This window comes from uncultured Actinomyces sp. (assembly GCF_963526355.1).
Taxonomy (GTDB): domain Bacteria; phylum Actinomycetota; class Actinomycetes; order Actinomycetales; family Actinomycetaceae; genus Actinomyces.
In genome coordinates this window covers 1-57,671 of sequence record NZ_CAUROW010000008.1, presented here as the reverse complement: position 1 = coordinate 57,671, position 57,671 = coordinate 1, and the positions used below count along the sequence as shown (strand labels likewise).

General features: G+C 66.1%; 33 protein-coding genes and 1 riboswitch (1 of these 34 running past the window's edge). Of the genes, 17 read left to right on the top strand and 16 right to left on the bottom strand.

Annotation, left to right across the window (positions count from 1 at the left end):
* From RWR81_RS03790 to RWR81_RS03770, 5 genes are all read left to right on the top strand, one after another.
* Positions 1 to 1,540, top strand: the 3' portion of a protein-coding gene (locus RWR81_RS03790) for a phosphotransferase (protein WP_314454625.1). The gene continues 62 nt to the left of window position 1, outside the view; the window shows 1,540 of its 1,602 coding nt (coding positions 63-1,602); the start codon falls outside the window, past its left edge; its stop codon occupies positions 1,538 to 1,540.
* A gap of 1,840 nt (positions 1,541 to 3,380) precedes the next feature.
* A complete protein-coding gene (locus RWR81_RS03785; protein ID WP_314454622.1) occupies positions 3,381 to 9,851 on the top strand; it encodes an SDR family NAD(P)-dependent oxidoreductase in 6,471 nt (2,156 codons plus the stop codon).
* Between the two features lie 5 nt (positions 9,852 to 9,856).
* Positions 9,857 to 14,140 carry a beta-ketoacyl synthase N-terminal-like domain-containing protein gene (locus RWR81_RS03780; protein WP_314454619.1) on the top strand — a complete coding sequence of 1,428 codons (4,284 nt, stop codon included), beginning with the start codon at positions 9,857 to 9,859 and terminating at the stop codon, positions 14,138 to 14,140.
* A gap of 236 nt (positions 14,141 to 14,376) precedes the next feature.
* Entirely contained in the window at positions 14,377 to 16,614 is a 2,238-nt protein-coding gene (gene glgB / locus RWR81_RS03775) for a 1,4-alpha-glucan branching protein GlgB (protein WP_314454615.1), read from the top strand.
* Positions 16,615 to 17,118: 504 nt separating this feature from the next.
* Positions 17,119 to 19,485 (top strand): glycogen/starch/alpha-glucan phosphorylase, encoded by a 2,367-nt coding sequence (locus RWR81_RS03770; RefSeq protein ID WP_314454611.1) that lies wholly within the window; start codon positions 17,119 to 17,121, stop codon positions 19,483 to 19,485.
* An 83-nt stretch (positions 19,486 to 19,568) separates the two neighbouring features.
* On the opposite strand, the gene RWR81_RS03765 is transcribed toward RWR81_RS03770, so the two are convergent.
* The 3 genes from RWR81_RS03765 to RWR81_RS03755 all read right to left on the bottom strand — a co-directional run bounded on the left by RWR81_RS03765 (position 19,569) and on the right by RWR81_RS03755 (position 23,481).
* Positions 19,569 to 20,528 (bottom strand): tetratricopeptide repeat protein, encoded by a 960-nt coding sequence (locus RWR81_RS03765; protein WP_314454606.1) that lies wholly within the window; start codon positions 20,526 to 20,528, stop codon positions 19,569 to 19,571.
* Between the two features lie 155 nt (positions 20,529 to 20,683).
* Positions 20,684 to 21,730 carry a Tat pathway signal protein gene (locus RWR81_RS03760; protein ID WP_314454603.1) on the bottom strand — a complete coding sequence of 349 codons (1,047 nt, stop codon included), beginning with the start codon at positions 21,728 to 21,730 and terminating at the stop codon, positions 20,684 to 20,686.
* The gene (locus RWR81_RS03755) at positions 21,727 to 23,481 is read right to left on the bottom strand and encodes a hypothetical protein (protein ID WP_314454601.1); all 1,755 of its coding nucleotides are present in this window, start codon (positions 23,479 to 23,481) and stop codon (positions 21,727 to 21,729) included. Before RWR81_RS03755 ends, RWR81_RS03760 begins: the two co-directional genes overlap by 4 nt.
* 454 nt (positions 23,482 to 23,935) lie before the next feature.
* Here RWR81_RS03755 and RWR81_RS03750 point away from each other — a divergent pair, with 454 nt between their 5' ends.
* Together RWR81_RS03750 and RWR81_RS03745 are read left to right on the top strand one after the other, a co-directional pair.
* On the top strand, positions 23,936 to 25,579 hold the full coding sequence (locus RWR81_RS03750) for a DivIVA domain-containing protein (protein WP_314454599.1): 1,644 nt from the start codon (positions 23,936 to 23,938) through the stop codon (positions 25,577 to 25,579).
* A 10-nt stretch (positions 25,580 to 25,589) separates the two neighbouring features.
* Positions 25,590 to 26,090: a hypothetical protein gene (locus RWR81_RS03745; protein ID WP_314454596.1), complete on the top strand. Its 501-nt coding sequence runs from the start codon at positions 25,590 to 25,592 to the stop codon at positions 26,088 to 26,090.
* Between the two features lie 36 nt (positions 26,091 to 26,126).
* Here RWR81_RS03745 and RWR81_RS03740 read toward each other — a convergent pair whose 3' ends face one another.
* The 5 genes from RWR81_RS03740 to RWR81_RS03720 all read right to left on the bottom strand — a co-directional run bounded on the left by RWR81_RS03740 (position 26,127) and on the right by RWR81_RS03720 (position 31,147).
* Positions 26,127 to 26,417: a hypothetical protein gene (locus RWR81_RS03740; RefSeq protein ID WP_314454594.1), complete on the bottom strand. Its 291-nt coding sequence runs from the start codon at positions 26,415 to 26,417 to the stop codon at positions 26,127 to 26,129.
* Positions 26,418 to 26,527: 110 nt separating this feature from the next.
* Complete coding sequence (locus tag RWR81_RS03735; protein WP_314454591.1) at positions 26,528 to 27,382, bottom strand: carbohydrate ABC transporter permease; 855 nt, start codon at positions 27,380 to 27,382, stop codon at positions 26,528 to 26,530.
* Positions 27,383 to 27,388: 6 nt separating this feature from the next.
* On the bottom strand, positions 27,389 to 28,318 hold the full coding sequence (locus tag RWR81_RS03730; protein ID WP_314454588.1) for a sugar ABC transporter permease: 930 nt from the start codon (positions 28,316 to 28,318) through the stop codon (positions 27,389 to 27,391).
* A 148-nt stretch (positions 28,319 to 28,466) separates the two neighbouring features.
* Positions 28,467 to 29,786, bottom strand: coding sequence for an extracellular solute-binding protein (locus RWR81_RS03725; protein WP_314454585.1), 1,320 nt, complete (start codon positions 29,784 to 29,786; stop codon positions 28,467 to 28,469).
* Between the two features lie 374 nt (positions 29,787 to 30,160).
* Positions 30,161 to 31,147 carry a malate dehydrogenase gene (locus RWR81_RS03720; protein WP_314454582.1) on the bottom strand — a complete coding sequence of 329 codons (987 nt, stop codon included), beginning with the start codon at positions 31,145 to 31,147 and terminating at the stop codon, positions 30,161 to 30,163.
* A 284-nt stretch (positions 31,148 to 31,431) separates the two neighbouring features.
* Here RWR81_RS03720 and RWR81_RS03715 point away from each other — a divergent pair, with 284 nt between their 5' ends.
* Together RWR81_RS03715 and RWR81_RS03710 are read left to right on the top strand one after the other, a co-directional pair.
* Positions 31,432 to 33,258, top strand: coding sequence for an ABC transporter ATP-binding protein (locus RWR81_RS03715; RefSeq protein WP_314454579.1), 1,827 nt, complete (start codon positions 31,432 to 31,434; stop codon positions 33,256 to 33,258).
* Entirely contained in the window at positions 33,255 to 35,090 is a 1,836-nt protein-coding gene (locus RWR81_RS03710) for an ABC transporter ATP-binding protein (RefSeq protein WP_314454576.1), read from the top strand. The genes RWR81_RS03715 and RWR81_RS03710 overlap by 4 nt, the downstream gene beginning before the upstream one ends.
* A gap of 104 nt (positions 35,091 to 35,194) precedes the next feature.
* Here RWR81_RS03710 and RWR81_RS03705 read toward each other — a convergent pair whose 3' ends face one another.
* The 3 genes from RWR81_RS03705 to purH all read right to left on the bottom strand — a co-directional run bounded on the left by RWR81_RS03705 (position 35,195) and on the right by purH (position 38,961).
* Complete coding sequence (locus RWR81_RS03705; RefSeq protein WP_314454573.1) at positions 35,195 to 36,547, bottom strand: dicarboxylate/amino acid:cation symporter; 1,353 nt, start codon at positions 36,545 to 36,547, stop codon at positions 35,195 to 35,197.
* Between the two features lie 179 nt (positions 36,548 to 36,726).
* Positions 36,727 to 37,026 (bottom strand): DUF3017 domain-containing protein, encoded by a 300-nt coding sequence (locus RWR81_RS03700; RefSeq protein ID WP_314454571.1) that lies wholly within the window; start codon positions 37,024 to 37,026, stop codon positions 36,727 to 36,729.
* Between the two features lie 117 nt (positions 37,027 to 37,143).
* Positions 37,144 to 38,961, bottom strand: a complete 1,818-nt coding sequence (gene purH / locus RWR81_RS03695) for a bifunctional phosphoribosylaminoimidazolecarboxamide formyltransferase/IMP cyclohydrolase (protein WP_314454568.1) — start codon at positions 38,959 to 38,961, stop codon at positions 37,144 to 37,146.
* Positions 38,962 to 38,986: 25 nt separating this feature from the next.
* Positions 38,987 to 39,076: riboswitch (ZMP/ZTP riboswitch) on the bottom strand.
* 335 nt (positions 39,077 to 39,411) lie between these two features.
* Here purH and RWR81_RS03690 point away from each other — a divergent pair.
* On the top strand, positions 39,412 to 41,907 hold the full coding sequence (locus RWR81_RS03690) for a hypothetical protein (protein ID WP_314454564.1): 2,496 nt from the start codon (positions 39,412 to 39,414) through the stop codon (positions 41,905 to 41,907).
* 55 nt (positions 41,908 to 41,962) lie between these two features.
* Here the strand turns inward: RWR81_RS03690 and RWR81_RS03685 are convergent, their stop codons facing one another.
* The 3 genes from RWR81_RS03685 to sucC are packed head-to-tail and all read right to left on the bottom strand — an operon-like array spanning position 41,963 to position 45,348.
* Complete coding sequence (locus tag RWR81_RS03685) at positions 41,963 to 43,192, bottom strand: DUF6350 family protein (protein WP_314454654.1); 1,230 nt, start codon at positions 43,190 to 43,192, stop codon at positions 41,963 to 41,965.
* 5 nt (positions 43,193 to 43,197) lie between these two features.
* Positions 43,198 to 44,139, bottom strand: a complete 942-nt coding sequence (gene sucD / locus RWR81_RS03680; RefSeq protein WP_314454561.1) for a succinate--CoA ligase subunit alpha — start codon at positions 44,137 to 44,139, stop codon at positions 43,198 to 43,200.
* Positions 44,140 to 44,142: 3 nt separating this feature from the next.
* Positions 44,143 to 45,348 carry an ADP-forming succinate--CoA ligase subunit beta gene (sucC, locus tag RWR81_RS03675; RefSeq protein WP_314454558.1) on the bottom strand — a complete coding sequence of 402 codons (1,206 nt, stop codon included), beginning with the start codon at positions 45,346 to 45,348 and terminating at the stop codon, positions 44,143 to 44,145.
* Between the two features lie 308 nt (positions 45,349 to 45,656).
* Here sucC and RWR81_RS03670 point away from each other — a divergent pair, with 308 nt between their 5' ends.
* From RWR81_RS03670 to RWR81_RS03650, 5 genes are all read left to right on the top strand, one after another.
* On the top strand, positions 45,657 to 46,427 hold the full coding sequence (locus RWR81_RS03670; RefSeq protein WP_314454555.1) for a phosphotransferase: 771 nt from the start codon (positions 45,657 to 45,659) through the stop codon (positions 46,425 to 46,427).
* A 240-nt stretch (positions 46,428 to 46,667) separates the two neighbouring features.
* Positions 46,668 to 46,808 carry a hypothetical protein gene (locus RWR81_RS03665; RefSeq protein ID WP_314454552.1) on the top strand — a complete coding sequence of 47 codons (141 nt, stop codon included), beginning with the start codon at positions 46,668 to 46,670 and terminating at the stop codon, positions 46,806 to 46,808.
* Positions 46,809 to 47,039: 231 nt separating this feature from the next.
* Complete coding sequence (locus RWR81_RS03660) at positions 47,040 to 49,406, top strand: 6-phosphofructokinase (RefSeq protein WP_314454549.1); 2,367 nt, start codon at positions 47,040 to 47,042, stop codon at positions 49,404 to 49,406.
* A 43-nt stretch (positions 49,407 to 49,449) separates the two neighbouring features.
* Positions 49,450 to 50,751, top strand: coding sequence for a chloride channel protein (locus tag RWR81_RS03655; protein WP_314454547.1), 1,302 nt, complete (start codon positions 49,450 to 49,452; stop codon positions 50,749 to 50,751).
* 209 nt (positions 50,752 to 50,960) lie between these two features.
* Complete coding sequence (locus tag RWR81_RS03650; RefSeq protein WP_314454543.1) at positions 50,961 to 51,200, top strand: hypothetical protein; 240 nt, start codon at positions 50,961 to 50,963, stop codon at positions 51,198 to 51,200.
* Here the strand turns inward: RWR81_RS03650 and RWR81_RS03645 are convergent.
* Together RWR81_RS03645 and RWR81_RS03640 are read right to left on the bottom strand one after the other, a co-directional pair.
* The gene (locus tag RWR81_RS03645) at positions 51,190 to 51,837 is read right to left on the bottom strand and encodes a nitroreductase (RefSeq protein ID WP_314454540.1); all 648 of its coding nucleotides are present in this window, start codon (positions 51,835 to 51,837) and stop codon (positions 51,190 to 51,192) included. The genes RWR81_RS03650 and RWR81_RS03645 overlap by 11 nt on opposite strands.
* A gap of 113 nt (positions 51,838 to 51,950) precedes the next feature.
* Positions 51,951 to 53,828 (bottom strand): alpha-glucosidase, encoded by a 1,878-nt coding sequence (locus tag RWR81_RS03640; RefSeq protein ID WP_314454536.1) that lies wholly within the window; start codon positions 53,826 to 53,828, stop codon positions 51,951 to 51,953.
* Positions 53,829 to 54,096: 268 nt separating this feature from the next.
* On the opposite strand from RWR81_RS03640, the gene RWR81_RS03635 reads away from it, so the two are divergent.
* Together RWR81_RS03635 and RWR81_RS03630 are read left to right on the top strand one after the other, a co-directional pair.
* Complete coding sequence (locus RWR81_RS03635) at positions 54,097 to 56,631, top strand: TIM-barrel domain-containing protein (protein WP_314454534.1); 2,535 nt, start codon at positions 54,097 to 54,099, stop codon at positions 56,629 to 56,631.
* A 75-nt stretch (positions 56,632 to 56,706) separates the two neighbouring features.
* On the top strand, positions 56,707 to 57,351 hold the full coding sequence (locus tag RWR81_RS03630) for a sugar O-acetyltransferase (RefSeq protein WP_314454531.1): 645 nt from the start codon (positions 56,707 to 56,709) through the stop codon (positions 57,349 to 57,351).
* The last annotated feature ends 320 nt before the right edge of the window (positions 57,352 to 57,671 follow it).

Sequence of the window (57,671 nt, the reverse complement as noted above, 5' to 3'; positions counted from 1 at the left end):
CAGCGCCCAGGCCCCGTCGACCTGGCCCACCAATGCCGAGATCCTCGCTGCGCTGGGACCGTGGATGCTCCAACGGCGCTGGTTCCCGCTCAAGGGGGACGCCGCACCGCCCCTGGGCTCCCTGCGCGTGATCGCAACCTGGGAGCCGGAGGAGGGGGTGCGAGACCTCGTCATCGCCGCCCTACGGGGCAACCAGGCCGAGACCGGTCACCGCGACGGGATGGTGCTGCTGCACGTACCGGTGGTCCTGGAGGCCGCCGAGGCGCTCGACTCCTTCGCCACCCCCGGTGAGGCACCCGGCAACCACGGCCTGCTGGTGACCACCGGCTCTCAGGGGTCACCCACGCAGGTGGCGCTCGTCGACGGCGCCCACCACCCGGCCTTCTGGCGGGCCTGGGCCCTGAGCACGCTGAAGGCGGGCACCGTCCTGAGCGAGGCCGGAGCCCTGGCCATCGCCCAGCGGGCGCCGAGGCTGCGGGTGACCACCGGGGAGCAGTCCAACACCTCCGTCATCCTGCCGGCCCCTTCCGACCCCGCCGAGGCTCTTGGGGAGCAGGACGCCGCCACCGGTGACCTCATCGTCAAGCTCCTGCGGGTCCTGGAGCACGGGCGCAATCCCGACGTGGAGCTGTCGGTGGCCCTGGCCCGCAGCGGCTGGGACCGGGTGCCAACGCCGGTGGCCTGGTCCACCATGACCTGGACGCGCATGGGCGGCTGCGGCCAGCCCGCCCTGGAGGAGTCCACCGACTCGGCCGTGGCCTGCAGCTTCGTCCCCCGCGCCGACGACGGCTTCGAGCTGTTCTGCTCACTGGCCTCCACCGACGACGTCGACGGACCGGTGCGGGCCCGCGCCGTGGAGCTGGCCCGGGATCTGGGACGCACGACCGCGCAGATGCACCACCACCTGGCCGCCTCCCTGGGCACGAGCCGGCCGCCCTCACCTGCCGAGCTCGCGGCCGCCCTGCGCAAGCGCGCCCGGTGGGCGCTGGAGGAGGTGCCCGAGCTCTCCGGCCACATCCGCGCCCTGGAGCTCAAGGTGGAGCAGGCCTTGGCACGTCTCGAGGAGCTCCCCGCCCTGGAACCGACCACCCGTATCCACGGGGACTACCACCTGGGGCAGGTGCTTCACGAGATCGACGGCCAGCAGCGCTGGTACGTCCTGGACTTCGAGGGCGAGCCCCTGCGCCCCCTGGCCGAGCGATCCGACCCCGATCTTCCGGCCCGGGACGTGGCCGGGATGCTGCGCTCCTTCGACTACGCCGCTGCCGTCGGCAAGGCCTCCCACCCCGACTGGCTTCCCGCCGTGCGCACCGCCTTCGAGGAGGGCTACCGGGAGGAGATCGCGCCCGAGAGCACCTCGCAGTCCTCACCGCAGGCCACCGCGCAGGCGGAGGACTCGCGCCAGACCGTGCTGACCTGTCTGGAGCTCGATAAGGCCCTGTATGAGGCCGTCTACGAGGCCCGTAACCGTCCTGACTGGCTGGGCATCCCCGTGGCCGGGATCGAATCCCTACAGCCAACCGCACCCGACGCCGGGTAAAGGCGCCCACCAACGCCGGCTGCTTCTCATAGTGGATCCTCAAGATCCTCCGCGGCCGGGGCGTGTGACCGGCACACCGGACAGGTCACCGCCCCGGCCTTCGCTTATGTCGAGCGCTACCGCATACGACCCAACGAGCAGGCACCGAAGTCAGGTGAAGAGCCCCACGCGACTGCACATATGTCGTCGACACCGTGGGAGCACCCGCCGGTAGATGCACCCGGCACCTCACCGCCGTAGTCATATCCAGCAACCCAACGCATGCAATTCTCTCCCTCAATCGGACACCTTCCATCAGAACAACTTACGAATTCTGGGGCGGACCAACGACACCGAACAGCCATTTCCTTAAATACACAACAGTTCTCAACCCCTTCGAGAAAATTCGACAAAACCCCTCGACCGCTTGACGACACGGTCATGGCGTGCATATGATTTCTACGCAAAGTTCATTTTCCCCCAACATCCCATCGCCCCGAGAATGGAGAGTTTTCGCACATTAGCGAACTCTGAACCTACTTCAGTGGAGCATTCATCCACTTGAACCTACAGAGTCGACAGCGACTCTAAATTGCACGAAAACACTACTGAACTCTACTCACAACTTTTACGGACGACCGGAAAACCAGCAACCCAGCTAAGAAAGAACAATCGATCACTCACCCCCTTAATTCATCACGCACCGTAACGAGGTAGAGCAGAGTGGAATACCGCCAAATCCACTCACGGAAGCCCCCGAATCTCCGCCAATTCCGAGCCGCCAGCACTCCGTTCGAGGAGGCTGAAGGCATACCACGCCCACGACAAGACAACGCAACACAACCCACAGCATCAGGATGATGCCGAGCGGCACCTTCAAGTTCACATACTTCAATGAGAGGCAAAGTCCCATCCTAGGTTTCCCCACCTAAACCAGACACGGTTTCCCGACAGATTTCAAAAGCATAGAAGCTTCTCGTCGCCACCACCCGGCAACCAAGCGGGATTCAGATACGACTTCCATCGCGAACCTCGAGCCTTAGAAAACAGCTGAACAAAAGTTCAAACGCCAAACCGGCAACAGCTCACCAACCAGTCACTGCTGTCTCCGCACAGCAGATCCCGCCTTCTCCCGTGGAGCGCTAGACACGTTAAACAGTGGCGCAATATCCCTGGCCTCATAGCCCACCGTCAATTCAACCTTACAGGAGATACAATGAGTATATCGCCCATCATAGTCCTTAGTCCATTCGGATCTATGAATTATAGTCTCCTTCGCCGCGCCAGCGCCGCCGGAGCGCTCAGCGTCATTGACGGATCCGAGGCAACCAGCACATTGCCCATAGAACGGTTCCTCCGCTCAGCCGCAGGACCGGTCGGGCTACGATTTGAACGGTCCCCAAAACTTCCCTGGGAACTAGTAGCCGATGTCATTCGCGATAACACCCCGAACGCAGTGATTCTCGGGTCTGAATGCCTAGAGGATCCAGAGGCGATCAAACTAATCGAAGACGCGGATTTCATCATGGGCGAGGCATTGTCCTGCGACGAGGCCTTCCAGTGGATCGAGCACGGCGTCGATGGAGTGCTGATCCGAGGGCGGGAGGGAGGAGGACGCACCGGAGAATCCTCCTCGCCGGTCATACTTCGTCAAATTCTCGCCCGCCACAGCGACGCACAGGTATGGGTACGCGGAGGCGTGGGACGTCACACGATCAGAGGCCTTATGGCAGCCGGGGCTGCCGGAGTGGTGCTTGACGTTCAGTTTGCACTGATGCCGGAGGCAGACACCTCGGCAGCACTACGTCGTCTCCTAAGCGCTCCATCGCTTCCACGACCGGTCAGGCAGGGCGGCGAGCAGATGCTGCCCACTGCCAAAGGCTTGTACCGCACGGTTCCGCAGTCCGAGCGCCGCATCGGCGATGATGCGCTCACGGCCGCCCTATTCGAGCGTCACTACAAGTCCATCTCAGAGGCGATCAAGGACCTCATCACACGTGTTCAGGATTTCCCGCAGACATGGGAAACAGTGAATCGACTCAATATTACGGAGGGTCGGGCTGGTCGGGCTCAGCACACGAGGCTGCCCTTTATACAAGGACCGATGACCCGCGTGAGCGATGTCCCTGAGTTCGTCAGGGAAGTCTGCGACGCCGGAGCCTTGGGCGCACTCGCGCTCGCTGCATCCAGCCCAGAGACAGCACGAGCACTGATGTCTGACGCCGAAACGATGCTCGAGGGGCGCAGCTGGGCTGTGGGACTTCTAGGATTCATCGACGAGAAGCTGATCCGCAAGCATCTTGAGCTGGTTCGCGATAGTTCAGCATCAGCGGTTGTACTTGCGGGGGGACGTCCGTACCAGGAGAAGATGCTTCGTGAGGCCGGGAAGCAGTGCTTCATTCATGTACCGTCTCCAGGACTGCTTCGCACGTTCATCGCCGAGGGTGCCAGATGTTTCATCTTTGAAGGGGCGGAATGTGGGGGACACATCGGACCTCTCCACTCGCTACCACTTTGGGAGCAGCAGATAAGTGTTCTTCTAGAAGTCGTCGACGAGGGCGATTTGCGTCCGGATGAACTTGTCCTCGCCATGGCGGGCGGCATATACGATTCATATACCGCCGCCATGGCCCTCCTCACCGCGGCCGATCTCATTAAGGAAGGCGCTGCGGTGTCGCTTCTCATGGGAACCGCCTACTCATTGACCACCGAAGCGTTACGCACAGGTGCAGTAACTCAGGATTTCTGCGATGTCGTGATTTCTACGAAGGGTACCGCCAGGCTCGAAACTGCACCCGGCCACGTGACACGTTGCGTCCCCACGCCACTGATCGAGGAGATTGCGGAAGTTCGACAAAGCATGTCTCGCGCCGGCGAACCTGATCAGAACATCTGGATAGCTCTTGAAAAAATGACGCTCGGCCGCTTGAGAATAGCAACGAAGGGGGTGGACAGGGAAGGGAATGAGTTACGATCGATCCCCATTCATGAGCGGCACACCTCCGGTCTATACATGACAGGCGAAGCATCGCAACTAATTAATTCAGTCTCCGATATCGACACTCTTCACACACAAATTTTAGAGGGACTGGAACAGGTCAGACAAAAGGTATCCTGCACAACTAGATATACCGAGAACCAGCCCCACACTCCATGGGGAGAAGGCATCGCAATCATTGGAGTATCGGGCCTATTCCCGGGCGGAAAAGGAGTCAATGGGTTCTGGCGGAACATCCTGGATCGAGTCGACTTAGTTACCGAAGTACCCACCGATCGTTGGAATCCAGAAGTATTCCTGGACAACGGAAACCGCAATATTCCTCATACAGACTCCACCAGGGGAGCATTCCTTCCCGCAACTCCTTTTGATCCGGTCTCATACGGAATTCCTCCGCGCGCTCTGGCAAGTATCGAGCCAGTCCAGCTTCTTTCTCTCGAAGCAGCAAATAATGCTCTGATCGACGCTGGACTAACTCCTGGATCAGTTGACGCCATAACCAGCATTATTTTCGGAGCCGAATCCGGGAGTGACCTTTCGGCCGGAATAGCCCTAAGAACCGGGCTCCCAATGTATACAGGGAGTCTTCCTGACGAACTGGATGCCGCCCTTCCGCCCCTCACAACCGACTCCTTCCCGGGAATGCTAGCCAATGTGGTATCCGGAAGGATAGCCAATCGCCTTGATGTCTCAGGATCAAACTTCGTTGTCGATGCAGCGTGCGCATCCTCTCTCTCTGCTCTCAAAGCTGCTTGTCAAGAACTACTTCTAGGTGACTGTGACATTGCTGTGGCGGGCGGAGCGGATACTCATAATGGTATCGGAGACTACGTCATGTTCTCGTCCGTAGGTGCGTTATCGAAGAAGGGCACTTCACGGCCATTCGACAAAGATGCCGATGGAATAGTCCTCGGCGAAGCTGTGGCATGCGTGGTGCTCAAACGTGTTGCCGATGCAGTGAGAGATGGCGATCGTATTTATGCCACAATCAGGGGAATCGGATCAAGCAGCGACGGGCGTGCCACCGGTCTGACTGCCCCGCGCCTTGAAGGCCAATACCTGGCTCTGCAGCGCGCATACGCGGCCGCCCAAGTCGCCCCTGCGTCGGTAGACCTGATCGAAGCTCACGGAACGGGTACGGTGGTCGGAGATCGAACTGAGTTACAAGCACTTACCAATTTCATGACCGATAACGGTATGGAAAAAGGCTCATGTGTCATCGGATCCCTCAAATCGCAGTTTGGACACACTAAGTGTGCTGCAGGCATGCTCGGCATAGTAAAGGCTGCACTTTCTATCAACCAGGGAGTACTTCCTCCGATGGCGGGCCTGGCTCATCCGAGCGCTGTCTGGCGTCCAGACTCCTCTCCATTTGTATTCCGAGACACACCGGCTCCGTGGGCAGCGAACCTGGAAAGTCGTGTTGCCGGAGTGAGCGCCTTCGGCTTTGGTGGGACGAATTATCACTGCGTGCTCACTGGTCAGCATGCCACAACTAGGCCACTACACGACCCTCGGCAACCAGTGCTTGTGGCTCTACGAGGGAAGACCGTGGCCGACGCCCGAGAGACCGCGACCCAGGCACGTAGAACGCTAGAATGCGACGGAGACGTGGAAGACGTCCTTGAAACGCTGTCCCAACACTACTCCTCCACATCGGAACCAGTACAGTTCGCGTTCGCATTCCGTACTACCAATGAGTTGTTGCAACTGCTTGAGGCAGTTGCCGGCGATGCCAACCATCCTGCGCTTCAACGACGCTCTCAGAACTCTTCCGAACAGTCATGCCTTGCAGTCCTGTTCAGCGGTCAGGGAGGCCAGAAAGTGGGAATGGCGCAGGACATCATTCTGCGCCGCCCAGATCTTTCCTGGCTGGTCCGAGATCAGAAGGAATTGCTAGATAATTGCTTCCCTCCCCAACGATTCACAGTTGAAGAAAAGACGCAGGATGAGCATGATCTCACCCGAACTGATCGGGCTCAGCGTCTACTGGCGATGGCTCAGATGGCGGGCTGGATGGCTTTCTCGGAGCTGGGCGCTGACGTTTCCATGCTGGCCGGGCACAGTTTCGGAGAAATTGTTGCGCTCGCTGCAGGCGGATCCATGACCTCACGCACCCTTTACGGCCTCGCTAAAATCCGAGGTGAGGCAATGAAAAACACGGGCGATGGCGGAGCAATGACAGCCATTCGGGCTGGAGCTGACGAAGTTTCTTCCCTGCTTTCAAAAAACAACTGTACAGCAATTTCGATCGCCAATATTAACTCCGCCAGTCAGGTTGTAGTAGGCGGACCGGTGGAACAAATCGAGGCGTTTGAGCGAATCGCCGTCGATGCACAATTGAACTCGCGACGTCTAGCTGTATCGGCAGCATTTCATACTAAACAGATGGAGCCTTCTTCATCCGAACTGGCACAACGTGTAGCCGACATGAACATCACGCATCCAACGACTTCAGTCTACCGGAATCGTGTCGGCGCTCCATATGACAGAGATGTCGACATCATCGAGGAACTAGCATCGCAACTGCGATCCCCGGTGAATTTTGAGCAGATGGTGCGAAACATGATGGAGGACGGAGCAAACGTTTTCGTCGAAATTGGTCCGGGCCGCATACTGTCAGGGCTCGTTGAGTCCATCACGGGATCGGAGTGCATCAATCTCGATCTCACATCCCAAAGTGACACTTTGCCGAACCTGGCGGCCCGTCTTCTAGTCCGGGGAGTGAGTTTGAATGAGGGATGGATCCGGCGAGCAATGCTTCCATCATCAACGCTCGCCCCAGAATACCATGGGATTGTCATCGACGGTAAGGGCGTCGACACACGCGGGTGCGTTATCGACGGAGTAACCCGCCCGTCTCACCCTCAGGTGAACCATGTGGCACCGCTAGAGGACTCGACCGCGCCTTCACATCAGACCGCATTACACGATGCAGAAGCGCAGCCGGCCCAGAACCACGCTAAACAACGATCATCCATCACCTCGGAAGCCGCGGCACTGCGAACGGACGCACTTATAGGACATCCTATCGCACTCGATTTAAAATTTGCTAATGATCGAATTCAACATGAAATGAACATCCGCACTGCGCATGATTCAGCCGCACTCGCTCTTGACGACACACAGCCACAGCAACCAGAAGGAACGGAAGACATGAAGACAATCGCCGACGTTGTATTCGAGTACTTGGATGCATCGACCAAGATTGCTGATCGACAGGCCCAGGTCGTCCACGCATTAATTAGTGGAGGTGTCGCACCGCAAGACGATGTGACACCTACACAGAAAGAATCTAGGACACTTCCGGAAATCGATTCATCCTGGGTTTTTGAATCATCTCAATTAGTGCCCGAGCCAGCAGTCACCACCACCGGACGATCACAGGTCACTCCCGTGACCGAGCCTACGAGTGACAAGACACCGGGAACGTCCCCTATCCTCAGTGCTGAGACGGATTGGAATACTCCGGATGAGCCGCCATCCTCATCTCAGGAAGACATGATCGACACAAAGTCCACTCCTTCCGACGAAGAGGAATCTACACAAGACGACACGACGGATACTGACATTCATTCTGTCGTACTCAACGTGATCGGGGAACGGACGGGATACCCCGCGTCTATGATTGAAGATGAACTGGATCTAGAATCCGACTTAGGAATCGACTCGATCAAGCGCCTTGAGATAGCTGGTGACCTTATTCGTGAATGCGGCCTCGATACGGAGACCATCGATGAAGTCGATCTTGAAGGTCTATCCAAGTCCCGAACGGTAGCCAGTATGACCGAGTGGCTGGAAGCACGCAGTACTAAGACGGCAACGCCTCCATCCGATGAGATTGGCGCGTCCGACACCACTACCGAAAGTGGGGTGGTGGAGGCTCAACCCTTTCGCTTCGAACTGAGGCCGACCTCCGCTGCAACTGTTCCGCACCAGAACGACGGAAGCACTGTCTACCTGATTCGCTCCGACGATTCTGATGAGAGTGGGGCACTTGCCGAGGCATTGGGGGCCAAGCCCTTCGAGCTTTCAGACGTCAACTTTTCACACGGGTGCGTCGTGATCGACTTCGCCGACAACCGTGATCGAGAGCGAGAGCTACCGGACTACTTCGATAAGCTCAAGCAACTTGCTGAGGCGCCAGAGCCATCCTGCCTACTTGTCGTCAGACGGGTTAAGGCCGATAACGTCGATCTCACTCCCGAGCGTTCCGCCGATGGAATGCGAGGACTCATGCGTACTCTGGCACTGGAGCTGACTGACACACTCGTCGGCTATGTCGAGATCGACTTGCCCGATGAGGATGACGCAACATGCGTTCGTCGGGCGCTGGAATGCGATTGTACTGTCACACCGGTACATATCGTGACAGAGAACGAGGTAAGCCTTTTCCACCTAGCGCCTGCGCCGCTCGACTCCCTGGCAACGACCGGGGCCGGCTCGTCCGATGGCCGGGCCGAAGCGCTGAGCGCCGCCGGCTTGAATCCGGGAGCGACTCTTGTGTTCTTCGGAGGTGGTCGAGGAATCACGTCCGTGGTCGCTCAGAGAATGGGACTCACCTGCCCAGGATTTATCTATGTGTGCGGATCCAGTCCTATACCACGTGACAAGGAACCGGAAGGGCTGCATCTATCCACCAGCCTCATTGACTTGCGTCAGGCGCTCTTACGTGAGGGGATGTCTGACCTTAGTCAGATTGAGGTTGAGGCTCGACGAGTGTTAGCGGAGCGTGAGATTCGTCAGACCCTTGAAGGTCTAAAGGAATCAGGGAGCACGGCGGAGTACAGGACTGTCGACGTGAGGAACGCCGATCAGGTGGCGAGCTTTCTTGAGTCTGTCGCTCGGGAGCGTGGGAGAATCGATGGCGTGGTTTTCGGCTCTGGAATTAATCGTGACCAGTTGCTCTCACGCACGAGCCGAGCACAGTTCGACCATGTATACCGTACGAAACAAGACGGAATCGACAATGTTCTTAGCGGGCTGGATTCTTGCGGGGTCTTGCCGGAGTTTGTGGTTGCTTTCGGCAGCATTGCGGCAGTACGGGGTAGCCGTGGACAAATCGGCTATGCTGCCGGCAATGATGGGATGCAAACGACCTTAACCAGGTGGGGGCGCCTACGAGGCGTTCGCGCTTTGACAGTCAACTGGGGTCCCTGGGCGCCCCAGGGAATCCACTCAGGCATGGTTTCGACTGAACTTCAGCGAACTTTCTTGGCAAACGGACGCTCATTAATACACCCCGCTTCTGGAGCAGATGCACTCATTCAAGAGCTGGCCTGGGGATCTCGGAGCATAAATTCGGTGACGTACCTTCCGGAGGGATGGAGTTAATGAGTGTGAGCAACTCGGCAGATTCAGTTCAACCGCGCCCACAACTTGCCGTCGTGGGAATGAGCGCACTATTTCCGAGAGCGTTGAACGTTGAAGAGTTCTGGGCAAACAGCATAGCCGGCATTCAAGCTTTTCGAAAAGCACCAGAGGATAGAATTCCCAGCGTTTTCGTCAACTCCGACGCAGTCGAAGCAGAAGGTGTTTACGGAGATATTGGTGCCTTTGTGGATGACAATCTGATGGTCAATGTGAAGGGTCTGGGATTGTCGCCTCGGGCAGCGCAGGCAATGGAACCTGATCAAGTGATAGCACTCGCTCTAGCCGATCAGGCTCTCAGCGATTCCGGTGACCTGCTCAACTCAGTTCCGCATGACAGAGTTGGAGTCGTCATCGGAAAAGGAGGATATGTCGCACCTGCGGGCATCAGGCACACCAACCATCTTCGCGGAGCCCGACAACTCGAAGCCAGCCTGCGTGCCATTATGCCGGACATGCCTCAGGAGAACCTGGAGGCACTGATGAGGTCGTTTCGTGACTCCAATCCGGTTGGGGACGGCAGCGATGCCATTGGCTTGGTCTCCAACCTCGCGGCGGCTCGAATAGCCGGACATTTCGACCTGCGCGGAGGAAACTGGACGACTGACGCCGCATGCGCCTCATCCTTGATCGCGTTGGACACGGCAATGTCGCAATTGGCGTTAGGAACTGTGGACGCGATGATTGTAGGAGGTGTGCACCACTGCCACGATGTTGCCTTCTGGAACGTATTCTGCAGAATGGGCGCAATGTCCCGATCCGGGAGAGTCCGCCCTTTCGACGCCGACGGAGACGGACTTCTCATCAGCGAGGGAAGCGCGATGTTGGTGGTCGAGCGCCTCGAGACCGCTTTGGACGCCGGGAGGCGAATTCATGCAGTGATCGAAGGAGTGGGCGTTAGTTCCGACGGAACATCAGGCACGCCAGTTCGACCAGGCTCGCCAGGGCAGGTTCTGGCCATGCGCCGGGCCTGGAGTGAGGCTGGAGTGGATCCCGGTGACGCCTCATTCGGCCTATACGAGGCGCACGGCACCGGAACGCCAGTCGGGGACACCACCGAACTGACATCATTAGTGGAACTGATCGGCCAGAAGAAGCACAAGGTGACGATCTCTACAGCGAAGGGCTTCATCGGCCACGCCATGCCGGCAGCCGGTATGGCAGGCCTGATCCGAGCGATCTGTGCAACGCGCGACGGGATTCGACTTCCCTGCGTGCCACCATCATCGCCACTGCCTCAACTAACCGATGGGTTGGAGATCAGTCCTCAGCCCGTCCCCTGGGACGCGCCTCATGATGCTCCTCGACGGGCAGGAGTGAGCGCATTCGGTTTCGGAGGAGTCAACGCACACGTCGTTGTCTCACAGCCCCCCTCGTCGGGCTCGCAGGCGTCGGCATCGTTCTTGCGAACCGCCCTCAGGTCGCGTTACGCACTTCGACTCCGAGCACGTGACCGCAAGGAGGCCGCCGCCGAACTTCGCCGGATGGGAGTTGCCGGAGCGATGAGCCAACCTGCAGGAGCAGTGCGAGGAGAGGGCCCAGTACGGGTCACCCTGATCAACCCGACTCAAGAGCGCATCGAGATGCTTATAGAGCAACTTGAGGGTTCACGGGTTATCTGGGCCGTTCCTGGTGCAGGATTCATTGATCCGGCAGCGCTCAATGGCGAAGGCTTGACGGTGGGGGTTTGTCCAGGATTAGAAGGCGGTTGGGCCGATTCACGATCCGACGTAGTGTCGTCAACCTCAGACGATGAGACCTATGATTGGCGTGCTCATGCCCGCTCGGTACTGCAGGAAAGCACATTAGCCCATCAGGCGCTCCACGAGGTGGGCGTCGTCTGTGACGAATTCATGGGGGCGAGCTTAGGCGAGATCAATGCGTTGCGGGCAGCGGGAGCCATTCACCGCACGGATGATCGCCCTGAAGTCATGGATGATCTGTTGAGCACTATTTCCACACCCAGCAACGGATACGTGCTCGTCGTCGCCGATCGCGATCGGACGCTGCCCCTTCTTGAGGGGCTGGAGCACTCTGGCCTGTCTCATGACAACGGCCCTTCACAGTGCCTGATCGGCGGTCCGGACGGCGAACTGGAGACCGTGTGTGAGCGGGCTCGTTCGACAGGCATCACTGCGAGACGTCTTGAACTTCGGTCCGCCTTCCACACGCAGGCCATTCAGCCTCATGTTGATGTCCTGCGTCAGGCACTGGAATCATTGAATTGGACGAGAGGAACGGCGCCAGTATGGTCCTCCGCATCCGCCGCACAGTACGATATGGACCCGGTCGGTTTGTCGGAGCAGGCGGTGGCGGCAATAGCCGAACCCGTTAAATTCCGTGAGACTATCGAGGCATTATATGACCACGGAGCACGTTTTTTCATCCAACTCGGTAGCGGAACATCCACCAGCCTCATAGACTCGATTCTTGGAGAACGTCCTCATCTGTGTACTCAGATACGCCCAGATCTGGAGCACTTTGCGCTCGACTCCCTATGGGCTCGCGAATTGGCATGGTGCATGGGCAGGGAGGACGTGCAGGACGTGTTACTGACGGATACCGGAAGGTTCTCCAGTGGCGAGAGAAAGTCGCCTACTGCGTTCGATGTGACTTTGAATCTCGGCACACCACTGGCACAGGTGCCCACATTGAATGAAGCGAGCAGGATCACAACGGTCCAACTCGAGGACAGCACTCCGACGCCGAAACCGATTCCACCCTCTATTACAATATCGGCAGAAACAATGCCCTATCTGCTGGATCATTGCTTCTACCGGCAGCCACCTCATTGGCCCGACGTGGAGGATCGTTGGCCCGTAGTTCCTGGGACCACTATTCTGGCCTTCATTCAAGAGGTTCTCGAGAACCACTACACGGGTATGGTTGTCACTGGCTTCCGGAACGTCCGCTTCCTCAGGTGGCTCCCGGCTGAACCGCGTCACGATGTTCCACTCCAGTGCAGCACTCAGGACGATGGCTGGATTGCTGTTCGATTCGGCGACTACGCCAGCGCGTCAGTAAAGCTGGCAAAACAGTACCCTGCAACACATGCAACAGCCCCTGACGTTCCTGACTCTTGGAAGCCGTGCGCAATCTCGGCACGTGACCTGTACGACAAGCGCTTTCTTTTTCATGGGCCCAGTTTTCAGGGCCTCACCAGCATCGGGCCGTTCGGTCCGGAGGGCATCTCGGGACGCATTCGCCCTTCCAGGGTTCCCGGGGCCGTCCTGGACGGAATGGGTCAAGTGTTCGGGTACTGGCTCATTGAGAACCAGACGGAGAATGCTCGAATGCTGCCGGCCGCAATTGGTGAGATCGTCTTCTTCACCGATATTCCGACTTCCGGCGAAGACCTTGACTGTCATGTAAGCATTACTGGCCTGGAAGACGATGCCGTGACAGCTGATATTGTGCTCAGTCTTCAAGGCGAGATCATTTGCAGAGCCCACGGATGGGTGGACCGGAGGTTCAACACTTCACCACGGACGCAAGCCGTGGAGCACTGGCCAGAGTTTCACGCGTTCTCGCGCTCTTTGGACGGGGAATGGGTATTTTGTGCCGAGCCCTGGAGCAATCTGCCCTCTCGCCAGATGATGATGCGCAACTACCTGGGAACTCCTGAGCGTCGCCGATACGACGCGCTTCCGCCTTTACGCCAAAGGCACTGGCTCCTGGGTCGCATCGCGGCGAAGGACGCAGTACGCGAACTGTTGTGGAAGGAGAACCCCAAACCGATCTTCCCGGCTCAAATTACCCTTCTTGAGGGCCCGGACGGTGCTCCAGAGGTACGCGGACGTTTCGGTTTCGATGAGGTCGACGGCATTTCCGTTTCCATCGCGCATGTTCCTGGGCTGGCCGTAGCCCTTGCACGGCGGGGAGGCGTGGCGCCGGGCATCGACATTGAGGCCTGCGGCCCTCGCAGCAGTCAGACGAGAGAAATGGGATGGACCTCAGCGGAGCAGGAGCTCATCGCACGTGCCGAGGCAGCCTTTCCTAACACGGATTGGTGGACTGTCACTTGGTGCGCTAAGGAGGCCGTTGCCAAGGCTGATCGTACCGGTCTACATCCATCGCCTAGAAGTTTCACAGTGACACGCATCGATCCCCATGGACGACGACTTGCCGTGACATCTCCGAATAGAGGCCGTGAGGAGACTGTGATTCGTTGGAGGAACGTGACGAGGCCCCAGGTTGGGGCGGGAGAAGGACCAGAGATTTATGTCGTTGCGTGGACTGATAGCCGGTTGTAGGGCTGTTGAGGGTGACGGTTCCCTGCGATTCCACACCGAACCGCACCCGCAGGAGTCATTGGTCTAGTACCTTGGCCCTGTACGCGCATGAAGCCGGGGACACTCCGGCGCGGCGCGCCAACCAGTTACGTCGCTGCCAACGCGCCGTGCCGGGGTCCTTACCCAAATACCGATATCCTGCCGTATTCGCGCCCCAACCCCTCCCCCTAGCCGCCCTCGCATGGAAGAATTGCTGCATGAACGATTTCAAGGCCTCCGAGCCCGCCGACGCCCCCAGGCCCCCTGACGGCCCCACCCCCACCCGAGTCGCACCATGGCTGCTGGCTGACGTCGCCTACGCGCGCTACCACGATCCGCATGAGGTCCTGGGCGCTCATGTGGGCGAGGACGGGGTCACCGTCCGCACTGTCCGTCACCTGGCCGATAATGTCGTCGTCGTCACCCGGCAGGGAACCTACCCGGCCACCCACGAGCAGGACGGCGTGTGGGTCGCCGTCCTGCCTGGTCAGGAGATCCCCGACTACCGCATCGAGGTCACCTACGGTGACGAGACCACCACCGTCGATGACCCCTACCGCTATATGCCCACCCTGGGCGAGATGGACACCTACCTCATCTCCGAGGGCCGTCACGAGGAGTTGTGGGAGGTCCTGGGCGCCCACGTCAAGCGCTACGACGGCCCCATGGGCGAGGTCGAGGGAACCGCCTTCGCGGTGTGGGCTCCCAACGCCCGCGCCGTGCGCGTCGTCGGCGACTTCAACTACTGGGACGGCACCGCCACCGCCATGCGCTCCCTGGGCTCCTCGGGCGTGTGGGAGCTGTTCATCCCCGGCGTCGGCGTCGGTGCGCGCTACAAGTTCGAGATCTGCTTCGCCGACGGCTCCTGGCACCAGAAGGCCGACCCGATGGCCCGTGCCACCGAGGTGCCCCCGGCCACCGCCTCGGTGGTGACTGACCAGTTCCACGAGTGGGAGGACCAGGACTGGATGGCCAAGCGCGCCACCACCGACCCCCACAACGGCCCGATGAGCATCTACGAGGTCCACATCGGCTCGTGGCGCCAGGGTCTGGGCTTCCGCGGCCTGGCCGAGGAGTTGGTCCCCTACATCAAGGAGGCCGGTTTCACCCACGTCGAGTTCCTGCCGGTGGCCGAGCACCCCTTCGGCGGCTCCTGGGGCTACCAGGTCACCGGCTACTACGCACCCACATCGCGCTTCGGCACCCCGGACGACTTCCGCTACCTGGTCGACCAGCTCCACCAGGCCGGCATCGGCGTCATCCTGGACTGGGTGCCCGCCCACTTCCCCAAGGACGAGTGGGCCCTGGCCCGCTTCGACGGCACCCCGCTGTACGAGGACCCCGACCCGCAGCGCGGCGAGCACCCCGACTGGGGCACCTACGTGTTCAACTTCGGCCGCAACGAGGTGCGCAACTTCCTGGTCGCCAACGCCCTGTACTGGCTCCACGAGTTCCACGCCGACGGTCTGCGCGTCGACGCCGTGGCCTCCATGCTCTACCTGGACTACTCGCGCCAGGACGGCCAGTGGCACCCCAACCAGTTCGGCGGCCGCGAGCACCTGGAGGCCATCAGCTTCCTGCAGGAGGCCACCGCCACCGCCTACCGCAAGAACCCCGGCATCATCATGGCCGCCGAGGAGTCCACGGCCTGGCCCGGCGTGACCGCCCCCACCGAGTACGGAGGCCTGGGCTTCGGCCTGAAGTGGAACATGGGCTGGATGAACGACACCCTGCGCTACCTGGCCGAGGACCCGGTCAATCGCCGCTACCACCACGGCGAGCTGACCTTCTCCCTCGTCTACGCCTTCTCCGAGCAGTTCATTCTGCCGTTGAGCCATGACGAGGTCGTCCACGGCAAGGGGTCCCTGTTGTCCAAGATGCCGGGAGACCCCTGGCAGGAGCTGGCGGGCCTGCGCGCACTGTACGCCTACCAGTGGTCCCACCCCGGCAAGCAACTGCTGTTCATGGGGCAGGAGTTCGGGCAGGGAACCGAGTGGAACGCGGACAACTCCCTGGACTGGTGGATCCTGGACGACCCGGGCCATCAGGGCCTGCTCGCCCTGGTTGGCGACCTCAACCGCCTTTACCTGAAATCGCCGGCTCTGTGGTCGGAGGACTTCTCCCACCGGGGCTTCGAGTGGATCGAGGCCGGCGACGGCGACCATAACGTCCTGTCCTACCTGCGCAAGGGAACAGACGCCGACGGCAAGGCCGACCTCATGGTCTGCGTCATCAACTTCGCCGGCACCCCGCACGAGGGATACCGGGTGGGTCTGCCCTTCGCCGGGAAATGGGAGGAGATCATCAACACCGACTCCGAGGAGTACGGCGGCTCCGGCGTGTGCAACCTGGGCCACATTGAGGCCGAGGACCTGCCCTGGAACGGTCGCCCGGCCTCGGCACGCCTACGGATCCCCCCGATGGGCGCAGCCTTCTTGCGTCCGGCGAAGGACTGACCCGGTCTGAAATCACGCACTGCGGTGGGGCGAGCGGCTCGAGTGGCTCTCGCCCCACCGCAGTGCTTGAGAGGTTGAGCCAGGAGCACCGGGGGGCGAGTGATGGTCAGCGGTGCCCTCCCCGTCGGGGACATTCGACGCCGCCGGGTGCGGTCTGCGCGTCCAGGGACAGGGATTCGGTCCCCGGACGCGTGAGATGTCCCCGGCCGAGGGCGGTGTCGGCGGTCGGCACGCTCTTCGGCGTACCTCACGAGCCGGGTCGCCTCCGCACCGCCCTCCAAGGCGGCCTCTGAGCCACCAACGTGATCGGGACCTTGAAGTCGGCCCCACACCATCACCTATGAGCCGGTAGTCTGAGCACTGTCTCGCACAGGAGCGTGGCCTCCGACGCCCTGTACTCCCAGCGCAGACCGGACGGCCCGACCCTCGTCGATGTACGCTTATTTTCAGTCCGCTGCGAGATTCTTGCAGTCGGCGACCACGAAGCCTGACAAGGGAAGAAGAATGACACAGAAGCTGGTCACGAGCGCCCCCGCGCAGGTGCGCGCCGTATCCGGTCGACCCGCTACCGCGGCCACCCTCATGGAGGTGTGGCAGGGCCTGTCCGCCGCCGTCGTCGACACTATCGCGGACGACTGGTACGCCACTGAGCAGAAGTACAGCGCCGGACGCCAGGAGCACTATTTCTCCGCGGAGTTCCTCATGGGCCGCGCCCTGCTCAACAACCTGTCCAACCTGGGCATGGTCGATGAGGCCCGCAAGGTCGTCGGTTCCTTCGGCGTGAATCTTTCCGACGTCCTGGAGCAGGAGCCCGACGCCGCCCTGGGCAACGGCGGGCTGGGCCGCCTGGCCGCCTGCTTCCTGGACTCCTGCGCCACCCTGGACCTGCCGGTCAACGGTTTCGGCATCCTCTACCGCTACGGCCTGTTCAAGCAGGTCTTCGAGGACGGCTTCCAGACCGAGCACCCCGACCCCTGGATGGAGGAGGGCTACCCCTTCGTCATCCGCCACGAGGAGGCCCAGCGCCTGGTGCGCTACCGGGACATGACCGTGCGCGCCATCCCCTACGACATGCCCATCACCGGCTACGGCACCAAGAACGTGGGCACCCTGCGTCTGTGGAAGGCGGAGCCGCTCGAGGAGTTCGACTACGACGCCTTCAACTCCCAGCGCTTCACCGAGGCCATCGTCGAGCGCGAGCGCACCTCGGACATCTCCCGCGTCCTCTACCCCAACGACACCACCTACGAGGGCAAGGTCCTGCGGGTGCGCCAGCAGTACTTCTTCTGCTCGGCCTCCCTCCAGCAGATCGTTGAGAACTACGTGAAGCACCACGGCGAGGACCTGTCCGGCTTCGCCGACTACAACGCCATCCAGCTCAACGACACCCACCCGGTGCTCGCCATCCCCGAGCTCATGCGCATCCTCATGGACGAGCACCGCCTGGGCTGGGAGGCGGCCTGGGACGTGGTCACCAAGACCTTCGCCTACACCAACCACACAGTGCTGGCCGAGGCCCTGGAGACCTGGGAGATCTCCATCTTCGACCGTCTCTTCCCGCGCATCACCGAGATCGTCCGGGAGATCGACCGCCGCTTCCGCGTCGAGATGGCCGAGCGCGGCCTGGACCAGGCCACCATCGACTACATGGCCCCCGTCTCCGGTGACAAGGTGCGCATGGCGTGGATCGCCTGCTACGCCTCCTACTCCATCAACGGTGTGGCCGCACTGCACACTGAGATCATCAAGCGCGAGACCCTGGGCGAGTGGCACGCCATATGGCCCGAGCGCTTCAACAACAAGACCAACGGCGTCACCCCCCGCCGCTGGCTGCGCCAGTGCAACCCCAGGCTGTCTGCGCTCCTGGACGAGGTCACGGGCTCGGACGCCTGGGTCAAGGACCTCACCGTCCTGGCCGAGCACACCGACTCCGTCGACGACTCCGTCTACGATCGCCTGGCAGAGATCAAGCACGCCAACAAGGTGGAGTTCGCCGCCTGGATCGCCCAGCGCGAGGGGCTCGAGATCGATCCCGAGGCGATCTTCGACGTGCAGATCAAGCGCCTCCACGAGTACAAGCGCCAGCTGCTCAACGCCATCTACATCCTGGACCTCTACTTCCGCATGAAGCAGGACCCGAGCCTGAAGGTCCCCAAGCGGGTCTTCATCTTCGGGGCGAAGGCGGCTCCCGGCTACATCCGGGCCAAGGGCGTCATCAAGCTCATCAACGCCATCGCCGATCTGGTCAACAACGACCCGGTCGTCTCCCAGACCATCAAGGTCGTCTTCGTCCACAACTACAACGTCTCCCCGGCCGAGCACATCATCCCGGCCGCCGACGTCTCCGAGCAGATCTCGATGGCTGGTAAGGAGGCCTCGGGCACCTCCAACATGAAGTTCATGATGAACGGCGCCCTGACCCTGGGCACGCTCGATGGAGCCAACGTGGAGATCCTCGAGGCCGTGGGCGACGACAACGCCTACATCTTCGGCGCCACCGAGGACGAGCTGCCCGGCCTGCGCGAGAGCTACAACCCGGTGTGGCACTACGAGAACGTCCCCGGCCTCAAGCGCGTCCTGGACGCCTTCACCGACGGCACCCTCGACGACAACGGATCGGGCTGGTTCGCCGACCTGCGCCGCAGCCTCCTGGAGCCCTCCTACGAGCCGGCCGACGTCTACTACGTCCTGGGCGACTTCGCCTCCTACCGCGAGACCAAGGACGCCATGGCGACTGACTACGCCGACACCCGCGCCTGGCAGCGCAAGGCCTGGGTGAACATCACCCGCTCGGGCCGCTTCTCCTCCGACCGCACCATCAGCGACTACGCCCGTGAGGTCTGGAAGATCGACCCCGAGCCGATCGCCTGACTCCGAGCCCTCGGCATAGGCGAGTGCCCCTCACCGTACTGGTGAGGGGCACTCGTGTCTGTCGGGGCCGTCGGTACAGGCGCTCAGTAGAGCAGGGAGGCCAGACGGCGGCGGGCCTGGGCCACCTCCGGGGAGGTGGATCCGATGATCTCGAAAAGCTCGAGCAGACGCAGGCGGGCACTCTCACGCTCCTCCCCCTGATGGGTGCGCACGGCCTCCAGGGCCCGGCCGAGAGAGGCGTTGACCTCGCCGAGGGCCAGGGCCGCGTCTGCCCCGGCCAGAGCCGCCTCGAGGTCGGTCGGGGCTGCATCGGCCGCGGCGATCAGCTCGTGGGGGTCCTGGCCGTCCAGCCGGGCCATGAGGCGCACCTGGCTACGGGCCACCTTGAGGTCGTCGTCGCTCGGGTTCTGCGCGATGGCATGGGTGTAGACCTCCTCGGCGGCAGCGAAGTCACCGACCTCAATGGCCTCCCGGGCGGCGCGCTCGACCTCGGTCTCCTCCGGTTCCTCGGCCCGCGAGTCGGCACCGGCCGCGGCGTCGACGGCAATGGTTCCACTGACGCCATTGGCGGCCGCGACCTCCAACAGCTGGTCGATGATCGAGCGCAGCTGCTCCTGAGGAACCGAGCCCTGGAACATGGGCACCGGCTGACCAGCGACAAGGGCCATCACTGTGGGAACGGCCTGTGCTTGAAGCGCCTGGGCGACCTCCGGGGCGGCATCAACATCTACGCGCGCCACCTGGAAGCGTCCGCCGTACTGCCCGGCCAGGTTCTCCAAGTCGGCCGCGAGGTCGGCACTGGCCTGGCTGCGTGGGCTGTGCAGGACGACGATGACGGGCACCCGGGTGGAGACCTCTGCGACATCACGCAGACTGGAGGCATCGACGTCGACCACGAGTGGCACCGGCAGCCCACTACCAGCAGATCCTGAGGCGGGGGCCGAAGCACCACGCGAGGCCGAGCCCGCGGCTCCACTGGCAGGATTCATCGACTTGGCGTGGGGAGCGAGAGTGGACAGGTCGACGGCGCCGAACATGCTCATGGCAGCTGCCTTCCTCGGGCCGCGGCCCGGTTGCTTCAGTGGTCGGAGTCATTGAGTGATCGGCCCTATCAGAGGCGTCGTGCACGGGTGAGCGCTCGGGAGCGCCGCCCCCAGCCTCGAAACGGTCGCGGAGACAGGCCGAGAGTGGGCGACGCTTAGGACGGCCTGGTTGAGGCCGGCGCCGTCGGGGCCGGTGCCTGGGAATCGTCCCGGTCGACCTTCATCAGCGCTGTCTCGGCTCCCAGAATCGCAGCCGTTTCACCGCTTCCCTCCTTGGGGATGGCGAAGGCGACCATGGAGTCGTAGGTTGCGGTGACCGTACCGACGATCTTCTGGTTACCGCCCATGAGAGCAGCGACATCACCCTGCAGGGTGAGGTCGGAACCGTCGACCGTGCGCTTGTAGACAACCGTGTAGGTCAGGGTCGTGAAGACGAGCGCCCCGCCGTCGCCCTCCTCCAGCTGGAGGCCCTGGAACCCATCCGAGCCGGCGGCGGCCGTCACAGTGACCTCACCCAGGGAGTTGAGATTGGTGGCACGGGTGGCCTGGATCTTCTGGCGCAGCAGGTCATCCGGAAAGGCCTTGCCGTTCTCGCCCTCGGGGTTGTTGAGTGCATCAACATAGGCGGCGAGCACCGCCTGAGGGGTGGAGACCAGACCGGCGGAGTCGGCGGTCACCTGCTTGGCGCGCTGGGCCGTCTGCTTTGTCAGAACAGGAATGCTTTTCTGCACCGAGAATCCCTGTACCCAGGCCCATACCTTGAACTGGTCGCGGGCCGAGTTCTGCTCCAGGGACAGGATCGAGGGGCTGGCGCCCTCGGAGGCGACGGCGGCGTTGCGGGGGAATCCCACGGTCTGCCCCACGCCCCCGCCTTGACTCTTGGTGGACAGGGGGTGGATATAGTCGTTACTCCCGCTGGCGGAGGCCGTGGCGTACTCGGCTGCGCGGATCCGGGCCGCGGGGCCGGACAGGACCTCCTTGAGCTTGTCCGCGTTCTTCTCCTTGTCCGCGTCGTCCAAACCGGCCTGGACGCGTTGGAGGATGTCATCGAGCTGTTTGTCGTTGAGGACGGGCTCGGCGATCGGGGTGCCAGAGGCGAGGGTCTGGCCAGGCTTCGGCTGGGACTTCGAGCAGGCGGTCAGCCCCAGGGCGAGGGCGGAGGCACCGCCTGCACTGAGAAAGGCTCGACGGGTGGACTTCATGCGTGCTCCTGGTTGTCGGGGTCCGCAGTGGGATCGGGCTCGCCGAGAGGCTCGGCGTCTGCCGCCTGGATGGCGGCCGGGTCAACGGCGGGAGGCAGTTCGACGCCGCCCGAGTAGTTGGGCCATGACATCGTCGTCGACGTCGCGGAGGAGTCCGCGGAGGCGGTGACGGCGAAGAAAGTCTCCTCCGCCTTCTCGGTAGTCGGGCCCTGCGGCGCGACGGTCGCCTCCGGGCGCGGCTGCTCCGCCGCAGGCCAGGACTGCGCATCTTGGGGCTCGGACCCGGTGGTCGCCCAGGGATCCGCGTCCTGGGCCGGAACCACCGTCGTCAGATCGGTGAACTCCGCCGTACGCCCGTCGAATACCCGCTCGTCGCCTGCCTCACCGATCACGTCGCTGCCGGGGTGATCCTGCGGGAACGCGTGTGACAGGTCAGAGGAGTTCTCGACGTCGTCGGTCGCATCAGGGGCGATGTCTCCGTCCGGGACCACATGGTCATGACGGCTCAAGGGGTCGGGGTGGGCCGGCTCCTCGGTGAGTCGGTGGGTACCTAATACGTCGGTTTCGTCCGAGGCGATCATCAGAGCCTCGCCATCATCCTCGAGTGCGCGCGCGGCCCGGTACTGCTGGGTGGCCGCCTCATCCAGACCGGGAACGACCGCAGCCCCTCGGGCGACACCCGCGACCGCATGGTCCTCGCCCTCCTGCCACATGACGCCATCATCGAAGCCGCCATCGCGAAGCGTCTCAGACGCCTGGGGAACAGAGGACGCCACAACACCATCCAGGTAGACACGCCCTGTTCGCGGGTCCGTCCACGCCTCCCCGGCGGCCTCGGCACGCTCCTTGTCTCTCAGCTCCCGGCGGGTCAGCTGCCGGTCGGGATCATCCACCTGGGGGATGCCCTCAGTGGAGACGCCGTCCGCGTTGGCGATGCGAGCCGCGCGCTCAGCCGCACGGGTCCTCCGCTCGGAGTCGGAGCGACGCAGCTGGAGATCGATGAAGAACAGGAAGACACCCGCCAGCACGAGCAAGCCTCCCAGGACCAGGCCACCGTAGAAGTACCAGGGTGTCTCCACCTGCCGTGACCAGCTCATAGTCAGGTTGGGCGCCTGGGCCTCGCCGTCGGTCATCGCCATGACGACGATCTGCTCGTCGACGTTCTTGCGCGGCAGCAGCGCACGGTCGGCGGCCTCAGCAGTGTTGAAGGTGACCGAGGAGCCGCCGGCCTTCTCTCCCAGCCAGAGATCGGAACCAGAAGCACTCACAGCACTCGCTTTACGCTGCGAGCACCGGGCCCCTGAGGCAGGCGATGATGCGCTGCTCTGGGCGGAGGCGGAGGACTGCGCCTCCTGCGCCGCGGCGGAGGGCGTCGGGGTCGCTGACGGAGCAGGGCAGTACTGGGTCTCATCCCTGGAGGACAGAGTTCCGGCATCGGCGTCAACACCGGTGACCACCGTGTAGGGAAGCGCATTGTCGGCGTCGGGGCTCAACCAGGCCTCGACGTCGGCCGCACGGGCCACGAAGAGGTGGACGTCCTTGCCTCCCGAGGACTTCGCGGTCACGGTGATATCGGAGTCCGCGCCGCTCAAGACCCCGGGCGCGGTGATGACGTAGGGCTGGGAAGGACCGGAGGACAGCGTCGCCTCAACCTTGGAGCTGGGTTTCCAGATGGTGGCCGAACAGACAGCCAGGACGATGAGGACCAGCCCGAGGACGGTCACCGCCACGCTCAAGATACGTCGAGTCACGACGCGGGTCTCCTATTGCTCGCGGACACGGTTGGCGACGGCCAACTGCAGGCGCAGACCGTCGCTGTGAGCACTCACCAGGTGCTCGACACACACCAGAATCGCACGACGGACCCCGCGGCCGCACCGACCTCAGCGCAAAATCACAGTGACACACGCGCTGAGCGAAGCGATCTCTCCCGCCTCCTCGCCAGCAGAAAAGGTCGTGCCCTAGCACCAAGCGGCAACTCGTTCCCCACAAGGAGCCGGATGAACGGTCGGAGAAACGGCATGCCACGATCGGCCTGTATCCGTCAGATCCTCGGCTATCCCGACCAGACCGCTCGAAACAGAAGCTTCACCTGCTAGATTGTGCATATCGTCACTCTTTCGTGACCGCCGTCCCGATCATACCCAATCGTTACTCTTGGGCCAGCGGCGAGCGTCCCCGGCTCGCCAGGAGGAGGAACCCGACGTGGCTGAGGAATACAGCGAGTTTGCTATCACAATGCGCGGTTACGACCGCGCTCAGGTCGACCGGAAACTGGAGCAGCTCTCGCGCCAGCTGGCCGACGCCCGTCGTGAGGTCGCCAGCCTCGATCAGCGCGCCATGACGCTGGCCGGCGAGCTGGCCGACACCCAGCGCAAACTGCGGGAGTCCGACAAACCGACCTACGCCGGCCTGGGCTCACGGATCGAGCAGCTCCTGCGCAGCGCCGAGGAGCAGAGCGCCTCGGTGCTCTCCAAGGCCAACGCCGAGGCGGATGCCCTGCTGACCCGCACCCGTACCAACGCCAAGAACCTCTCCGAGCGAAGTGCCTCGGAGGCGGCGACCCTGCTCGCCGACGCTCGTCGCGAGGCCAGCGAACTGCGTTCCCGTTCCCAGGGAGAGGCCTCCACCGCGCTGGCCAACGCCGAGGCCCGTGCCCAGGAGCTCGTCTCCTCCGCCTCGCGCAAGGCGGCTCAGATCTCCGCCGACTCCGAGGCGGCCGTTACCGAACTACGTGCCTCCGCCGAACGAGAGGCCGCACTAGTCCTGTCCCAGGCACGCAAGCAGGCCGCCGAGATCGCCATCACCTCCGAGCGCGACGCGACCGCCAACCGCGAAGCCGCTGCCGCCGAGGCCGACGAGCTGCACAAGACCTCCTCGGCAAAAGCCGAGGAGATTCTCTCGGCCGCCAAGCAGGAGGCCGAGCTGACCGTCGGCAAGGCGCAGCGCGAGGCCGAGGACATCCTCACTGCCGCGCGCAACGAGTCCGAGACTCTGCGCCGCTCGGCCGCCGACGAGGCGGCCGCCGCCCGCTCAGAAGCCACCGAGCTGCGTCAGCAGGCCACCTTGGAGATCGCCGCCGCGCACGAACAGGCTGCCCAAGAGGACTCCGACGCCCATGAGGCCGCCCGCGAACGCATCCGGGAGATGCAGGAGCAGGCTCAGATCCAGGCGCAAGAGGCCGAGGAACGCCTCCAGGAAGCACTCTCGCGAGCCGAGGAGGTACGCGCTCGCACCGACGCCGAGGCTCGCAAGCGTCAGGAGGAGGCCATTGCCCAGGCCGAGGAGACCCTGGCCCAGGCCCGGATCGAGGCCGAGCAGATCATCGGCGACGCCCAGGCCGATGCCGACGTCACCGCCCAGGTCTCCGCCCGTCAGCTCGAGGAGCTCGAACGCCAGCGCGACTCGGTCTCGGCCTACCTCGCGGAGATGCGAGGCGTCCTGGGCGGCGTCCTGCCCCAGGCACCAGTCTTCAATGACCATGTCTCACCCCTGTCCCCGGACGCGCAGGAGCCTGTGCAGGAGCGGTCCTCTGCCGCCTCGGCGCCGGCCGCCGGCAGCAGCGCCGACACAGCCGGCAGCGAGAACAACTCCGCCGCATCGGCGGCATCCGCCACATCAGCCACATCGACTGCCTCGGCACCGTCGGCCACCTCCGCCTCGACGCCCGCCGGGAACAAGAACAGTACGGCCCCGGGCGGTGGCCGGCGGACGGAAGCGCAGTCAGCCCCGAAGAACACCCACAAGGGTGGCGCCGGCCGCCTCGAGAACGTTCCTCCTCCGAGGAGCTCGGGCGGGTCCGGCAGCGCCGGCAACCGCAGTTCCCGCCAGGGCAAGGGGCGCCGCTGAGCACCGATCAATGACAGCCGTCGACGACGCCCGGTTCGGGAACGAGGCATCCAGTACCGCCGGTTCTGATGACTCCGATGACTCCGGCTGGGCGGAGTCACGCCGTCAGGCCGCCGGTCAACGGGCGCGCATGCTTCAAGAGCGCCAGAACGCCGAGTACGCCCGAGCTGCCCGTATCGTCGATCTCTTCCTCCAGGTGGCTCGCAACGACGGCCTGGAGGCGGTGCCGCTACGGGTGCGCGGCTACTCCGGTGGAACCGCCCGCACCCCGTTGCACGGTTGGTACCTGCGGTCTGATGGAACCGTCGGCATCGACACGGAGGGACGGTTCTACATCCTGTCGATGCCGCTGAGCCTGAGCCAGCGCCTGCGCGGGGTCAGGCCCGAAAGTCAACCGGTGCCGATGACCATCGGCGAGGGCGGGCGCGACGGCGACATCGTACCGCTACGGTTCGCCTTGAACCGTCTGCTACCGGGCTGGGAGGGGCGTGCCCCGGAGCCGCTCGTGTGACCCGCAAGCGTGTCGCTGCCCCATTTTCCCGCTCGTCTACCAGAGACGACGCTCCCAGCAGGAGGTGTGCCAGTGACGGCGTTCCTCCAGGCCACGGTCGGCTCCGAAGAGGGACTCGTTGGTCCAAGCCACCACGTGCGCAGTGCCGGCGGGGATGACGTGGTGGCAGCCGGGGCAGGTGTACGACTTATCCCCGCCGCGCAGATAGCGCACAGTGAAGTCGGCCCCACCGGGACCGGTCTGGGTGCGCGGCACGGAGGCGAGGCGGTCCATGCTCAGGGGAATGTGCCCCTGCCCGTAAGGGCGCTTGGATCTGCGGCGTGCCATGCCCCGATCACATCACATCCGGCTCCCGTCCCCAAGCCGGGGATGGGAGCCGGATGCGATGGCGGGTCCTACGAGCCCCGCGAGAGCCGGATCGGAAGATCGGGCCGTCCTCAGCCCTTGACCGATCCGGCCATGAGCCCTCCGACGAAGTACTTGCCCAGCAGGATGTAGACCACCAACGTGGGCACTGAGGCGATCAGGGCGCCGGACATGGAGGCCCCGTAGTCGGCCAGGATCGATCCGTGGGCCAGGTTGTTGAGTGCCAGCGTCACCGGCCCGGACTGCGCCCCTCCGCCGAAGAACAGGGCGAACAGGAAGTCATTCCAGGCGGAGGTGAACTGCCAGATGAGGACGACAACGAAGCTGGGAACCGAGATCGGCAGGACCACCGATGCGTAGGTGCGCAGCATGCCGGCCCCATCGACCCTCGCGGCCTCAATGAGCTCGTTCGGAATGGTCTCGTAGTAGTTGCGGAAGATGAGAGTCGTGATCGGGATGCCGTAGACCACGTGCATGAGGATCAGTGTATGGATCCCGAACCCCACCTCGGCGCTGGTCATCAGCCGCATGAGTGGGATCATGACGGCCTGGTAGGGGATGAACATACCGAACAGGATGAGGGTGAAGACCGCGTTGGCACCGGGGAAGCGCCACTTGGACAGGACGAAGCCATTGGCGCTTCCCAGCATCGCCGAGATGATCGAGGAGGGGATGACCAGGGCCAGCGAGCGCAGCAGCCCGCCACTGAGCTGGTTCCAGGCGTTGGACCAGTTCTTGGTGACCCAGACCTCGGGCAGGAACCAGGTGCGGGAGGGGTCGGCGTCGGCGGATCCCTTGAAGGAGGTGACCAGCAGGACGTAGACGGGGATGAGGACGAGGACCACTGAGGCCAGCAACAGGATGAACCGAGCGGTCTGGCCCCAACCAGGACGGCGCAGGGCGCGCATCGGGAGAGTCTGTGCCATCGCCGCTCACCTCCTGCCCTTGGCGTCGTGGACAAGGTAGGGGACGACGGCGATAGCGACCAGGACCAGAAGGATCGTGCCGACGGCGGCGGCGTTGGAGTAGTCGTTGTCCGTCATGAAGTTGAACATGTCGATGGCAGGGACCTTGGTGGAGTAGGTGCGCTGGTCCGTGATCGACATGATGAGGTCGAATGACTTCAGCGACATGTGCCCGATGATGATGACGGCGCTCAGGGCGATTGGGGTCAGCTGGGGGAAGATGATCGACTTGTACAGCTGCCACTCGCTGGCACCGTCGACCCGGGCCGCCTCGCGCAGGTCGTCGGGGATGCCGCGGAAACCGGCCAGGAAGAGCGCCATGACATAACCGGCCAGCTGCCACACGGCAGGCAGCGCGATGGCGAGGATGCCCCAGGTGGTGTTCTGGGTCCATGAGTTCTCCAGGAACCTCAGGCCGGTCATCTCGAAGAGGCGGTTGAGTCCCGAGGCCTGCTCGCCCTGGGCGGAGTTGAGCAGCCACCGCCACACCACACCCGAGGCCACGAAGGACACGGCCATGGGGAACAGGAAGATGGAACGGAAAATCCCCTCCCCCTTGATGGGGCGGTCCAAGAGCCAGGCCCACAGGAAACCGACCACGAGGGTGCCGGCCAGGAAGGTGATGGTGAACAGGATGAGGTTGACGAAGGAGTGCCGGAAGTCCGGGCTGCCGAACAGGGCCGTGAAGTTGCTCAGCCCGACGACGGTGGTCCCCCTGCGGCCGGAGACCTGTCCCGCGGTGTGCATGTCCAGCAGGGAGGTGTTGATGTTGATTCCGATCATCCCGTAGACGAAGACGCCGACGAGGAGGATTGAGGGCGAGATGAGCAGGAGGCCGGGCCCCCACTGCTTCCAGCTCGCCCGACGGCGCCGCACGGGGGCGGTCTTGGTGCTCACGAGGTTCTCCTGATGCGTTGATGGCGGAAGGATCCGCTGATGGTGGTGATGACCGACGGCCGACTGATCGGCGGGAGGTCGGCCCCGAGGGTGGGAACGGAGCGGAGCGGAGCGGACATGTGGTCCGTCCCCACCCCGGGGGGACCTGTCAGGAGGCGGCAGCGGCCTTGAGGTCGGCCTGGAGGGCGGTGACGTCGGAGGCTCCCTGAGCGAACTTGGTCAGAGCATCGTTCATCGCGTTGGTCGCCTTGGCGGGCAGGGCGGCTCCGTGGGCGATGGAGGAGACGATCTTGTCCTTGGCGAAGGACTCCATGGCCGAGCGCTGGTACTCGGAGAACTTGCCCTTCTCCTCATCGGTGAGGTCCGTGCGAGCGGGGATCGAGCCCTTGACGGAATTGAAGGCGATCTGGCCGTCCTTGGAGGAGATCGCGTTGAGCCAGTTCTTGGCACCGCCGGGGTGCTTGGCGCCTTCGGGAAGGGTGAAGGAGTCGGCCAGGAAGTCGAAGACGCCGTCGGTGCCCGGGACCGGGAAGTAGACATAATCCTCTCCGGCCTTCTTGCCGGCGGCATCGAAGCCGGCCACGGCCCAGTCACCCATGACGTTGAAGGCGGCCTTGCCATCCATGATGGGCTTCATGGCGGGCTCCCAGTCCTCGGTGTAGAGGGAGGCGTCGGTGTAGCCCACGATCGTCTTGTAGTGATCCAGCGCCTTGGTGACCTCGGCGCCGCCCCAGTCGGTCTTACCGTCGAAGAGTCCGTTGTAGGCATCCACCCCCAGGTCGGCGATGAGGATGGTCTCGAGCAGCTCGAGCTGGGTCCAGGCCATGCCCATGGTGATAGGGGTCAGCCCCGCGGCCTTGACCTTCTCCATGTCGGCGATCCAGGCATCGATGGTGGTGGCCGGCTTGGCCGGGTCGAGCCCGGCCGCCTTGAGCGCGGGAACCGAGGCCCACACGACATTAGCCCGGTGGATGTTGGAGGGCACCGAGTAGATCTTGCCGTCGGAGTCCTTGAGACGGTCCATGAGAGCAGCTGGGAAGGCCTCGTTGAGCTTGAACTCCTCGTAGAGACTGGAGACGTCCAGCAGGTAGCCGGCCTCGATGTGGTCCTTGATCTCGGCACCGGCGTGGGCCTGATAGGTGTCCGGCGGATTCTTCGCGGCCAGATCGGCCGCCAGCTTCTGCTTGGCCTGGCTGCCCGCTCCGCCGGAGACAGCCTTGTTCTCGAACTTCGTCTTGGCGAACTGCTCGTTGAAAACCTTGACCAGGGCATCCAGGCCGAGCTTCTCCGACCCGGCCGACCACCAGGTGACGACGTCGACCTCGCTGTCATCCCCCTGGCCGACAGAGCCGCCCGACTTCGAGCCGGAGCCGCCTGAGGTCGCGCAGGCGGCCAGGGTGGCGGCGACAGCGGTGGTTCCCAGCCCCGCCAGCACAGCGCGGCGGGAGAGGTAGTGGGTGGGACGCATGGGACTGCTCCTTAGAAACGACGTTGTCTCATGACCACGGCAGCGTTGCCGCGGAGGAAGAGAAATGACAGGAGGTCATCTGATCTCGACGAAGAGACTAGACCTAAGTTGAGCGACACTCAAGTATATGTTGCATAAACAATCATAATTCCGGCATGTCCTCACATGTCTATACCAGTGATTGCAATACTTCGTCAGACTGTCCTCGCGTGCAGTCAGAAAAAAGTCCTCGCTGCACGTGATGCAGCGAGGACCAGACCGGGGATCGGATGGTTACGCCGACCCGAGAACGACCTGTAGCGGATCGAGGACGAGTCGTCCCGAACACGCTCTCAGGCGGACTCCGAGTACCGCCCCGGGGAGCTGAAGACGACTCAGATGAGCCCCATGGAGGCCACGGTGTTCTTCTCATCGACGAGCTCGGCCGCCGAGGCGTCGATCTTGCCGCGGGAGAAGTCGTCGATCTCAAGGCCCTGGACGATCTTCCACGCACCGCTCTCCGAGGTGCAGGGGAAGGAGGAGATGATGCCCTCGGGAACGCCGTAGGACCCGTCGGACATGACCGAGGAGGAGGTCCAGGACCCGGAGGTGCCCAGCACCCAGTCGTGCACGTGGTCGATGGCGGCCGAGGCGGCCGAGGCGGCCGAGGATGCACCACGGGCGTCGATGATGGCGGCGCCGCGCTTGGCGACGGTCGGGATGAAGTCCTCCTCAACCCAGGCGCGGTCGGCCAGGATGTCGGTAATGGGGGTGCCCTTGACGGTGGCCTGGGTCAGGTCGGGGTACTGGGTGGAGGAGTGGTTGCCCCAGACGGTGACCTTGTCGATGTCGGTGACGTGGCAGCCGGCCTTGGAGGCGAGCTGGGCCAGTGCACGGTTGTGGTCCAGGCGGGTCATCGCCGTGAAGCGCGAGGCAGGAATATCGGGGGCGTGGGAGGCGGCGATGAGGGCGTTGGTGTTGGCGGGGTTGCCCACGACGAGCACCTTGATGTCATCGGCGGCGCCGGCGTTGAGGGCCTCACCCTGGGGCCCGAAGATGCCGCCGTTGGCGGAGAGCAGGTCGGCGCGCTCCATGCCGGCCTTGCGGGGCATGGAGCCGACGAGGAAGGCGATGTTGGCGCCGTCGAAGGCGGCCTTGGCGTCGTCGAAGATGTCGACACTGCCCAGGGTCGGGAAGGCGGAGTCGAACAGCTCCATGGCGGTGCCCTCGGCGGCCTTGACGGCCGGCGGGATCTCGAGCAGACGGAGATTAACACGCTGATCCGGGCCGAGAAGGGCGCCAGAGGCGATGCGGAACAGCAGCGCGTAGCCGATGTTGCCGGCGGCACCGGTGACGGTGATATTGACGGGAGCGTTTGCCATCGAGGACTCCTTCGAGACGTGTGTCGTCACGGGCCGCAGGCGGCAGCCCGGCAGGACAACGCTATGACGTCCGCTCAGGTGAACACACCGATCCACCATGTTTCGTGACTCTCACCACCCACTGAGCCGTCTTTCGTGGAGACTGTGGTGCTCCGCAGCAGTCCCTGGTGATTCCTGATGGTTCCTGGTGATCGCAGTGAGATCCGCCCCGCTCCTGGCAGCGCCTCTCTTCGATCGATACCCTGGAGCCCTCCCCCAACCCATTTCTCGTCTTCAGGACCGTGATGAGCTCACGTCGATCCCTCGTGCCCCTTGCGGTGCCGCTACGCCGCAGTTCCACGCCCCACCCCGAGGTCTCCTCACCCGTTGGGCGCCGCGCGGGCGCCCTTTCCTTCGGCCTGATACTGCTGGGCGCCCTGGGCTCGGGCTGGTGCCTCATCTCCACCGGACGCGCTCTGGGCGCCCTGCTGGTCTCCTCGCAGACCTCCGGCCTGCTCACCCAGGCGTTGGCGGCGGCCGTCCTGAGCGCCGCCTGTCAGCTGCTGTCCCAGTGGATCGCCCGCTCCAGCGCGCTCAGCGAGGAGGCTCACCTGCGCCGGCTCACGCTGGCACACCTGCTCGGTCTGGGTCCTGCGCGTGCCGCCGACGTCCGCAGCGGCGCCACCGCCTCCCTGCTGACCGACGGCGCCGAACGCGTGGCTCTCTACCGCCAAACCTTCCTGGCCCCGACCCTGGCCGCAGCCGCGGCACCCCTGCTGGTACTCATCGAGCTGGCCCTGACGGTCGACATGGTCCCGGCCCTGGTACTGGCCCTGGCCGTCGTCGTGGTACCCGCCTTCATCGCTTTCGCCCACTCTCGGCTGCGGACCTCGTCGTCGGACTCGAGGCGTGCACGCACGCGTCTGGCGGCCGAGTACCTCGACGCCATCCAGGGACTGCGGACCCTCACCCTGGCCCGGGCCGCAGAGCGCACCAGTGCCCGCCTACGCCTGGAGGGGGAGACGAATAGGCGCGCAGTCATGGGCCTGCTGGCGGGCAATCAGCTCGTCATCCTGCTCACCGACGGCCTCTTCTCACTCTTCCTCATCACCACGGCTGCAGGGATGGCCCTGCTGCGATTGTCCGCCGGGACGATCGACGCCGGAGACGCACTGGCGATCGTGCTGACCTCCTACGTGCTCCTGGAGCCGCTGGACCACGTGGGGGCCTTCTTCTACGTGGGGATGGGAGGCATGGCCAACCAGCGCGCCATCCGCCGGATCCTGTCGCGGCCTCTGCCGCAGTCCGCAGCACGTCCCGAAACACAGGCGGACACCTCAGCGAAGGAGGTACCACAGGCCTCCGTGGTGCTCGACGACGTCGGGGCCACGTGGGACGAGGATCCGGTGCTTGAGAGCGTGAGTCTGTCCGTGCATCGCGGCGAGCACCTGGCGGTCGTGGGGCCCTCGGGCGCCGGTAAGTCAACACTGATGGCAATGCTCGCCGGGAACCTTCTGCCCAGTAGCGGATCGCTGCGCATCGAGGGCACCGAACTCACCGCGACCACTCAGGACGAGGTGCGGGCCGCCTCCGCACTAGTGGCGCAGACGACGTGGCTGTTTACCGGCACGATCGCGAACAACCTGCGTCTGGCCCAACCGTGCGCGACGTCATCGCAGATGTGGCACGCCTTGGAGGTGGCCCGGTTGGACAAGGAGGTGTCCCTGATGCCTGAGGGGCTGGAAACACAAGTCGGTGAGGGCGGGCTCGGGCTGTCGGGCGGGCAGGCCCAGCGCCTGTCCCTGGCGCGCGCGGTCCTGGCCGACCGCCCCGTGCTTCTCCTGGACGAGCCCACCAGCCAGGTGGACCTGGCCAGCGAGACCGCCATCGTCGAGTCCATCGAGCAGCTGGCCCACGGCCGGACCGTCATCACCATCTCGCACCGTGCGGGGGCGCTGACCACCGTGGACCGGACCGTGAGGGTGGAGACTGGAGGCGTTCATGAGGTGGGCACCGCCAAGGCTCCCACCGCCGGCGCAGCAGACGGCACCGACGACGCCGAGGCCGATTCCCACGGAGCTGATGACGCCGCCGATGCGGCCGCCGGAAGGCGCGAGGAGCGGCGGGCATGATCCAGTCCAGACACTCATCAGCGGCTCGGCCGGACGAGAGCGACCAACTCGGTCAGGAGGAGGCCGATGTCTCGACACAGGCGCCGCCATCGCGCGCGGTGCTGGTGCGCTGGCTGCTGGCGGTCACCCGCCCGGTCCTGTCTCCGCTACTGGGCTCCACGTTGTGCCGCAGCGTCGCCATACTCAGCGGTGTGACCCTGTTCTCCTTAGGGGCCTACGCCGCAGCCTCAGTGGGACTGGCCATGGCGACCAGTGCCCCCGTGCCCAGCATCTGGCCGATTCTGGCTGTGATGGCGGGGCTCTCCCTACTCAAGGCCGCCCTGCGCTACGCCGAGCAGTTCCTTGGTCACCTGGTGGCCTTCAAGGCGCTCGAGCTGCTGCGCGGGCAGATCTTCCGCTCACTCATCCCCCGCTCCCCCAGGGTCAGCGTCACCTCCCACTCGGGCGATCTGCTGTCACGAGCCACCAAGGACGTGGACCGCATCGAGGTCTTCTTCGCCCACACCTTCGCCCCAGCGGTCTCGGCCGCCATCACTCCGGTCGTCGTGCTCACGGTCATCGGTCTGAAAGTCTCCTGGCCGGTGGCACTGTCGGTGTTTCCCCTCATGGTGTTCCAGCTGCTCATCGTGCCTCGTCTGGGTTTTACCGCCTCCCTGGAGGCATACCGGTCCGTCTCAGCGGCGCGAGCGGACCTCACTCAGCATGTCACTGACACGGTACAGGGCATGAGCGAGGTTGTCGGGTACGGATGCAGCCGGGAGCGTCTCGATGAGATGGCCGGGATCGACACCGAGATCGCCGGAGCCTCACGACTGAGCGTCCGGTGGGCCGCGCTGCGCCGGGGCGCCAACCAGCTTACGAGCCTGACCGCACCGATCGTCGTCGTCATGGTGGGGACGATGCTGCCTGCCACCGGCTCCGGTGAGGACGTGCCCCTTCTGGCGGCAGCCGCCGCGGCGGTGCTGCGGATGAGCGAGACCGTACGAGGCGTCGAGGAGCTCTCGGGAGCGCTCCATGCATCCTTCGCCTCGGCCGAGAGGGTATGGGAGATCGTCAACGCCCCGGTGGAGGTGCGCGACGGCGATGAGGAGCTGACCGGCGGTATCTCCCACGAGGTCCTGTGGCAGGACGTCAGCTACTCCTACCCGAGCACCGTGGCGCAGGCCGTGCGCGAGGTGAGCGCGAGGGCCAGGGCCGGGGAGTGGACTTGTGTCGTGGGAGCCTCGGGCTCGGGCAAGTCGACGCTGGCCCAGCTGGTGGTGCGCTTCGACGAGCCGGAGTCGGGCCGCATCCTCATCGACGGCCAGGACGTGGTCGGCCTGCGCGCGACCAGCCTTTATCAGGAGGTCGGGATGGTGGATCAGCGGATCCACCTCATGAGGGCCACGATCGCCGAGAACGTGCGCCTGGCGGCACCGTCGGCCACCGACGCCCAGGTACGCCGGGCCTGCCGAGCCGCCTGCATCGACGAGGACATCGAGGCCCTTGAGGACGGCTACGAGACTCTCGTGGGCGAGCGCGGCCAGTCCCTGTCCGGGGGCCAGCGTCAGCGTCTGGCACTGGCACGTGCCCTCCTTGCCCGCCCCGGGGTTCTCATCCTCGACGAGTTCACCTCCCACCTGGACCCCGACCTGGACGAGCGGGTGCGGGTTGGAGTGCGCACCTACCTGCCACAGGCCACGATCATTGAGATCACCCACCGCCTCCAGTGGTCCGAGCAGGCCGACCATGTCATCGTCATGGACGCGGGAACGGTGGTGCAGGCCGGTCCACCCGCCAAGCTCCTCGCCGAGCCCGGAGCGCTGCGAACATTGACCGCCCGCGGACGCTGACTGATGCAGGCGGACTGCACCGAGCGGGCCCCAGGGCTTCAGCAGCGCTGGCTCCCGCTCGGTCTTGGCGCGATACGGGCTCGGACTGAGCAGCTTCGAGCGGCCTACTCGTCGGAGCGGGTGGCGGCAGCGGAGACCTCCAGCTCCTCAGGGCTGACGACGCCCTTGACGCTGACGGCGTGGAGGTAGGCCATGCCGTCGAAGGAGAGCTCACGGGCATTCTCCGGGTCGCCCTCGTCGTTGACAGAGCCTCCCGCCATGCGGTCCACAATGATGGCGATGGCACCGTCACCGGTGACGTTCGTGGCGGTGCCGAAGGAGTCCAGGGCGATATAGGTGGCGATCATGAGAGCCACCTGCTGATCGTTGAAGCCGAGCATGGTGGACAGCAGGCCGGTGGCGGCCATGATGGCGCCCCCAGGAACGCCCGGTGCGGCCACCATCGTGATGCCGAGCATGAAGATGAAGCCGATCCACTGAGTGATGGAGACGTTCAGATCCTGGGTGAGGACGATGGCGAAGGCGAAGGAGAAGATCTTCGACGTCGACCCCGCCAGGTGGATCGTGGCGCACAGAGGGATGGTGAAGGACGCCACCGCGTCGGACACGCCGTTCTTCTTCGTCTGACGCAGAGTGACTGGGATCGTGGCCGCGGAGGAGGAGGTACCCAGTGCCGTGAGGTAGGCCGGCAGCATGGTGACCAGCGCCCTGAACGGGTTCCTGCGGCCAATGACACCGGCGACCACGAACTGAACGGTCAGGATGACGACCTCCAGGACGAGGACCACGATGACGACCCGCAAGAGCGCCTTCATGACGGCCCCGGCCGCACCGGTGTAGGTGAGGTTGAGGAAGATGCCGAAGATGTGCAGGGGCAGCAGCGGGATGATCATCCGCTCGATAAGGCGAGTGATGATGGCCCGGAACTCGATGAATCCCTTGCGCAGGACGCCCCGGGGCACCATGGACAGGCCGATTCCCAGGACGAAGGAGAGCAGCAGCGCGGTCATGACCTGGACGGCGGGCGGCATCTCAACGGTGAAGTAGCTGGTCAGTGCCCCCTCAGGCTTGGCGACGTCGGCCAAGGAGGTTCCGGCGAGCAGGCGGGGGAAGGTGACGGCACACACCAGGAAGGTGAGGAAGCCGGCGAAAAGGGTGGAGGTGTAGGCCAGGGCGGTGGTGATGCCGAGCCACTTCCCGGCACCGCGTCCTAGGTCGGCGATGGCGGGAGTCACCAGCCCGATGATGATGAGCGGGATGGCGAAGTTGAGGAACTGGCTGAAAAGGTCGGAGAAGGTCGCGAAGACGTTGCCGACGGGCTTGGGAACGGCGGGGTGGCCGCCGATCCGGATTGATCCCAGAAGCAGGGCCAGCACGATGGCGCCGATGACCCAGGTCAGGATGCTGTGGCTGAGACGGTGGCCCAGTGACGGCGGGGCCGAGGGATTGCGTGACATACAGGGACCTTCAGGGTGTGGAACGATGGCGGAACGTCTTGAGTGCCCCAGCGTGCCACAACGTCCGATCGCAGTGCGGCTCCGACCGACAAATGGGCACCCGCACGAGGCGGATCACAAGCAGCAAGGGGCTGCTTCACCAGGAGAAATCAGTGGTGCCGGCACAGCGGAGGCAGCGCTCACATGACATGGGGCAGATTTGCGTACGTGGAAAGAGTGAACAGGACCACGGCCAGACCGATACCGAAGACGACATCGAACAGGCGACTGCGCGCCGCCAGCCAGGTGCCGTCGGGGCGCTGGATCCGGACGATGGCCAGCGCCAGGATCCCTGCGGCCGCCCACAGGACGGCGAGGCGACGATGCCCCAGCAGCGCAATGACGGGAACCGCGGCCAGGCCGAGGGCCACAAGGACGACGCAGATCGTGCGGTAGGGCTCCTTGTGCTCGTCCTGCCGGGGATGCGGGTCGTGAGTCACGGAGACGAGCCTATCGGCGCACGGGGGCGCCGGTCCACGAGCTTCCTTCTCCACATCCCCCCTAACGCGCCGGCCGGCGCCCGATACAAGACCGCCGGGCACGAGGCCGCCGGGACATCAGTGGGCGAAGTGACGGGTGCCAGTGAAGTACATGGTGAGGCCGGCGGCCTGGGCGGCATCGATGACCTCCTGGTCGCGAATGGACCCACCGGGCTGAACGACGGCCCGCACCCCGGCGTCGATGAGGACCTGAAGCCCGTCGGCGAAGGGGAAGAAGGCATCGGAGGCGGCCACGGCACCGCGAGCGCGCTCCGGTGCGGCAATGGTGCCCCCCAGGACCTCGGCGGCGTCAGCCCCGCCGACGGCACCCTTCTCCTTCTGGGAGCTGTTGACTGCGGCGTCGCCGGTGGAGCGGGAACCCAGGGTGTTGGCGCGCTCGACGGCCAGCCTGCAGGAGTCGACGCGGTTGACCTGCCCCATCCCCACTCCGACGGTGGCGCCGTCGTGGGCCAGGAGGACCGCATTGGAGCGCACGGCACGCACCGAGCGCCAGGCGAAGGCGAGATCAGCCAGGAGCGCGTCGTCCGCGACGGGCCCTGCGGCCAGGGTCCAGGTCGCCGGGTCGTCGCCGTCGGCGCTGAGCACGTCGCGCTCCTGGATGACGGCGCCGCCTGAGACCTGCTTGATCTCGTAGCCCTCGCGCTGGGGGGCCTCGACGACGAGCAGACGGAGGTTCTTCTTGGTGGACAGGATCTCCACGGCCTCGTCGGCGAAGGCCGGGGCGGCGACCACCTCGGTGAAGACCGGCTTGATCTGACGTGCCATCTCGCCGGTGACGACTGTGTTGGTGGCGATGACACCGCCGTAGGCCGAGACCGGGTCGCAGGCGTGGGCCTTGCGGTGAGCCTCAGCGACGTCACCGGTGGCCGAGATGGCGATGCCGCAGGGGTTGGCGTGCTTGACGACGGCGACCGTGACGGCCTGGCCGTGGTCGTAGGCGGCGCGCACGGCGGCGTCGGTGTCGGTGTAGTTGTTGTAGCTCATGGCCTTGCCGTGGAGCTGGCGGGCGCCGGCCACTCCCCCGCTCGCCCCGGCGGTGCGGTAGACGGCGGCCCGCTGGTGGGGGTTCTCCCCGTAGCGCAGGCTCGTCAGGCGCTCGTATCCGACACCGATGTAGGCGGGCGGCGCGGCAGGCTCCCCCGAGTCGGTTACGTCTGCGGCGTCGGCAGTGTTCACAACGCCGTCGGCCTCGACCTGCCCGGCCAGCCATGTGGACACGGCGGCGTCGTAGGCGGCGGTGTGGGCGAAGGCCTCGGCGGCCAGCCGGCGGCGGGCGGCCAGGGTGAAGCCGCCCTCGCGCACAGCGGCGGCGACGGCGTCGTAGCGCGCGGGACTGGTGACAACAGCGACGGCGGGGTGGTTCTTGGCGGCGGCGCGCACCATGGCGGGGCCGCCGATGTCGATCTGCTCGACGCAGGCGTCGAAGGCGGCGCCGGAGGCGACGGTATCGGTGAAGGGGTAGAGATTGACCACGACCAGGTCGACGGGAGTCACGCCCAGGGTCTGGAGCTGGTCGAGATGGTCGGGCTTACGGCGATCAGCGAGGATACCGGCATGGACTGCCGGATGGAGGGTCTTGACTCGGCCCTCAAGGCACTCGGGGAAACCGGTGATCTCCTCCACCGGGGTGACGACCAGGCCTGCGGCAGCGATGGTGGCGGCCGTGGAGCCGGTGGAGACGATCTCGACGCCGGCATCGGCCAGGGCCTGAGCCAGGGGGACGAGGCCGGTCTTGTCATAGACGGAGACGAGGGCGCGACGCACGGGAACGCGGTCAGGGCTGACGAGGCCCTCGGTGGCGACGTGGGCGGTGGGTACTGTCTCGGCGGAGGACCGGCCGGCGGCCTGGCCCGACTGAGGGGACGACGGGGACATGATGCTCCTGGTGCGGCGTGAGGGCATGGGACGCCCAGGCGGGCGACGTCCCGTGCGTGGACGGCCTCGGCCACTCCCCGGTGGTGCCCCACCCTCGCCAGTTGTGGCCGACTCCATCTTATCGGGATCTTATCGGGTGGACTCGGCATGCGACCGGCACCGGGATGCGAGCCCGAGAGCTGTCTCCGAGTGGTCTTTCGGGTGCAGAAGTCCGCATCTGACCCATATCTCACTCATCCATCAGTTCCGAGCACAGCCCTCCCCTGCCGAGCTGGGGGCTCCACCCGGGAAGCCTCACGGTGGTTCCCCCGACCGGCAAGGCCGCCGCCTGAGGACCATCGAGCGGCCTTCGGTCGACCGGCTCACCCGAGGTGTCGCCGTCGGTAAATCAATCGATCGACCGGCTTGTTTCCTTGCGGGCGGCTCAAGATACCGCATACAGTCCCAAGCATGACTGCGTCCATCAATATCGCAGCAACACCGGTGTACCGCGGGGTTCCTCCCGAGCGGTGGCAGGAGGCCGCCTCCGCCTACCGGCGCTGGTGGAGCCGCCACACGGGGCTGTCCAGTGCCTTGAGCCTGGTGGTGCGCGGGGCCTACGCCGTCATGATCCCGCTGCTCGTCGCCGCTCTGTTCATCGTGCCGCGGCTGGCCTACGCGGTCGTCCCAGCGGCGTTCATGGCGGTGTGCCTCATGGTGGTGGCCCTGCTGGCCCGCACGCGCACCATCAGCTGGCGCTCCGTGGTTCTCATGTACGGCGTCGGCGCCGTGTGGTCCCTCATCGTGGCCATGATCATGAACTCGGTACGCACCCGAGCCGGGCTGTCCGTCATGGGCAACGGGATGAGCATCGCCCTGACCATTGCTCTGGACGTGCTCAGCCCCCTGGTGCCCCTGGTCCTCGTGGTGTTCCTGGCACCGGGCCGGATGCGCCGCCTGGCAGCCTCCGACTGGGCCTTGCTGGGGTTCGCCGCCGGCGCCGGCCTGACAGCCGTCAAGGACGGCATCCGGGCTCTTGAGGAGAGCAGGATGCTCGCCTCGATCCTGGGCAACGGGCGGCTTCCCTTCTCCTTCAACCCGTGGACCTCGGGGTCGATGACCCAGGAGGACAGCAATGTCCTGGCGGTCAGCAACCAGGTGAGCACCGCCAACATCACGATGGCGGTGGCCCTGGCGATCACACTGTGGCGACTCAAGGACTCACCGGCCTTCGAGGGGGCCAGGAACCTCGTGTGGCTGAGGATCGTGGCCTGGATCCTGCCGGCGGTGGTCATCCTGCAGTCGGTGAGCGACCACGCCACCTACATCGCCAGGATCGCCCAGCAGCTCGGCCACAGCGACTCCGGTGGCGGCTTCCCGGCCCTGCTCATGTTCCTGTGGCGGGTCAATGGCGGAGGCCTGAGCGCCATCCCCCTGTCCGTCATCCTCATGGCCGCCTGCCTGCTCCTGGACGCCCACCGCCGCGCCTACGCGGGCGTGCACGGCTGGACGGTGGCCGGGGCGCCGGCACCCCGCTATCCCAACCTCACCGAGGCGCCGCCGTTCGTGCGCGCCCTCATCGTCTCGGTGGTGGCGCTGGCGAACTTCACCTGGGGCGACCTGGCCGTCACCTGGGGCGCCTACGGGGACCTGCGTCAGGGGCGTCTCTACGCCATGCGGGCCGGACGGGCCACCGCCGAGCAGGTGCGCGGCGTGCGCGCCGACGCCATGGCGGCCACGACGCCGGGCGCTGAGCCGAATGCCCGCCAGGGCTTCCGCCTGGGGATCCTGGTGGTCGGCATCGTGCTGTTCCTCCTGTGCTGCATGTACGAGGTGCGCACCGTCTGGCAGCTCGCCCCCGAGCTCAAGGAGACCGAGGACAACCTGTTCCTCTCAGCCCTGCCGCGTCTGTCCTCCCAGTGGTGGAGCGGGTTGAGTGGCACCCAGGGGCTCCTCTACGCGATCGGTGCGCTGGCCACGGTGGCCATGAGCCTGTCCCTGGTCCTGAAGCTAGGAGCGCCGGGGCGCCGCATCAGCACAGCGCCGTCGTCGAGCAGCCTCGTAGGCCACCTGGCCGCACTCACACCGGGGCAGGCGTGCTTGGCCCTGCTGGACTTCGCCATGACCTACATGCCGCGCTCGGCTCTGAGCGCGAGTCCCGCCGGGGGCGGTACGGACCTGGCCGCCGAGCTCTCCGTCAACCGACGGATCCGGGGTGCAGAGAGCTTCTCCGAGAGCCAGGCGCTGTTCACGGCGCGCACCAAGCGGCAGGTGGCGGTCGAAGCCGATATCGCGCGTCTTCGCAAGCTCGCCGAGTCCGTGGGCGTCGTCGGTGCCGACGCCCTGGAGCCCGGCCGGCTCGATGAGACCGTCGCCGATCTGGCCGACTCCGGGGCCGACTCCCGGGTCATCGGTGAGATGCGAGACCTGGCCTCGTCGGTTGCCGAGCAGCAGGCCGAGATCCTGGGCCTGACACGCCGGCTCAACACCACCAACGGTGAGCAGTTCGCCGTCCTGGAGGGCTTCCGGATCCCCGACGCCTTCCGTGGCAGCGCGATCGACCAGCGGCCGGTGGACAGCCCCGTCCACGCGCTGGCGCTCTCGCCCAGTGGGGCCCAGCTGGTCGTCATCGAGTACCAGGGGGCGGCTCCCACGATCGATGACGACGACGAGACCGACATTCCTCCCCGCAGACTGCCGGGGCGAGTGGCGCACAAGTCGGCCGACAACGTCCTGGAGCATCTGGCCTGCGATGAGCGCGTCGCGCGGTTCTTCCATGAGGACCCCGAGCCGTGGCGGGCCATCGAGGAGGGGCGCACGAGTCTGGAGGCGAACGTCCTATACACGCCCATTCCCGGGATGACCTACCGGGCCGGGTCGGGGGCCCTTGCGGTGACGCCCGGGCTCATCGACGGCGTGGACGCGGCAATCAGGACTCTGAGCAGCGCCGACGCCCCAGCCCGCTGACTCCGGACGAGCAGGACCTTGATGCCGTCCACCGTCCGGTCTCGAGGGGCGAAGGCTACGTCCCGCCGTCCTGCTCTTCAACGTCTTCCTCGTTCGTATCTCGACGTCGGGAGGCCGCCGGCAGGATGCCCCGGGCCCAGGTCCGTGTGTAGGGATGGGCGAGGATCGCCATGGCGGCCAGTCCAACGCCGACCTCGACGAAGACGAGAATCACTGTATAGAGGACCTGTGGGCCGACGTCGGTCATACGACCGGGTCCCACAGAACCGGAGGCGGCCAGACACAGCAACCCCACACCGCCGGCCACGAGGAGGGCGGCGGCCCCGGCGGCGCTGACGGCGTGACGGACCCGAAGGGTGTTGAGGACAGCCCGATGCCTCCAGGCGGCCACCATGGCCCCGACCGTCACCACGAGCGGGAGCCACAGGCCCACCGTTCTCAACGGCGCCGTCGGCAACAGCCCCAGCAGCGGCAGAGCGGGGACGGGGCCCGCCACCACGCGGTCCGGGGCGAAGACCGTCCCGGTGCCGACGGAGAAGCCGGCCCCGATGAGCCAGGCGCAGGCCCAGATGAGCAGGGTCGGTGCCCAGGCGACCTGAAGCAGGACCAGGCCGGCCACCGCGATGAATCCGCCGCCGGCCAGGGCATCGTGTAGGACCGAGACCCGTCCGGCTCCCATGAAGACGGCGACGACCACCACCATGAGGCTCAGCAGGGCCAGGACACGGGCGGTACCGTGGGCTAGCGTCAGAGCCGGCCCCGCCCAGTGGGGGCAACGGTTCCACCAGCGGGTCAGTGCGGGCCAGCCGTTGCCGGCGCGCTGAAGCTGGATGCCGACAACGGCGCTCGTGATGACGGCGATGCCGCCGACCGCAGGCCAGATTCCCAGCCCCTTGGGGCCTGCCAGACAGGCCAAGGCGGAGATGGCCGCAGCGGAAACCACGATGGCCGCCCCGGCCGCCGGGCGGGTGGGGCGGGCGCGTCGTACGCAGCTCCAGGTCCAGCCCACCTGCGCCAGGGTCAGTCCCAGCAGCGGCAGGCTGAGAGCACCCTGGTCGGCGGAAGAGGAGGCGAGCGTCCCCCCGAAGCCGAGGCTCCACAGTGCCGTCCCGACGCTCAGGGCCTCGCCGGCGCTCAAGGCGGTGGCGGCACTGAGACTGGATGTCGCCATGGACACCGCAACCGTCAACAGCACCACCACCAGCCAGAGCAGGCCGATCGACTCGATGCCCACACGCAGGGACCACAGGGCCCAGGACGTCAGGGTGGCGGCTCGCGACCGCACCAGGCTCAAGCGCTCACCTCACCGGCCAGGGCGCGGTAGAGCTCGCGAGCGATCTCAGCGGTCTGACTGGGGGTGCGCCCCACTCGGACGCCGGCGGCCTCCAGCGCGATCCTCTTGGCCTCGGCGGTGCCCGACGAGCCGGAGACGATGGCCCCGGCGTGGCCCATGGTGCGCCCCTCGGGGGCGGTGAAGCCGGCGACATAGGCGACGACGGGCTTAGTCATGTGCTCGCGGATGTAGACGGCGGCGCGCTCCTCGGCATCGCCCCCGATCTCACCGATCATGATGACCAGGCGGGTGTCGGGGTCGGCCTCGAAGGCGGCCAGGGCGTCGATGTGGGTGGTGCCGACCACCGGGTCCCCGCCGATGCCGATGCAGGTGGTGAAGCCCAGGTCGGAGAGCTCATGCATGAGCTGGTAGGTCAGGGTTCCGGACTTGGAGACCAGTCCCAGGGGGCCGGGGCCGGTGATGTCGGGCGGAGTGATGCCCACGTTGGAGCGGGCCGGGGAGATGATGCCCGGGCAGTTGGGGCCGATGATCTGGACGCCGTGCTCGGCGGCGTAGGCGCGCATCCAGGTGGCGTCGGCCACCGGGATGCCCTCGGTGATGACGACGACGAGGCGCACGCCGGCGTCGACCGCCTCGACGACGGCTACCTTGGCGAAGGCGGGCGGGACGAAGACGACGCTCACCTCGGCGCCGGTGGCCTCCTTGGCCTCGGCGACGGTGCCGTGGACGGGGACCTCGACGGTTCCGGCCTGAACCTCGCCGGCGCCGGGGCCGATGGGGGCGACGTCGAAGGCGACGGTGGTGCCGGCCTTGCGGGGGTTGACGCCGGCGACGACCTTCGTGCCCGCCGAGAGCATGCGGGCGGTGTGCTTGCGGCCCTCGGAGCCGGTCATGCCCTGGACGATGACGCGGTCAGTCTCAGTCAGGAAGATGCTCATGTCTCAGGCCTCCTTGGCAGCGGGCCGGCCGCTGATCTGCTCGGCGATGGCGGTGACGACGTCGGCGGCCCCGTCCATGGTGTCGACGACGGTGACGCCGTCGATGGCGGCGTCGGACAGGATGGCGCGGCCGGTCTCGGCGTTGTTGCCGTCCAGGCGCACGACGACGGGCTTGGGCAGCCCGCCCAGGGACTCAACGGCGGCCACGATGCCCCGGGCGACGGTGTCGCAGGAGGTGATGCCGCCGAAGACGTTGACGAGGATGGCGCGCACCTGGGGGTCGGAGGCGACGACCTCCAGGCCGGTGGCCATGACCTCGGCCGATGACCCGCCTCCCAGGTCGAGGAAGTTGGCGGGCTTCATGCCGCCGTGACGCTCGCCGGCCCCGGCGACGACATCGAGGGTGGACATGACCAGGCCGGCACCGTTGCCCAGGACCCCGACCTCGCCCTCGAGGCGCACGTAGTTGAGACCGGCCTCGCGGGCGCGGGCCTCCAGGGGGTCGGTGGCGGCGTCGTCGACGAGCTCGGCGTGGGCGGGGTGGCGGAAGCGGGAGTTGTCATCGAGGCTGACCTTGCCGTCCAGGGCGATGATGCGGCCGTCGGCGGCCTTGACCAGGGGGTTGACCTCCACGAGGGTGGCGTCCTCGGCGGTGAAGACCTCCCAGAGGCGTTCGATGACGGCGGCGACCTCGTCGGCCAGGGGGCCGGCCTCGAAGCCTGCGGCCCCGACGATCCGGTGGGCGACGGCGGGGGTGATGCCCTCGAGTGGGTCGATGCCGACGCGGGCCAGGGCCTCGGGGCGTTCGGCGGCGAGGGTCTCGATGTCCATGCCGCCCTCGCGCGAGCACATGGCCAGGTACTGGCGCTCGGCGCGGTCCAGGAGGATGGAGAAGTAGTACTCGGCATCGATGTCGACGCCGTCGGAGATGAGGACGGCGCGCACCGTGTGGCCCTTGATGTCCATGCCCAGGATGTCGCGGGCGCGGGCCTCGGCCTCCTCGGCGGTACGGGCGAGCTTGACGCCGCCGGCCTTGCCGCGGCCGCCGGTCTTGACCTGGGCCTTGACGACGACCAGCTCACTGCCCGCATCGAGGAGGGACTGCGCGGCGCTGCGCGCCTCCTCGGGGGTCGTGGCCACGGCGCCGTCGAGCACGGGGACGCCGTGCCGGCGGAACAGGTTCCTGGCCTGGTATTCGTAGAGATCCATGCAGCTGATCCTCTCGGGGCATGTGGATGGCTTGTGGGCGCGGACCGACGTCGGCCGGGTGGGCGCCGGTGTTGAGCCTAACGTCCCGGTACCGCTCGGGGAGGTCGGACACGGGCGGGAGGCGGCGGCGTCTCACACAACGTGGTCGCCTCGTCTCACGGCGGGGCGTGCGGGCGGATCCTTCGTCACGGCTCAGCCATTGACAGGTTCACTGCTTGATCGGTCGCCTGATCCGGCCCTTCTCGTAGCCGTCGTCGACCACTCGCGCCGTCCGCCCACGTAGGATGATGAGAGATGGGGAAAGTGTCATGAGCGAGATTCCCGAGGACCTTCAGGGCGGCTCGACCGAGATCACCAAGGTGGGTGGCAGAGTCCTTCGCAGTCGGCGCCAGGGCAGCACCAATGTCGAGTGGCTGCTCACCGTGCTGGAGCGCAGGGGGTTCAGGTACTCCCCACGTTTCCTGGGCCTGTCCGACGACGACCGGCAGGTCCTCGAGTTCATGGAGGGTCGGGCCGGCAGCTACCCACTGCCTGCAGCACTGCGCAGCGACGAGGCACTCATCTCAGCGGCCCGAGCGCTGCGCTCACTGCACGAGGTGACCAGTGACCTGGCGACCGAGGTGGTGGACGGCTGGATGCTGGAGGCAGTTGAGCCCTACGAGGTTATCTGCCACGGGGACTTCGCGCCGTACAACTGCGTGTTCGACGGGAGCGGGCTGGTTGGAATCATCGACTTCGACACCGCGCACCCGGGCCCTCGCATCCGCGACGTCGCCTACGCGATCTATCGTTTCGCCCCACTGACCGCACCAGGAAACACGGTCGGTTTCGGTTCTCTGGCCGAGCAGGTTCGGCGGGCTCGGCTGTTCTGCGACAAGTACGGGGAGGTGAATCGGACTCAGGTCGTTGAGACCGCGTGCCGACGGCTGCTTGATCTCGTCAGCTACATGCGGTCGCAGGCGGCGCAGGGCGACACGGCGTTCCAGTCCCACCTCGACGACGGCCACGACACCGTCTATCTACGTGACGTCCACTATCTGAGGACCAACGCGGCGGCACTCACCAGGGCGCTCATGTAAGAGACCCCGATTGAACTGCCACTGGATCGCAGCACGAGGCCTTCACCCACGAGCGCCGTCGAGAACGTACTTTCCCTACGAGAACTGCGTTTTCCTCCGGATGACTGAGGGCGGCCCCCAGTCGTCTGCGGGAGATCGCAGTTCCCGATCACGAAGTACGTTCCCAATCCTGCGCTGCGCGCCACAACGCGAATTATCATGGATTGACACGGGGAGGGGCTCGAAATAAGGGAGACGGTCATGCCCGCACTGACGGCAACGAGCGCACTGGTCGGCGCCATGGTGCTGCTCGGTCTCTGGAGCGGCAGGCGGTGGGGCCGACGACGCAAGCGCGCCCTCGACGCCGAGGCCCACAGGTTCCACGCCGGCCGAGACGGGTAGCTCCCTGGTCGCGGAATTGCTGCCCCCTGCTCCCAAAGCAGGGGGACACATCGCTCCCCTCATCTAGAGGATCACCAGAGACCGACGAATACGTGGATACCGCGGCAAGGAAACGCTCCTGGGACCACAGGCGGATGACGTGGCGGCGCTCACCAGCAACAATAAGGGCTGACGTCCTCCCGGCCGACGCCGGGAGCCAGGCCCACCGGTGATCTCAGGGAAGGACCCCACATGCCAGCCGCCATGTCCTCAGATACCGCCCTCTCCCCCACCGACTCGTCGGCCGGCCCGCTGCTCGGCCTGGACGGCGAGCCCCTGCGCATCGGAATCCTCACCTCCGGCGGTGACGCCCAGGGCATGAACGCGGCCGTACGGGCCGTGGTGCGCACCGCCATCCGCCTGGGGGCCAGGCCCTACGCGGTCATGGAGGGCTGGGCCGGGGCTGTGGCCGGTGGTGACGGGATCCGCCCCCTGGAGTGGGACTCGGTGGGCTCCATCCTTCAGCGCGGCGGCACCATCATCGGCACCGCCCGCTCAGCCGAGTTCCGCGAGCGCGCCGGCCAGCTGACGGCCGCCCGCAATCTCCTGGAGCACGGTATCGACCGGCTCGTGGTCATCGGCGGCGACGGGTCCCTGACCGGCACCAACGAGTTCCGCACGAACTGGCCCTCCCTGCTCGAGGAGCTCGTCGCGGCCGGTGACATCAGCGCGGAGACGGCCGCCGCCCATCCCGTCCTCATGGTGACCGGCCTGGTGGGCAGCATCGACAACGACCTGGTGGGCGCCGACATGACCATCGGCACCGACTCGGCCCTCCACCGCATCCTGGAGGCCATCGACGACATCTCCTCAACGGCCGCCTCCCACCAGCGCACCTTCGTCGTGGAGGTCATGGGCCGCCACTGCGGCTACCTGGCCCTCATGGCGGCCGTGGCCGGGGGCTGTGACTACGTCCTGGTCCCCGAGCTCCCCCCGGGCAAGGACTGGGAGGAGGACATGTGCTCCAAGCTCAAGGCGGGCCGGGAGGCCGGACGCCGTGAGTCCATGGTGATCGTCGCCGAGGGCGCCACCGACCGCGAGGGCAACCGCATCACCGCCGACGACGTCCGCCAGGTCATCGCCGACAAGCTGGGCGAGGCCGCCCGCGTCACCATCCTGGGTCACGTCCAGCGCGGTGGCCGCCCCAGCGCCTACGACCGCTGGATGTCCACGCTGCTGGGCTGCGCCGCCGCCCGCGAGGTGGTGTCCATGGAGCCGGGCAGCGAGCCAGTCATCATCGCCGAGCGCCACAACCGCATCCGCCGCCTGCCGATGATGGATCAGATCGCGGCCACCCGTGCCGTCAAGGACCTCGTGGCCGCCCATGACTACCTCGGGGCGATCCAGGCCCGCGGTGCCAGTTTCGGCAACATGCTCGAACTGTTCGAGACCATGTCCACGCCTCCCGCCGAGCCCGCCGCCGATGCTGGATCGACGCCGTCGTCCACCGCTCGCCCCAAGCGGGTCGCCATCATCCACGCCGGCGGCCTGGCCCCGGGGATGAACACGGCGGCGCGCGCGGCCGTGCGTCTGGGCCTCGACCACGACTTCACGATGCTGGGAGTCCACGGGGGCTTCCCCGGCCTGCTCGACGGCGACGTGCACGAGCTGACCTGGGCCGACGTCGAGGGCTGGGTCGGTGACGGCGGCGCCCAGCTGGGCACGCGCCGCGAGGTGCCCACCATCGAGCAGCTCTACGCCCTGGGGCGGGCCATCGAGCTCCATGAGATCGACGCCCTGCTGGTCATCGGCGGCTACAACGCCTACCTGAGCGCCTTCCGCCTGGTCACCGAGCGGGACCGCTACCCCGCCTTCCAGATCCCGATCGTGTGCGTGCCTGCCTCCATCGACAACAACCTGCCCGGCTCCGAGCTGAGCATCGGCACCGACACGGCCCTCAACAACGCGGTGGTGGCGCTGGACTCCATCAAGCTCTCCGCGGCAGCCTCCCACCGCTGCTTCGTCGCCGAGGTCATGGGCCGCAAGTGCGGCTACCTGTCCCTGATGTCCGGTCTGGCCACCGGCGCGGAGAAGGTCTACCTCAACGAGGAGGGCATCACGCTGGCGGGCCTGGCCGCCGACTCGGAGCGAATGGTGGAGTCCTTCCGCTCGGGACGCAGCCTCTACCTGGTGATCCGCAACGAGCGCGCCAGCGTCAACTACACCACCGACGTCCTGGCCCACATCTTCGCCGAGGAGGGCAAGGACCTCTACGACGTGCGCGAGGCGATCCTGGGCCACCAGCAGCAGGGCGGCAGCCCCACGGCCTTCGACCGGATCATGGCGACCAAGCTCGTCGCCTACTCCCTGGAGCTGCTGGCCGGTGCCCTCAAGCGCGGCGAGCCGACGGCCTCCTACGTGGGCCTGGTGGGAGGTAAGGTCTCCAACCACCCCTTGGACCGCATGAACGACGACCTCGACCGCGACAACCGTCGTCCCCGCCACCAGTGGTGGCTGGGCCTGCGCCCCGCCGTGGCCCTGGTCAGCCAGAACAGCGGAACCCTGGCGCTCGAGGACGTCCCCGACTTCGGCGAGGCGGCCGACGACGCGGCTCGCTGACCCGCCGGCCCCGGGAGCCGCGGGTCCGGGTATCGTGCCTGGCGTGCGCGCGCTGACCCGACCCCGGTTCCTTCTGGCTGCCACCGTGGCGGGCGTGGCCGCGGGTCTCATCGGGATCGCGATGGCGCTGCTCCTGGAGCTCTTCGAGGCGCGGTTCTACGGCGTCACCCACGGTGGGCTCCTGGAGCGGCTGGCCGTCGCCCCACCCTGGCGGCGCGCGCTCGCCCCGGCCATGGGCGGTCTTATCGCCGGTGGCATGTGGTGGTGGCTGCGCGCGACCGGCGGAGTGGCCGACGTGGAGACCACGGTGGCGGATCGCAGCGGCGAAGCGGCTCCCCGGATGGGGCTGGCGCGTCCCTTCCTCGACGCCCTCACCCAGGTCCTCACGGTTGGCTCGGGCAACTCGGTGGGCCGCGAGGGCGCGCCGCGCCTGGCCGCAGGGGCGGTGGCGGCCAGGCTCACCACCCTCCTGGGGATCGGCAGGACCGAAGGCGCGATCCTCATCGCCTCCGCCGCAGGGGCGGGACTGGCAGCCATGTACAACGCGCCGTTGGGAGGGGCGGCCTACGCCGTCGAGCTCATCATGGTGTCCGGGATGCGACGGCGCGGTGCCCTCGTGGCGGTCCCGGTGTGCCTCATCGCCACGCTCGTCTCCTGGTTGCACTCCCACGGGCGTCCCACCTTCGAGGTCGCCTCGCAAAGACTGTCGTCGGGGACCGCCCTCGGACTGGTTCTGCTCGTGCCCGTCGCCGCTGCGCTGGGAGTGGGCGCCAGGCGACTGTGGTCGTGGATGCTGGCACGTCGGGTGCGCACCGTACGGTGGCTGCCAGTGGCGATCGGGGTGGCGGGACTGGCAACCGGGTTGGTGAGTCTGTGGGTTCCGGCCGTCATCGGCAATGGCCGCGACGCCATGGAGGTGGCCCTGGGCGCCCACGTTCCGGAAGACTCGAGCGGCGCCTCGAGTGCGGTCCTGGTCGTGCTGCTGGGCATCGTGGCCCTCAAGCCGATTCTCACCGGGCTCACGCTCGGGGCCGGTGCCACCGGGGGACGCCTGGCCCCCTCCCTGGCTGTGGGATCGAGCGCGGGAGCCGCGCTGGCGATCGCGCTTCAGGCCGGCGGGGTGGAGGCCAGCATCTCGGTGCTGGCGATGGCGGGCGCGGGCGCGGTGCTCGCCACGACCCAGAAGGCCCCCGTCTTCGGGATCGTCTTCACCTGGGAGCTGGCCCGTGCCGGAGCCTGGACGCTGACAGCACTGATCGCCGTCGTCCTGACGGTCATGCTGCTGACCTCCCCCGCCTGGCGGCAATCCGCGGTCTCCCGGCTGCGGGGCTCGGGGATGCGGTAGTCGAAGCCTCCTGCCACATGGCAGGGTCATCAGTCCTTCCGATTGAACGGACACCTCTGCGCGGATCACAGCCGGCAGCCACGTCTCCATCGGAATCACGATGGATCGTCTCCACGACACCGCGCCGCCCCGCCACGCGTGACGGCCCTCCACGGCCGACGCCTAGACCTTCGAGACCGGACGGCCCGCTGTCTGAGAAGGTGGCACCCTTGTCGCCGTCGCCCTGCTGGTCGGTGGTGCGGCTGCGGTCGGTGTTCTTCGCGCTGGGCCTACGCGTCAGCGGAAACGCGCTGGGCCTGTTCATCGGCCGGCTCCGGAGCGAGAACCGGCCCGACTTCGAGATCTCGTGGCTCAACGCGGCGATCCTGCTCACCGACGCAGCCGTCGCCGCCGGCCTCATCCTCCTCCTGGGCCGACGGCGGAGGCAGCCCTCTGCGCTCAGTCCTTGATCGTGAGGATCTCGTCGACGTCGACGCGGTCGGGGGCGAAGGCCGCCAGCGCCGAGTCCGCGGGGTGGCCCAGCGCGATCCCGACCGCCACGATCTCATCGGTTCCGATCCCCATGGCCTCGCGCACCTCGTCCGGGTACATGACCAGGGCGTAGGCGTTGATGGCGCCAAGGCCCTTGTCGGCAGCCGCTAGGACGAGCATGGCGGAGAAGGCCCCGAGGTCGTGGAAGGACCACGGAGTGGAGTCGACCGGGATCGTCACGTACAGGACCGCCTGAGCGTTGAACAACCGTCCCTGCGATGCCTGGAACTCCTGGACGCCCTCGCCCAGCTGGGCACCGATCTGCTCGCCGAGCGCGGCCATGTTCTCCTGGGTGGTCGGAGACCACTCGGTACGAGGCTTCACCGGAAGGTCGGAGCCTCCCTTCCTGCCGGCGGCGACGTCTGCGGCATGGCGCTTCTTGATCTCCTCCAGGGTCCGGCCGGTGGCGGCGTAGACCCGCCAGGGCTGGGAATTCACCCACGACGGCGCCTGCTGGGCGGTGCGGACGACGTCGACCAGGTCCTCCCGGGAGACGGGCTGGTCGGTGAAGTCTCGCACCGAGTGACGATTGGCGACGACCTGGCTGAACTCCATGGTGCTCTCCTACTTCCGATATCCACGGGTTTGTCCACCGAGACCAACGATCGGCTGGCCGGCACTATTCCAGTGACGAGACCCTCGGGCTGGCGCGGCGAGCACCCACCCGCTCAGGCCCGACGGCGCAGCAGCACCGAGTCCCAGCCGGCCAGGACCGCGGGCAGCCCCGCGTGCACGGAGCCGGGCTGGACGTCCGGGTCGCCGGCTCGCAGGACCTGCTCGGCCTCGGCCCACCGCCGCGCCTGCAGCCCCTCGGCCTCAAGCGCGGCCATCAGGCCGCCCTCACCGGTCAGGGGCAGGTCCTGGCGAGCGCACTGAGCGATGAGCAGGAGCTGCTCGACGCGGTTCTCACCCGTTTCATCCGGCTCCGGGGACCGCCACTGACGCAGGATGACCCAGGCGGTGGGGTGGTCGGCCGCCAGGAGCCGGAAGGTGCCCAGGGCGAGGGCGTCATCGTCGTGGCGCAGGGCGATGAGGGAGCGGTAGTGCTCGAAGACGCTGCCGGGCACTCCCGCCTGGGCGGCGGCGTTGACGGTGCCGTGGTCGGGGGCCAGGGCGATCCAGGGCTCGCCGGTGGTGAACCCGGCCTTCTCGCTGCTGTCCCAGTGGACGGGGGTGCGGGCGTTGTCCCGGGAGACGGGCGCCAGGCCGGCCAGGACGGCGGCCGGGTCATCGCCGGCGCGCACGCGCTCGTGGAAGTGGTTGACGGACTCCAGGTCCCGGTAGTCCTCGATGCCACGGAAGACCGTGTTGGCCATGCCGAGCTCCTCACCCTGGTAGACATAAGGGGTTCCGCGGTGGGTGTGGAGGATCGTGGCGAGGGTCTTGGCCGAGCGGACGCGCCAGGCCGGGTCGTCGTCGCCGAAGCGGGAGACGGCGCGGGGCTGGTCGTGGTTGTCCCAGTAGGCGGAGTTCCAGCCCTTCTCCGCCGTGACGACGCCGGAGGAGATCGTGACGGGGGCGAGGGCCGCCTGCCAGTCGGCGAGGTTGGTCTTGAGGGTGACGAGGTCGAGGGGCTGCGGGTCGAACTTGCCTCCGGGACCGTCGGTGAGGCTGACGTGCTCGAACTGGAAGACCATGTCGAGCTCGGCGCGGGCGGGGTCGGTGTAGAGGACGGCCTCGGCCCGGGTGGCCCCGGGCATCTCCCCGACGGTGATGACGTGGCCGGGTCGGGGCGCGAGGACCCGCTGGTTCATCTCGCGGAGGAACTCGTGGATACGGGGCCCGTTGGCGACGGCGGCGAAGGCGTTGCCGTAGAGGTCGCCCTCGCCCTGGGGTGCGTCGGTGAGCGGGTAGGTCTTGGAGATGAAGTTGATGACGTCCATGCGGAAGCCGTCGACTCCGCGGTCCAGCCACCAGGTCATCATCTCGTGGACGGCGCGGCGCACCTCGGGGTTCTCCCAGTTGAGGTCGGGCTGCTTGGGTGAGAAGAGGTGCAGGTAGAACTCCTGAGTGCCCTCGTCCCAGGCCCAGGCGGATCCTGAGAAGGCCGAGCCCCAGTTGGTGGGCTCGGTGCCCGGCTGCCCGGGGGCGAGCCCGTCGATCTGCCGGGCGGGACGCCAGATGTACCAGTCACGCTTGGGGTCCTGCGTCGATGAGCGGCTGGCGGTGAACCAGGGGTGCTCGTCGCTGGTGTGGTTGACGACGAGGTCCATGACCAGGCGCATGCCACGGGCGTGGAGGCCGTCAATAAGGGCGTCGAGGTCGTCCAGGGTGCCGAAGAGGGGGTCGATGTCCTGGTAGTCGGAGATGTCGTAGCCGTTGTCGTCCTGTGGGGAGCGGTAGACGGGGCTGAGCCACACGACGTCGACCCCGAGCTCGTCGAGGTGGTCCAGGCGGCTGGTCAGGCCGGGGATGTCGCCGATCCCGTCGCCGTCGGAGTCGGCGAAGGAGCGGGGGTAGACCTGGTAGACGACGGCGCGACGCCACCAGTCCGGTTCGTCACCGACGTGGTGGGGAGAGACGACCAGGGATGCGGGGCGAGTCACGGGCGGCTTCCTTCCTACCGGCATGAGGGGAGAGCAGGGGGACACGAGTGGATCCGACACGGGTGGGGCGCAGATGGACAGTCATGGGGGCCGTGGCTCGTGACTTGTCCCGGCTGCACCGCCGGGGTCGACGGCGCTCTGCGGCCTCGTACCGATTGTGTCAGACGGCCCGACGAACCATGGCCGAATTATGATGGGTTCTCGCGCTTCGACTCGAACGCGCCCCCACCCGCGCCCCAGTGATGACCCTGCCGTGAAAGGTCGACCGTTGGTTTCCCCTCTCTCCGATGCCCCAGACACGCCTCGCCCGGCCGCCGCCCGTCCCGAGGCGGTCGTGGTCGGATCGACGCTGGCCGAGTCCCGTTACCGGTTCACGGTGCTGACCTCCCGGCTCATCCGCATGGAGTTCTCCCCTTCGGGCGTGTTCACCGACGCCGCTACCCAGCTGGTCGTGAACCGGGATCTCGGCGAGGCGCCGTGGTTCCGAGTGGTGCGGGGTGAGGACCGATTGGAGATCGTCACCGAGCACCTGCACCTGACCCATGTCCCCTCGTTGGGCTTCTCTCCATCGGGTCTCAGCGTCAGGCTGCGCTCGACGGCGCTCCACGCCCACGGCGGCACCTGGCACCACGGCGACGTGTGGGACCCCGACGAGACCTTCCCAACGAACCTGGGCGGCACCACCCGCACCCTCGATGAGGCCGACGGCGCCGTCACCCTCAGCCCGGGACTGCTGAGCCTGAACGGCATCACCGCCCTGGACGACTCGGCCTCACTGCTGCTCACCCAGGATGAGTGGGTCCAACCCCGTGAGCCCGGCAACCGCCTGGCCGACGGGGCGCAGGATCTCTACGTCTTCGGCTACGGCCAGGACTACCAGGAGGCGCTGTTGGACTTCTTCCGCCTCACCGGACCGAGTCCCCTCATCCCCCGGGCACTGCTGGGCAACTGGTGGAGCCGCTACCACCCCTACAGCGGCCAGGAGTACCTGGCGCTCATGGATCGCTTCTCCGCCGAGGAGCTGCCCTTCTCCGTGGCCGTTATCGACATGGACTGGCACCTCACCGACATCGACCCGGCGATCGGCACGGGGTGGACCGGCTACACCTGGAACCGGGAGCTGTTCCCCGACCCACGGGCATTCCTGGCCGGCCTCCACGAGCGGGGCATGCTCACCACGCTCAACGTGCACCCGGCCCAGGGGGTGCGGCGCCACGAGGACGCCTATGAGGAGGTCTGCGCCGACCTGGGCCTGGATGCCGGCAGTGGACAGGACGTGCCCTTCGACGTCACCGACCGTGACTTCGTGGCCTCCTACCTCTCACGTCTCCACCACCGTCTGGAGGATGAGGGTGTGGACTTCTGGTGGTTGGACTGGCAGCAGGGCGGTTCCACCACGGTTCCCGGCCTGGACCCGCTGTGGATGCTCAACCACGTCCACCACCTCGACTCGGGCCGCGAGCGCCCGACGGAGGCAGGCGGCGTGGAGCGGCGGCGGCCGGTGACCTTCTCCCGCTTCGCCGACGCCTCCAGCCACCGCACTCCGGTGGGCTTCTCCGGGGACACGATCATCAGCTGGGACTCGCTGGACTTCCAACCACGGTTCACGGCCACGGCCGCCAACATCGGCTACTTCTGGTGGTCCAACGACATCGGCGGGCACATGCTGGGCACGAGCGACGACGCCATGGCGGCCCGCTGGTTCCAGCTGGGTTGCTTCTCCCCCATCAACCGCCTGCACTCGTCGAACTCGAGCTTCACCTCCAAGGAGCCCTGGCGCTACTCTCGTGACGCACGCGCCACCATGGAGGCACACCTTCGGCTGCGTCACCGGCTGGTGCCCTACCTGTACACGTGGGCCAGGCGCTCGGTAAGTGAGGGCATCGGCCCGGTGCGTCCGCTGTACCACGACCACCCGCGGGAGCTGGCCGCCTACGAGCACCGGAACACCTTCTGCTTCGGGGACCTGCTGGTGGTGCCCTTCACCTCCCCACTGGATGGGGCCACCGGCCTGGGGCGGGAGCTGGCCTGGCTGCCCGACGGCCTCTGGTACGACCTGCCCACGGGGCGCCGCTATGAGGCCACGACCGGCGGCCACGGACGCATGCTGAGCCTGTCTCGTCCTCTGGACCGCATCGGAGTACTGGCCCGGGCCGGCTCGGTCATTCCCCTAGCCGGGAGCCTTGCGGAGGCGGCCGGGGACAATCCGCGCGAGCTGGAGATCGTCGTCGTGCCCGGTGACTCGGGGTCCTTCACCCTAGAGGAGGACGACGGCTCGGCCGCGCCGGGCCCGGGGCGGGTCGCCCGCACCCACCTGGCACTCACCTGGCCGGTCACCGAGGGCGAGGACGATGAGGACGCAGTGCTCCGCATCCGTCTGGAGGGCGCCGACGTTGTCATCCCGGACTCGCGACTGGTCAGGGTGAGGCTTGTGTCCGGCCGGGTCACGGACGCCCTGCTGGGGGTGGGCGGCCAGGCGCGCCGACTGGCCGTCGAGGATGTCGACGGCGACGGCTTCACCCTGGGTGCCGGGATGCTCCTTCACTTAGGTGAGCTCAGTCGCCAAGAGCTGGTCGACGGCGTCGAGCTGGTACTGCGTGGCGCGCGGCAGGTACCAGCCGACTGGCGCCGCGAGGTTCACGCGCTCCTGGACGCCGCGCACGTGGCCTACGCGGCGAAGGACCGGGCATGGTCCGCCGTGGAGCGGGGACTGAGCGGAACCGATCTCCTGGGTGAGATGGAGTCGCTGGGTCTGCCGGAGACTCTGCGGGCCGCCGTCGCCGAGGCGCTCCCCCACTCCTGAGGGGGCCGGGAGCAGGCTTCTCGGGCGGGCTCAAGCCGCCGGACGGCCTCGGCGGGCGCAGCTAGGCTGATGACTATGAGCGAGAACTCCTCCCCGCGTTTCCCCGAGGCCGAGCCGTATTTCGTCGGTGACGATCGCACCAACCGCGAGCGCATGCTCGCCGGCGACTGGTACGTCTCCGACGACCCGGACAGTGCCAGGATCGCGGCGCACGCCCGCAAGATGCTCTACCGCTTCGAGCGGGCCTTCGCCGAGGGTGAGGAGGACTGCTGGGATCTGCTGCGCTCCGCGATCCCGGGGCTGGGTGACAAGGTTCGCCTGCTGCCGCCGGTGCGCGTGGACTATGGGGACAACCTCACCGTGGGTGAGGGCACCTTCGTCAACTACGGGCTCGTTGCCCTGGACGTCGCCCGGATCAGTATCGGCGCGCACTGCCAGATCGGCCCGGGCGTCCAACTGCTCACACCGGTCCACCCCCTGGAGCCGACGCCGCGCGCCTGCTCCCTGGAAGCGGCCGACCCCATCACGATCGGCGACAACGTGTGGCTGGGCGGCGGGGTGATCGTGTGCCCCGGTGTGACCATCGGGGACAACTGCGTCATCGGCGCGGGCTCGGTGGTCACCAAGGACATTCCCGCCGGCAGCCTCGCAGTGGGCAACCCGGCACGGGTCCTGCGCCAGCTGGACGACTCCACCTTCGGGCCTCGCGACCGGTCATGACGCTGGTGTGCGACGTCGCGTCATACCCGAGACTGGACCTACTGCACGAGCAGGGCGGGCGCGCCGAGAGGTATCGCAGCGGGCCGCCCCGGTGAAGACCCCGGCACACGCCCCACGCCGAATGCGCTCCTGAGCCACGGGAGAGTCGCCGAACGCTGCACCCGCCCCTGGACGTGTTCCCGCCGCGAGCGACCACCAGCACCATCACACCTTCATCTCCAAGGAGCCACCACCGTGAACCCCGAAGCCTTCTCCGATTTGGCCGCTGCCCGGCATTCTGTGCGCGACTTCCGGCCTGACCCGGTGCCGAGCCAGGTCCT

Bases quoted from the DNA above. Each gene is read 5' to 3' on its own strand.
- RWR81_RS03785 (WP_314454622.1), top strand. From the start codon at position 3,381: ATGCTGCCCACTGCCAAAGGCTTGTACCGCACGGTTCCGCAGTCCGAG.
- glgB (WP_314454615.1), top strand. From the start codon at position 14,377: ATGAACGATTTCAAGGCCTCCGAGCCCGCCGACGCCCCCAGGCCCCCT.
- RWR81_RS03770 (WP_314454611.1), top strand. From the start codon at position 17,119: ATGACACAGAAGCTGGTCACGAGCGCCCCCGCGCAGGTGCGCGCCGTA.
- RWR81_RS03765 (WP_314454606.1), bottom strand. From the start codon at position 20,528: ATGAGCATGTTCGGCGCCGTCGACCTGTCCACTCTCGCTCCCCACGCC.
- RWR81_RS03760 (WP_314454603.1), bottom strand. From the start codon at position 21,730: ATGAAGTCCACCCGTCGAGCCTTTCTCAGTGCAGGCGGTGCCTCCGCC.
- RWR81_RS03745 (WP_314454596.1), top strand. From the start codon at position 25,590: ATGACAGCCGTCGACGACGCCCGGTTCGGGAACGAGGCATCCAGTACC.
- RWR81_RS03740 (WP_314454594.1), bottom strand. From the start codon at position 26,417: ATGGCACGCCGCAGATCCAAGCGCCCTTACGGGCAGGGGCACATTCCC.
- RWR81_RS03735 (WP_314454591.1), bottom strand. From the start codon at position 27,382: ATGGCACAGACTCTCCCGATGCGCGCCCTGCGCCGTCCTGGTTGGGGC.
- RWR81_RS03725 (WP_314454585.1), bottom strand. From the start codon at position 29,786: ATGCGTCCCACCCACTACCTCTCCCGCCGCGCTGTGCTGGCGGGGCTG.
- RWR81_RS03720 (WP_314454582.1), bottom strand. From the start codon at position 31,147: ATGGCAAACGCTCCCGTCAATATCACCGTCACCGGTGCCGCCGGCAAC.
- RWR81_RS03715 (WP_314454579.1), top strand. From the start codon at position 31,432: ATGAGCTCACGTCGATCCCTCGTGCCCCTTGCGGTGCCGCTACGCCGC.
- RWR81_RS03710 (WP_314454576.1), top strand. From the start codon at position 33,255: ATGATCCAGTCCAGACACTCATCAGCGGCTCGGCCGGACGAGAGCGAC.
- RWR81_RS03705 (WP_314454573.1), bottom strand. From the start codon at position 36,547: ATGTCACGCAATCCCTCGGCCCCGCCGTCACTGGGCCACCGTCTCAGC.
- purH (WP_314454568.1), bottom strand. From the start codon at position 38,961: ATGTCCCCGTCGTCCCCTCAGTCGGGCCAGGCCGCCGGCCGGTCCTCC.
- RWR81_RS03690 (WP_314454564.1), top strand. From the start codon at position 39,412: ATGACTGCGTCCATCAATATCGCAGCAACACCGGTGTACCGCGGGGTT.
- sucD (WP_314454561.1), bottom strand. From the start codon at position 44,139: ATGAGCATCTTCCTGACTGAGACTGACCGCGTCATCGTCCAGGGCATG.
- sucC (WP_314454558.1), bottom strand. From the start codon at position 45,348: ATGGATCTCTACGAATACCAGGCCAGGAACCTGTTCCGCCGGCACGGC.
- RWR81_RS03670 (WP_314454555.1), top strand. From the start codon at position 45,657: ATGAGCGAGATTCCCGAGGACCTTCAGGGCGGCTCGACCGAGATCACC.
- RWR81_RS03665 (WP_314454552.1), top strand. From the start codon at position 46,668: ATGCCCGCACTGACGGCAACGAGCGCACTGGTCGGCGCCATGGTGCTG.
- RWR81_RS03660 (WP_314454549.1), top strand. From the start codon at position 47,040: ATGCCAGCCGCCATGTCCTCAGATACCGCCCTCTCCCCCACCGACTCG.
- RWR81_RS03645 (WP_314454540.1), bottom strand. From the start codon at position 51,837: ATGGAGTTCAGCCAGGTCGTCGCCAATCGTCACTCGGTGCGAGACTTC.
- RWR81_RS03630 (WP_314454531.1), top strand. From the start codon at position 56,707: ATGAGCGAGAACTCCTCCCCGCGTTTCCCCGAGGCCGAGCCGTATTTC.